Annotated in this window: 61 protein-coding genes (1 of these 61 cut by a window edge); 33 read left to right on the forward strand and 28 right to left on the reverse strand. The window is 39.1% G+C overall.

Translation table 11 applies throughout. The features are described from left to right. The coding region (locus tag EHR01_RS08145) for a hypothetical protein (RefSeq protein ID WP_135694204.1) at window positions 1–1,302 on the reverse strand (1,302 nt) is incomplete at its 3' end. Window positions 1,303–1,408: 106 nt separating this feature from the next. On the opposite strand from EHR01_RS08145, the gene EHR01_RS08150 reads away from it, so the two are divergent. The 3 genes from EHR01_RS08150 to EHR01_RS08160 are packed head-to-tail and all read left to right on the forward strand — an operon-like array spanning window position 1,409 to window position 5,134. Continuing rightward, the gene (locus tag EHR01_RS08150; RefSeq protein WP_100745034.1) at window positions 1,409–2,068 is read left to right on the forward strand and encodes a MotA/TolQ/ExbB proton channel family protein; all 660 of its coding nucleotides are present in this window, start codon (window positions 1,409–1,411) and stop codon (window positions 2,066–2,068) included. A gap of 11 nt (window positions 2,069–2,079) precedes the next feature. Continuing rightward, the gene (locus EHR01_RS08155) at window positions 2,080–2,721 is read left to right on the forward strand and encodes an energy transducer TonB (RefSeq protein ID WP_135694205.1); all 642 of its coding nucleotides are present in this window, start codon (window positions 2,080–2,082) and stop codon (window positions 2,719–2,721) included. A gap of 1 nt (window position 2,722) precedes the next feature. Beyond that, window positions 2,723–5,134 carry a fibronectin type III domain-containing protein gene (locus EHR01_RS08160; RefSeq protein WP_135694206.1) on the forward strand — a complete coding sequence of 804 codons (2,412 nt, stop codon included), beginning with the start codon at window positions 2,723–2,725 and terminating at the stop codon, window positions 5,132–5,134. Window positions 5,135–5,248: 114 nt separating this feature from the next. Here EHR01_RS08160 and EHR01_RS19450 read toward each other — a convergent pair whose 3' ends face one another. From EHR01_RS19450 to EHR01_RS08175, 3 genes are read right to left on the reverse strand one after another with little or no spacing between them, the layout of a single operon-like run. Beyond that, window positions 5,249–5,506, reverse strand: coding sequence for an LA_0364 family Cys-rich lipoprotein (locus EHR01_RS19450; RefSeq protein WP_135694207.1), 258 nt, complete (start codon window positions 5,504–5,506; stop codon window positions 5,249–5,251). Then, window positions 5,503–6,915, reverse strand: a complete 1,413-nt coding sequence (locus EHR01_RS08170; protein ID WP_135694208.1) for a UTP--glucose-1-phosphate uridylyltransferase — start codon at window positions 6,913–6,915, stop codon at window positions 5,503–5,505. The genes EHR01_RS19450 and EHR01_RS08170 overlap by 4 nt, the downstream gene beginning before the upstream one ends. 1 nt (window position 6,916) lies before the next feature. Beyond that, a complete protein-coding gene (locus tag EHR01_RS08175; RefSeq protein WP_135694209.1) occupies window positions 6,917–7,282 on the reverse strand; it encodes a hypothetical protein in 366 nt (121 codons plus the stop codon). A 115-nt stretch (window positions 7,283–7,397) separates the two neighbouring features. On the opposite strand from EHR01_RS08175, the gene EHR01_RS08180 reads away from it, so the two are divergent. After that, on the forward strand, window positions 7,398–8,246 hold the full coding sequence (locus EHR01_RS08180; RefSeq protein ID WP_135694210.1) for an esterase/lipase family protein: 849 nt from the start codon (window positions 7,398–7,400) through the stop codon (window positions 8,244–8,246). A 91-nt stretch (window positions 8,247–8,337) separates the two neighbouring features. Here EHR01_RS08180 and EHR01_RS08185 read toward each other — a convergent pair whose 3' ends face one another. The 3 genes from EHR01_RS08185 to EHR01_RS08195 form a co-directional block, all read right to left on the reverse strand. After that, window positions 8,338–8,784 (reverse strand): four-helix bundle copper-binding protein, encoded by a 447-nt coding sequence (locus EHR01_RS08185; RefSeq protein ID WP_135694211.1) that lies wholly within the window; start codon window positions 8,782–8,784, stop codon window positions 8,338–8,340. A 73-nt stretch (window positions 8,785–8,857) separates the two neighbouring features. After that, window positions 8,858–9,229 carry a hypothetical protein gene (locus EHR01_RS08190; protein ID WP_135694212.1) on the reverse strand — a complete coding sequence of 124 codons (372 nt, stop codon included), beginning with the start codon at window positions 9,227–9,229 and terminating at the stop codon, window positions 8,858–8,860. Window positions 9,230–9,269: 40 nt separating this feature from the next. Beyond that, complete coding sequence (locus EHR01_RS08195; RefSeq protein ID WP_135694213.1) at window positions 9,270–10,493, reverse strand: TraB/GumN family protein; 1,224 nt, start codon at window positions 10,491–10,493, stop codon at window positions 9,270–9,272. 60 nt (window positions 10,494–10,553) lie between these two features. Between EHR01_RS08195 and EHR01_RS08200 the strand changes: the two genes are divergently transcribed. From EHR01_RS08200 to EHR01_RS08270, 15 genes are all read left to right on the forward strand, one after another. Next, on the forward strand, window positions 10,554–11,057 hold the full coding sequence (locus tag EHR01_RS08200) for a chemotaxis protein CheD (protein ID WP_135694214.1): 504 nt from the start codon (window positions 10,554–10,556) through the stop codon (window positions 11,055–11,057). A 6-nt stretch (window positions 11,058–11,063) separates the two neighbouring features. After that, entirely contained in the window at window positions 11,064–11,918 is an 855-nt protein-coding gene (locus EHR01_RS08205) for an HDOD domain-containing protein (protein ID WP_004788173.1), read from the forward strand. A 37-nt stretch (window positions 11,919–11,955) separates the two neighbouring features. Further along, complete coding sequence (locus tag EHR01_RS08210; RefSeq protein WP_135694215.1) at window positions 11,956–12,492, forward strand: shikimate kinase; 537 nt, start codon at window positions 11,956–11,958, stop codon at window positions 12,490–12,492. A gap of 365 nt (window positions 12,493–12,857) precedes the next feature. Continuing rightward, window positions 12,858–17,435 carry a glutamate synthase large subunit gene (gene gltB / locus EHR01_RS08215; RefSeq protein ID WP_135694216.1) on the forward strand — a complete coding sequence of 1,526 codons (4,578 nt, stop codon included), beginning with the start codon at window positions 12,858–12,860 and terminating at the stop codon, window positions 17,433–17,435. Further along, the gene (locus tag EHR01_RS08220; RefSeq protein ID WP_135694217.1) at window positions 17,428–18,870 is read left to right on the forward strand and encodes a glutamate synthase subunit beta; all 1,443 of its coding nucleotides are present in this window, start codon (window positions 17,428–17,430) and stop codon (window positions 18,868–18,870) included. Before gltB ends, EHR01_RS08220 begins: the two co-directional genes overlap by 8 nt. A gap of 210 nt (window positions 18,871–19,080) precedes the next feature. Continuing rightward, on the forward strand, window positions 19,081–20,052 hold the full coding sequence (locus EHR01_RS08225; protein WP_135694218.1) for an LA_0442/LA_0875 N-terminal domain-containing protein: 972 nt from the start codon (window positions 19,081–19,083) through the stop codon (window positions 20,050–20,052). Between the two features lie 193 nt (window positions 20,053–20,245). Beyond that, window positions 20,246–21,676 (forward strand): cytochrome-c oxidase, cbb3-type subunit I, encoded by a 1,431-nt coding sequence (ccoN, locus tag EHR01_RS08230; RefSeq protein WP_135694219.1) that lies wholly within the window; start codon window positions 20,246–20,248, stop codon window positions 21,674–21,676. Then, the gene (gene ccoO, locus EHR01_RS08235; RefSeq protein WP_135694220.1) at window positions 21,676–22,371 is read left to right on the forward strand and encodes a cytochrome-c oxidase, cbb3-type subunit II; all 696 of its coding nucleotides are present in this window, start codon (window positions 21,676–21,678) and stop codon (window positions 22,369–22,371) included. The genes ccoN and ccoO overlap by 1 nt, the downstream gene beginning before the upstream one ends. Before the next feature lie 4 nt (window positions 22,372–22,375). Then, entirely contained in the window at window positions 22,376–22,525 is a 150-nt protein-coding gene (locus tag EHR01_RS08240; RefSeq protein ID WP_002991638.1) for a hypothetical protein, read from the forward strand. A 5-nt stretch (window positions 22,526–22,530) separates the two neighbouring features. Further along, complete coding sequence (locus tag EHR01_RS08245; RefSeq protein WP_004788022.1) at window positions 22,531–23,061, forward strand: c-type cytochrome; 531 nt, start codon at window positions 22,531–22,533, stop codon at window positions 23,059–23,061. A 2-nt stretch (window positions 23,062–23,063) separates the two neighbouring features. Next, on the forward strand, window positions 23,064–24,383 hold the full coding sequence (ccoG, locus tag EHR01_RS08250) for a cytochrome c oxidase accessory protein CcoG (RefSeq protein ID WP_135694221.1): 1,320 nt from the start codon (window positions 23,064–23,066) through the stop codon (window positions 24,381–24,383). Beyond that, a complete protein-coding gene (locus EHR01_RS08255; RefSeq protein ID WP_244310028.1) occupies window positions 24,383–24,877 on the forward strand; it encodes a FixH family protein in 495 nt (164 codons plus the stop codon). Before ccoG ends, EHR01_RS08255 begins: the two co-directional genes overlap by 1 nt. Further along, a complete protein-coding gene (locus EHR01_RS08260; protein ID WP_135694222.1) occupies window positions 24,874–27,336 on the forward strand; it encodes a heavy metal translocating P-type ATPase in 2,463 nt (820 codons plus the stop codon). Before EHR01_RS08255 ends, EHR01_RS08260 begins: the two co-directional genes overlap by 4 nt. Next, window positions 27,318–27,515 carry a cbb3-type cytochrome oxidase assembly protein gene (locus tag EHR01_RS08265; protein WP_135694223.1) on the forward strand — a complete coding sequence of 66 codons (198 nt, stop codon included), beginning with the start codon at window positions 27,318–27,320 and terminating at the stop codon, window positions 27,513–27,515. Before EHR01_RS08260 ends, EHR01_RS08265 begins: the two co-directional genes overlap by 19 nt. Beyond that, a complete protein-coding gene (locus EHR01_RS08270) occupies window positions 27,493–28,179 on the forward strand; it encodes a sulfite exporter TauE/SafE family protein (protein ID WP_135694224.1) in 687 nt (228 codons plus the stop codon). The genes EHR01_RS08265 and EHR01_RS08270 overlap by 23 nt, the downstream gene beginning before the upstream one ends. A gap of 70 nt (window positions 28,180–28,249) precedes the next feature. Here EHR01_RS08270 and EHR01_RS08275 read toward each other — a convergent pair whose 3' ends face one another. From EHR01_RS08275 to EHR01_RS08305, 7 genes are all read right to left on the reverse strand, one after another. After that, a complete protein-coding gene (locus EHR01_RS08275; protein WP_135694526.1) occupies window positions 28,250–28,537 on the reverse strand; it encodes a hypothetical protein in 288 nt (95 codons plus the stop codon). 145 nt (window positions 28,538–28,682) lie between these two features. Further along, a complete protein-coding gene (locus tag EHR01_RS08280; protein ID WP_135694225.1) occupies window positions 28,683–28,946 on the reverse strand; it encodes a hypothetical protein in 264 nt (87 codons plus the stop codon). Then, complete coding sequence (locus EHR01_RS08285) at window positions 28,927–29,451, reverse strand: RNA polymerase sigma factor (RefSeq protein ID WP_135694226.1); 525 nt, start codon at window positions 29,449–29,451, stop codon at window positions 28,927–28,929. Before EHR01_RS08285 ends, EHR01_RS08280 begins: the two co-directional genes overlap by 20 nt. Before the next feature lie 3 nt (window positions 29,452–29,454). Continuing rightward, the gene (locus EHR01_RS08290; protein WP_135694227.1) at window positions 29,455–29,907 is read right to left on the reverse strand and encodes a Spy/CpxP family protein refolding chaperone; all 453 of its coding nucleotides are present in this window, start codon (window positions 29,905–29,907) and stop codon (window positions 29,455–29,457) included. Window positions 29,908–30,004: 97 nt separating this feature from the next. Beyond that, window positions 30,005–30,385, reverse strand: coding sequence for a TIGR04452 family lipoprotein (locus tag EHR01_RS08295; protein WP_135694228.1), 381 nt, complete (start codon window positions 30,383–30,385; stop codon window positions 30,005–30,007). A 92-nt stretch (window positions 30,386–30,477) separates the two neighbouring features. After that, window positions 30,478–31,158, reverse strand: a complete 681-nt coding sequence (locus tag EHR01_RS08300; protein ID WP_135694229.1) for an SH3 domain-containing protein — start codon at window positions 31,156–31,158, stop codon at window positions 30,478–30,480. Between the two features lie 38 nt (window positions 31,159–31,196). Next, window positions 31,197–31,544: a hypothetical protein gene (locus tag EHR01_RS08305; RefSeq protein ID WP_135694230.1), complete on the reverse strand. Its 348-nt coding sequence runs from the start codon at window positions 31,542–31,544 to the stop codon at window positions 31,197–31,199. A gap of 74 nt (window positions 31,545–31,618) precedes the next feature. On the opposite strand from EHR01_RS08305, the gene EHR01_RS08310 reads away from it, so the two are divergent. The 3 genes from EHR01_RS08310 to EHR01_RS08320 all read left to right on the forward strand — a co-directional run bounded on the left by EHR01_RS08310 (window position 31,619) and on the right by EHR01_RS08320 (window position 34,160). Next, on the forward strand, window positions 31,619–33,022 hold the full coding sequence (locus EHR01_RS08310; RefSeq protein WP_135694231.1) for an aspartate ammonia-lyase: 1,404 nt from the start codon (window positions 31,619–31,621) through the stop codon (window positions 33,020–33,022). 66 nt (window positions 33,023–33,088) lie between these two features. Next, window positions 33,089–33,472: a response regulator gene (locus tag EHR01_RS08315; protein WP_135694232.1), complete on the forward strand. Its 384-nt coding sequence runs from the start codon at window positions 33,089–33,091 to the stop codon at window positions 33,470–33,472. A 52-nt stretch (window positions 33,473–33,524) separates the two neighbouring features. Further along, complete coding sequence (locus EHR01_RS08320) at window positions 33,525–34,160, forward strand: lytic transglycosylase domain-containing protein (RefSeq protein ID WP_135694233.1); 636 nt, start codon at window positions 33,525–33,527, stop codon at window positions 34,158–34,160. 6 nt (window positions 34,161–34,166) lie between these two features. Here EHR01_RS08320 and EHR01_RS08325 read toward each other — a convergent pair whose 3' ends face one another. After that, window positions 34,167–35,498 carry a hypothetical protein gene (locus tag EHR01_RS08325; RefSeq protein ID WP_135694234.1) on the reverse strand — a complete coding sequence of 444 codons (1,332 nt, stop codon included), beginning with the start codon at window positions 35,496–35,498 and terminating at the stop codon, window positions 34,167–34,169. Between the two features lie 101 nt (window positions 35,499–35,599). Here EHR01_RS08325 and EHR01_RS08330 point away from each other — a divergent pair, with 101 nt between their 5' ends. Then, the gene (locus EHR01_RS08330; protein WP_135694235.1) at window positions 35,600–37,618 is read left to right on the forward strand and encodes a protein meaA; all 2,019 of its coding nucleotides are present in this window, start codon (window positions 35,600–35,602) and stop codon (window positions 37,616–37,618) included. A gap of 83 nt (window positions 37,619–37,701) precedes the next feature. Then, window positions 37,702–38,703 carry a P-loop NTPase family protein gene (locus EHR01_RS08335; RefSeq protein ID WP_425269981.1) on the forward strand — a complete coding sequence of 334 codons (1,002 nt, stop codon included), beginning with the start codon at window positions 37,702–37,704 and terminating at the stop codon, window positions 38,701–38,703. Here the strand turns inward: EHR01_RS08335 and EHR01_RS08340 are convergent. From EHR01_RS08340 to EHR01_RS08370, 7 genes are all read right to left on the reverse strand, one after another. Next, window positions 38,696–39,118: an acyl-CoA thioesterase gene (locus tag EHR01_RS08340; RefSeq protein WP_135694237.1), complete on the reverse strand. Its 423-nt coding sequence runs from the start codon at window positions 39,116–39,118 to the stop codon at window positions 38,696–38,698. The genes EHR01_RS08335 and EHR01_RS08340 overlap by 8 nt on opposite strands. Beyond that, the gene (locus tag EHR01_RS08345) at window positions 39,118–40,758 is read right to left on the reverse strand and encodes a glycerol-3-phosphate dehydrogenase/oxidase (RefSeq protein ID WP_135694238.1); all 1,641 of its coding nucleotides are present in this window, start codon (window positions 40,756–40,758) and stop codon (window positions 39,118–39,120) included. The genes EHR01_RS08340 and EHR01_RS08345 overlap by 1 nt, the downstream gene beginning before the upstream one ends. A gap of 4 nt (window positions 40,759–40,762) precedes the next feature. Continuing rightward, window positions 40,763–41,689 carry a diacylglycerol/lipid kinase family protein gene (locus tag EHR01_RS08350; RefSeq protein WP_135694239.1) on the reverse strand — a complete coding sequence of 309 codons (927 nt, stop codon included), beginning with the start codon at window positions 41,687–41,689 and terminating at the stop codon, window positions 40,763–40,765. Next, entirely contained in the window at window positions 41,689–42,327 is a 639-nt protein-coding gene (locus tag EHR01_RS08355; RefSeq protein WP_135694240.1) for a TetR/AcrR family transcriptional regulator, read from the reverse strand. The genes EHR01_RS08350 and EHR01_RS08355 overlap by 1 nt, the downstream gene beginning before the upstream one ends. Continuing rightward, entirely contained in the window at window positions 42,327–43,943 is a 1,617-nt protein-coding gene (locus EHR01_RS08360) for an FAD-binding oxidoreductase (RefSeq protein WP_135694527.1), read from the reverse strand. The genes EHR01_RS08355 and EHR01_RS08360 overlap by 1 nt, the downstream gene beginning before the upstream one ends. Window positions 43,944–44,028: 85 nt before the next feature. Further along, window positions 44,029–44,481 carry a VanZ family protein gene (locus EHR01_RS08365; RefSeq protein ID WP_135694241.1) on the reverse strand — a complete coding sequence of 151 codons (453 nt, stop codon included), beginning with the start codon at window positions 44,479–44,481 and terminating at the stop codon, window positions 44,029–44,031. Between the two features lie 41 nt (window positions 44,482–44,522). After that, window positions 44,523–44,828, reverse strand: a complete 306-nt coding sequence (locus EHR01_RS08370; protein WP_004788037.1) for an HU family DNA-binding protein — start codon at window positions 44,826–44,828, stop codon at window positions 44,523–44,525. 177 nt (window positions 44,829–45,005) lie between these two features. Here EHR01_RS08370 and EHR01_RS08375 point away from each other — a divergent pair, with 177 nt between their 5' ends. Then, the gene (locus tag EHR01_RS08375; RefSeq protein ID WP_135694242.1) at window positions 45,006–46,283 is read left to right on the forward strand and encodes an STAS domain-containing protein; all 1,278 of its coding nucleotides are present in this window, start codon (window positions 45,006–45,008) and stop codon (window positions 46,281–46,283) included. After that, a complete protein-coding gene (locus EHR01_RS08380; protein WP_135694243.1) occupies window positions 46,284–46,832 on the forward strand; it encodes a hypothetical protein in 549 nt (182 codons plus the stop codon). Here the strand turns inward: EHR01_RS08380 and EHR01_RS08385 are convergent. Beyond that, window positions 46,741–47,268 carry a hypothetical protein gene (locus EHR01_RS08385; RefSeq protein ID WP_244310029.1) on the reverse strand — a complete coding sequence of 176 codons (528 nt, stop codon included), beginning with the start codon at window positions 47,266–47,268 and terminating at the stop codon, window positions 46,741–46,743. The two genes, EHR01_RS08380 and EHR01_RS08385, sit on opposite strands and share 92 nt — an antisense overlap. Before the next feature lie 87 nt (window positions 47,269–47,355). Here EHR01_RS08385 and EHR01_RS08390 point away from each other — a divergent pair, with 87 nt between their 5' ends. Both EHR01_RS08390 and EHR01_RS08395 read left to right on the forward strand, forming a co-directional pair. Next, window positions 47,356–48,858, forward strand: a complete 1,503-nt coding sequence (locus tag EHR01_RS08390) for an HDOD domain-containing protein (RefSeq protein ID WP_135694245.1) — start codon at window positions 47,356–47,358, stop codon at window positions 48,856–48,858. 2 nt (window positions 48,859–48,860) lie between these two features. Then, the gene (locus EHR01_RS08395) at window positions 48,861–49,112 is read left to right on the forward strand and encodes a hypothetical protein (protein WP_135694246.1); all 252 of its coding nucleotides are present in this window, start codon (window positions 48,861–48,863) and stop codon (window positions 49,110–49,112) included. On the opposite strand, the gene EHR01_RS08400 is transcribed toward EHR01_RS08395, so the two are convergent. Then, a complete protein-coding gene (locus EHR01_RS08400) occupies window positions 49,113–49,553 on the reverse strand; it encodes a Crp/Fnr family transcriptional regulator (protein ID WP_004787909.1) in 441 nt (146 codons plus the stop codon). It lies immediately after the preceding gene. Window positions 49,554–49,662: 109 nt separating this feature from the next. On the opposite strand from EHR01_RS08400, the gene EHR01_RS08405 reads away from it, so the two are divergent. Beyond that, window positions 49,663–50,742 carry an acyltransferase family protein gene (locus tag EHR01_RS08405; protein WP_135694247.1) on the forward strand — a complete coding sequence of 360 codons (1,080 nt, stop codon included), beginning with the start codon at window positions 49,663–49,665 and terminating at the stop codon, window positions 50,740–50,742. On the opposite strand, the gene EHR01_RS08410 is transcribed toward EHR01_RS08405, so the two are convergent. From EHR01_RS08410 to EHR01_RS08425, 4 genes are read right to left on the reverse strand one after another with little or no spacing between them, the layout of a single operon-like run. Continuing rightward, complete coding sequence (locus tag EHR01_RS08410) at window positions 50,684–51,286, reverse strand: NADPH-dependent FMN reductase (protein WP_135694248.1); 603 nt, start codon at window positions 51,284–51,286, stop codon at window positions 50,684–50,686. The two genes, EHR01_RS08405 and EHR01_RS08410, sit on opposite strands and share 59 nt — an antisense overlap. Then, the gene (locus tag EHR01_RS08415) at window positions 51,283–51,921 is read right to left on the reverse strand and encodes a DUF1569 domain-containing protein (RefSeq protein WP_135694249.1); all 639 of its coding nucleotides are present in this window, start codon (window positions 51,919–51,921) and stop codon (window positions 51,283–51,285) included. Before EHR01_RS08415 ends, EHR01_RS08410 begins: the two co-directional genes overlap by 4 nt. Before the next feature lie 7 nt (window positions 51,922–51,928). Beyond that, window positions 51,929–52,639, reverse strand: a complete 711-nt coding sequence (locus EHR01_RS08420; protein WP_135694250.1) for a ParB/RepB/Spo0J family partition protein — start codon at window positions 52,637–52,639, stop codon at window positions 51,929–51,931. Continuing rightward, window positions 52,623–53,549, reverse strand: a complete 927-nt coding sequence (locus EHR01_RS08425; RefSeq protein WP_135694528.1) for a ParA family protein — start codon at window positions 53,547–53,549, stop codon at window positions 52,623–52,625. Before EHR01_RS08425 ends, EHR01_RS08420 begins: the two co-directional genes overlap by 17 nt. Before the next feature lie 186 nt (window positions 53,550–53,735). Between EHR01_RS08425 and EHR01_RS08430 the strand changes: the two genes are divergently transcribed. The 4 genes in view from EHR01_RS08430 to EHR01_RS08445 are tightly spaced (at most 32 nt apart) and all read left to right on the forward strand, a layout consistent with a single transcriptional unit that may run on beyond the window. Then, window positions 53,736–54,758, forward strand: coding sequence for a putative porin (locus EHR01_RS08430; RefSeq protein WP_135694251.1), 1,023 nt, complete (start codon window positions 53,736–53,738; stop codon window positions 54,756–54,758). 32 nt (window positions 54,759–54,790) lie between these two features. Continuing rightward, complete coding sequence (locus EHR01_RS08435) at window positions 54,791–55,465, forward strand: M48 family metallopeptidase (protein ID WP_135694529.1); 675 nt, start codon at window positions 54,791–54,793, stop codon at window positions 55,463–55,465. Beyond that, a complete protein-coding gene (locus EHR01_RS08440) occupies window positions 55,466–55,954 on the forward strand; it encodes a low molecular weight protein-tyrosine-phosphatase (protein ID WP_135694253.1) in 489 nt (162 codons plus the stop codon). Further along, a protein-coding gene (locus EHR01_RS08445; protein WP_135694255.1) for an NAD(P)/FAD-dependent oxidoreductase crosses the window boundary here: on the forward strand, window positions 55,942–56,959 show its 5' portion. The gene runs 254 nt beyond the window's last position; the window shows 1,018 of its 1,272 coding nt (coding positions 1–1,018); the start codon lies at window positions 55,942–55,944; its stop codon lies beyond the right edge, outside the window. The genes EHR01_RS08440 and EHR01_RS08445 overlap by 13 nt, the downstream gene beginning before the upstream one ends.

The following is a 56,959-nucleotide window of genomic DNA, read 5'->3' on the forward strand; positions in this document are numbered from 1 at the left end:
CACATGCCTCGGTTGTTTATTTCCTGTTGTCAGTTCTAGAATGAGAAGCTCCAAAAACAAAATCAAAGTCCCTGCCAGAAGCGGATCTTTTAGTTTGGAAGGGAATTTTGCTCCTGATCGAAACAAAAAATAAAGAAGGGATAAAACAGAAAATAGGATCAGGGTTCGAAATCCCCAGATAAAATCAAATACACCTGGCACGGAAGGATCAAGTCCTGGTTCTGTCCAAAGTGTTAAGAAAAAACTGCGAGTGTAGGCATTCACAATCATTTGGGCATCGATGAGGGCATTGACCCGATCTGGGTTCATAAACAACCATAAAAAGGCTGGGAAAATTGCATAAACCCAAAGGACCACAGCTGTTTTAGGAAATACTTTTGTGATTTCATCTCTTTTGCGGAAAAAATAAACAGACAAATCAACAAACAAAAGAAAGGTGATCCCAAACATAAACTGTTTGAATCCTTTTTGGTTGAGATTAATTTTTGTAACAACTCTTAACACTGGCAAAGAAAATACCATAAGCACTACAAAAACTAAATATAAAAGTCTTACACCTCTAGCATAATGTTTTAAGAGATAAACCAATGCTTCTTTGTATTTAGCGGGGGATCTAACTAACTCATAAGCAAAACATGCCATAAAGAATAAAATTCCATATGGATACTTAGTAAAATAAAAACCAAACAAGGAAAAGAAAACAAGCCACTTCGTACCCGAATCGATCTCTGATTCTCTGTTGTCCACATCGTACAAACGGTAGATTGCATAGATAGAAAACAAAAGAAAAAACATGGATTGGGTTTCTAACATCGAAGAAAGAGAATATGCAGGGACTTCTCCTGTTTGGATGGTTAGGATAAAAATGAGTCCTGAAAGAATCCCTGCCCATAACAAGGATTTTGTGATTCTGAAAGAGATAAATACCAAGCCAGGATATACTAAAATTAAAAAGAATAGTCCTAAAAAAGAATCCCGATAGGTTTCGTATGCATCAATTGGCAAAAAAAGTGTAACAAAAGTTAGGACCGAACGAAGCGGAGGCCAAGTTGGACTTTCCAAAAATGGCATTATCCCTCGAAACCAACTTCCGTTTCGAAAATCGACATACTGATCCAGGACCTGATTGAGCCGAATGTTCTCATCCCAAGACAGAAAATCTTTGTTGGGGCAAAGGTTAAGAAAAGTCTCCCATGACTTTGTAGCATAGAACACTACCAGAGAAATACCAAAAATGATGAAAATGAACCCCAAAACACTGGGAAGAATGTTTTTTGCCTTCATACCAATCCTTGGAATCATTCTTTCTCCGAGGTCGACTTGGAATCAACCGAAGTTCTTTTTCTGCAATTTTTCTCTTTGATTACAGTCCAAGGTAGAGAATTCTGTCCGTTAGAAGGTTCCAAAAATGCAAGATTTCGTAGACCTTGGGGAAAAAATCATCTTCCTCGTTATGTTATTTGCGAGTATCCTCGCAATTGCCGTATTTATTGAAAGGTTGATTGTTTATAAACGTAATTTTAACAAAGAATCAGAGTCACTTCTCGATTCACTCACTCTTCTCATCCGCCATAGAGACTTAAAAGGGACAGAAAAACTCCTAGAAACCCATCCTATGGAAAATTCTTACACTCGGTTCATACATTTTGTTTTGGAACGAGAAAAGGAAAACCACAAAGGCCTTGAAGAATTGATGGAAGGGAAAATTTTGAAAGAAAAATTGGGTCTGGAAGAAAGACTCCCCATTCTCAACACTCTTGGAAACAACACTCCTTTCATCGGACTTTTGGGAACTGTCCTTGGTGTCATCAAAGCTTTTTATGGTCTCGGAACTCTTGGAAACTCGGGAGCGGAAGTGGTGATGCGAAGTATCTCTACTGCCCTTCTTGCTACGGCCGCTGGACTTGCTGTGGCAATCCCTGTGGTGATGGCAAATAATTACTTCACACGTAAAATGAAACTCATCATCGGACACTTAGAAATTCTTTCTAAGGAAATCCACGCCAGTTTTATCACGAGTGGAAAACACAACCAGTCCTCTAGTTCAACACCGAATATCCACCACTAGAAGATCATTCCATGAAATCATTTACCTTGTATCTGCAATACAAACTGAGACGGTTCGGACTCTTTCGGGCCAGTCTCTTTGCTTCCGTTGGATTGCATGTATTTTGTTATTTGATTTATTTTATACTCACACTTCCCAGCAGCGCTGCCTTCCAAGAAACTTCTATGGAAGATATGGATGTATCCTTTGAAGAAATCCCTCCAGAACTCATTGGAGGAACTTCGAGTCCTGCCCCTGTTGAAAAACAAGAATGGGTGGAAGGATCAAACAAAGATGCAGAAGAAAAACCAGACAATTCCGACTTAAATCCCAACCAACTATCAGGAAATGGAACAGACAAAGATGGGTATTTATTTTCCTTTAATGGAGATCGCCCTCCCACACCCATCATTGACTTTGATTTGAAGGCTTATTTTCCAGAAGCTGCCAAGGCAGCAAACATCAGCCAAAAGACTGTGGTGGTGATGGTGCAAGTGGACGAACACGGAGTCCTGCAAGGTGTCAAAATTGTTTCTGGCAGAGCTGGTTATGGATTTGATGAAGCTGCCATTCGCATCATCCAAAGAGCCCGTTTTTCTCCTGGATATGATAAAGGGAAACCAACTCGGATGGCTCACAGGCTTCCTATCAGTTTTGATTTAGAAGAGGACTGAAATGTTACGGAACAACAAACATCGAATTGCGATTGGAACTATTTTTATCGCATTGTCCCTTATGATGATTGGGTTTCAATCCAAACCCATTACCGGAAAAACAGAATCCAAATCTTCTTCCCGAAAATCAGGTCTTATCCCCGATCCATTTGAACTCTATCAAAGTATCCCACCCTTCCGTTCAGAAGGTTCAAGTTCTGACTTACCGGGAAGTTTTGAGTTAAGTAACGAATTTCCCACCCCTTCTGACCAAGGAATCTACAAGGATAACGTAGGTTACACGGTGGGTTATGGGCTGATTTCTTATTTAGAAGCTAAAAAAAAAGGAATTCGGAACCTTTCCTCTGTTGCACCTACTTCAGCAAATGGACAAAAGATTTTATATTCACCTAATTTTATTTACAACCAACTGAATAGTGGAAAAGACCAAGCTGTTTCTCTTTTGGATGCCCTGGTTCTTGCCGAAAGCAGAGGTTCTGTGACTTTAGAACAGATGAACGAATCCACTTCCAGTTTTCGCACAAGACCAAAAGCAGACATTGTAGAAGTCGGAAGAAAAGCTAGGCTTCGAAGAATTTTTAGAATTGAACCACACGACCTTAACACCATCAAACTAGCATTAACCGAAAAACGGCCGGTGCTCATTGGATACTTAGTTTATGAAAATTTTCGAGACCCAAAACCTGACACGGTTTTTGAAATAGGGACTGGAGAAATTTTAGGTGCACAGTCTCTAGTGATCTTAGGTTTCAATGATAAAAAGAAAGCATTCAAAGTATGGAATTCTTGGGGATCTACCTGGGGAGACCAAGGGTATTTATGGGTTTCTTACGATACTTTTCCTAAATACACAAAGTCCGTCTATGTTGCCGATTCGGAAACTGAAAACGAACTTCTAACACAGAATAAACTTAACAATGCTTTAGATGCACTTGATTACGGGGAACACAATCTTTTCCCACCAAAAGAGGTATTTGCCTCACGAGGTGATTTTTCTGATCGAATTCGGATCAGTTGGTCGAGAGAAAAAAGAGCCATCGGTTATGAAGTCTATCGAAAACGCAAAATTGATAGCAAATACCAACTTGTGGGACTTTCTAAACAAGCCTTCTTTGAAGACTTTGGAATCCAAAAGAATACAGCATACAATTACCGAGTGGCAAGTTTGGATGAGAACTTTCTATCAAAAGCCTCTCTTGATTCAAACGATGGTTATGCGGTCGACCCAACGAAACCGGCAGGAATTCTTCCTGTGACAAACCTTCGAGCAACTGTGGCACCTACCAATGATAGAATTTTATTAGAATGGGACCCGCAACCTATCTCTACCACTTATGCTATTTATAAATGGAATCCAATGGCAAGAATCTACCGGTTTTTGGGCAAAACCGAAAAAACATCATATATCGATTTAAAAGCTAGTCGCAATGGAGATAGCGAGATCTATCAAGTTGTTCCAGAAAGGAACCAACTGATCGGAGAAGCCAGCTATTATGTATCTGCCCATTTAGATCCTTCCGAAGTGTTGAAACCAAGACCAAAAAATCTAACAGCTTCTAAAGGTTTGTATGCGGGAGCAACCATTCTGCAATGGGAAGGTTCTCCTAGTGCGATCGCATATCATATCTTTCGCAAAACAGATGGTTCATGGAAAGAGATTGCAAAAACAACAGAACTCCAATTCAAAGATGATGAATCTTATCAGAAAGAATCCTTTTATGCTGTTGCTTCTGAATTTGAAGGAAATTTGTTTAGTCTTCCATCTGAACCGGACATTGGATTTCCATCTCTTATCGCAGGAAGATCTTCTGGAATCAAATCCCCTGAATTAATGGTTTCCGAGAATCGCAAAACTAGCGAATTTTTATTTAGTTGGAACCCAATTCCTAAGGTAACTTCTTACAAAATTTACATGCGTAAAAAAAACGATCCGGAATGGAGTCTTGTCAAAGAAACTTCGGATACCAATTTCAAATTACAAAATCTAACCAAAAATCAGTTTTATTTTTTCGCCATCCAATCTGTTTCCAAAGGAAACGGTGAAAGTTTATTTTCAAAACCTGTTACTTCAGTGATTTCAGAAACAGTGGTTGATTTAAAGAAAGTCAAAACCTTTGGAGAGTCCGCCATACAGAAGTTTATTGGCCCTTGGACTGCCATGTATTGGGATGGCAAAAATAAAGTAAAACCAGTCCGTTTGACCATTGAAGCAGAAGATGTAGAAGGAAACATCATCATGAAATGGAATGAAAATGAAATTTTCCGTGGCAAAAACATAGTAGATTCCGACCTTCTGGAAGAAAAAGGAAAATGGAAAATTAAACTATCACCTAACTATGATTCTTTGTCTGGTGAATTTGAAGACAAAGTTTTAGTTCCAGAAAAAAGCCAACTTTCCTTTATTCGAGAGTAAAAGGAAAGTTCTTGAGAGTTCGGAAGTTCTCCCAAACATTTATTTACGATATACTTTGTTCAAAGTTTTAGAAGGGAATCAATGGAATTGTGGAACAAATACCTGATCCACAGGCTAAAAAACTGTGCCACTTTCACAATTTTTGCGACACGTTTTTTCTAAACCCAAACAACTTCCGACAATCGCTGTTAGATCTTGAGCACTATATTCAGGACTATTTGTGGCTACCTTGTAAAAAGTATCATTTCGGAGAAAACACGCTCCCTCTATCGTTGAACACTTGTTACGCTCATAGCAAGCAGAACGAAAGGAAAATGGAGCTCCACAACTGAAAACAAACAATACAACACAAAAAAATAAAATCTGTTTCATAAAGAAATTGTTTCGTTTTCAAATTCCTTACGATCCAAGGAAGAAATCTTTTTTAACGCACCGGATTGATTTTGGAAAGTTACCTTCCCCTTGATAGAGATCGAAACATCAAATAAAATCTCTCCCGATACCTTCAGTTCTTCGCAATAGAGTAGAGATGGATATTGTTGGAAGAGATGATCGAACTGGTGAATTTTTTTATAATATGTTTCATCCAAATGAACGAGCACCTCACCTAAACCTGCGGTTTTTCTTTCCTTTGTCATCGTGAGAGAAAAATCATCATTTAAAACATAGGCATCTGATCTACGGATCAAATAATCTTCTGTTTTTTTTACGGGTGCAAACCGATCTCTAGGGATAATGATTCCTTTGAATCTTTGAAAATTTCCAACGGCACTTCCCATTGCTGTTTCTAATTGAATGACTGATTTCCCATCTACCTGTTTAGGATTGACAATGAGTGATAAAGAAAAGTTCCCTTGGCTAAACCTTTCTTTTAAGGCCTTTAAATTGATCCAAAGATTGTTTGTTGAGAAGGTTCTAAATTTTCCAAGCCCACTAAATTCGTTTTCATGTTCCTTGGGGACTTGTGCTGTTTCCAAAAGCTCATACTTAATAAACTTTCCACCTACAGTTTTGCGGTAAATGGCTCCACCTTTTTTGTCTGCTAATGTTTTTGGAGTCATCTCCATTGCAAAATGAATGTTTTCTTTTAGAAGATAACTCACAATATGTGGATCAACGGTAGCTCCTAAGTTATCCCCATTCGAAAGGAAGGCAATTTCATAACCTTTTGAAAGTAATTCATCCAAAATTCCTTCCTGGACCATCGTAAAATAAATATCACCATGTCCCGGTGGGCACCAGTTTTCTTTTTCATTTTTGTTTTGGATGGGAGCAAAGGTTTCAGCATCTAACCTTGGTACTTTGTTTTGTAAAAAACTAGTTCGGAGTGTTTGTTTGAATCCGTTTTTTTCTAATTCCTCTTGTGAGTCTTTTTGTGTATTATAAGAATCCATAAAAAGTAGAGGCACATCGATTCCAAACTCAGAACGAATGTATTCAATTTGTTTTGCCATGACCGCAAGAAAAGACATTGAACCTTTGATGGGAATGAGGGACTTTGCCTTGTCTAGACCCATACTTGTCCCAAGTCCTCCATTCAATTTGATCACTACGAGTTTGGATAACAAACTGAGGTCAGTAGGATAAGAAGAATGAATGGATTCTAAGGAAATTTCATCGGTTTTGGGATCTAAATCTCCTACTTCTTCCCAATTCACCATTCCAGTTTCACCGTTTCGCACGGCATCTACCTTAGTGATAAAATCGGCTATGAAGGCATCCGTAAGACCCGCAGCTTTCATAGTTTCTCTGATCAATTGGTCCGATTTTTGTTTATCCATTTCATTTCCCTTCGTGTGGTTCCCCAAGTTCGATCCGATGGGGCTCTTCCGATATCCCTGGATTCCATAAAAAAAATACGAGGAGGTTGCGACCCTCTTCTTTTGGTACGGCCACAGTCTCTTTTCTTTCGTATTTTGGCATAAAAACTTCGAAATTATACATCCAGTACTTTCCCTTTTTTCTCGTCACTTGCCGAATCCCTTGTTTCAGTGGATCTTTTTTTGTGAGTTTGCCATAAGGGAGGGGGTACTTTGTTTCCCAAATTTGGGGCAAAAGTCTCGCTGCCTCATCATAATTTCCGGGTTCTGCGAATAGTACGGCAGGAAAAAACCCGAAAAGAAAAATAATTAAGAAACTATGACGCATACGATTCTAAAAGGCAATCCTATGCAAGTACGGTTATCGGTCAATTCCGGAATTCTTCTGGCGCTGGAATTGATTTTCATAGACAAGAATTGAGTCAGACAGAATCATTTAATTCATGTTTCGATTCATAGAATATCTGGAACGTTTTTGGGCGTTGTTGTCGTTTTACCTTCCCAGTCATTTGTTTGTAGAAAACAATAAGGATAAAAACATTTTGATCGTTCCTGGGTTTCGGGCCGGACGTTCCTATTATTCGAGACTCAAATCCAATTTAGACAATTTAGGATTCAAAGTCGGAATTCTTTCGACTCTCCGAGATCCTCTTTCTTTGGAAGAAGCGGTCCAATACCTCGCAAGCCAGATCCTCACAGCACCTAACGAAGTCACTTTGATTGCACACAACACGGGCGGACTCCTTGTTTTGATTTTACCAGACGAAGCCAGACGAAAAGTGAAACGTCTCATCACCTTGGGAACTCCGTTCCATGGTTCTGAAAGGTTTACCAACACTAGACAATCGTATTGGGGTTATGAATCGGATTGGGTGAAAACAAACTATAAAAATGCATTGTTCTTTCCCCTCTTCCAACCTCTTTCTGCCATTGAAGATTTTTCCTTTCCTCCGCAAGAAAGCACAGAGTTTGGCCAAGGCCGAGACCTATGGTTTGACATCCCTGGAAATTATAACTTAGTCAGAAGAAACGAAAACATTCGGACACTTAGAGAATTTTTGGGTACACCTAAAGATAGTATTGCCATCCAATCGGCACCTAAAGCAAATCCAGAGTTTGCTGTTCCCAAAAAGATTGAAGTGGATTTTTCTAAATACGAACCATCTGTTTATAAAAAGAATCAAAAACAACTGGCGGCAAAAAAGAAATCATCTGCAAAAAAAGCCAAACCAACACAGAAACCAAAGCCAGTGGCCAAACCAAAACCTAAAAAAAAGGCGAAAAAACGTTAGATTTTTAGAGTTTTTATAACAAAAAAAAACTGCCCGCCAAACAGCGGACAGTTTTTTCGTTCTAAATCAGCTCTTTAGTAGAATCGATTTATTAAACTTTCTTTAACTCTTTTACACAAGCAAGGCAACTATCTCGACATTCTTTACAAATCGCATGATGATTTGCATGTTTATCACATTCTTTTGCACAAGCTTCACAAACCTCAATACATAAGTTAGCTAACTTCTTTGTATATGCAGAGGATTGGCTTGCTAGTTTTACAAAAGAATCACATAAACTAATGACCTCTCTTGTACTAGTTGCACAAGCCGCCATAGATTTATCCCCTTTTCCAAGCTCTGTAAGGCAATGGCTGAGGCAATCCTCAGCAGAAAGTTGGCAGTGCATGGCAGCCATCATTGCTTTGGAATATTTGGATTTTCCTGCAGAGGAAGTTGTCATAGTCGAGTGATCATGGTCTTCTGCGGAAAGTGTGGATAAAATTCCAGATACGGCAACTGCCATCCCTGCTTTTTGTAATAATTCTTTGCGATTCATATCGTATAACCTCTGTTAAAATTTAAAAATAAATAAATTAAAAATCACTTCACCTAGAATCGGTGTGGCAATCTCAAATCAGAAGCCGGATTGTCTTTGTGGGAAAAAAAGAAGGAGAATGGCGATGGCCAGAAACTAACCACTTTGTAGATGAGTCGTGTAGGAATTGTGGTTTTAAAACGGAGAATCCGTTCCAAACCACAAATTTCATCTGTTTCCAAATCGGGAAATCCATCCCACTGGAAGTCTGAAGTTCTTCGTGTGTAATGGGACATTCACAAGAATTTGCCGCATCCTCTTTGGAATCAGCGGTTTGGTGGCAAGGCGGAACGGATGCCCGCTCCACAAATTTTTCTGCAGAAGTACAAAACCCAAATACGGATGATTTACACCCTAAATAAGCGAGAAAAATTAGAATGAATCCAATGGCAAACTTACGTTTCATACTCTTCTGCTACAGTGCTTAGACGATCTTATCTTACTCTTTAAAATAAATTCTTCAAGCCTTTTCCTGCCACAATAAAGGTTCCAATGGTCGATCCAAATTGAGGAAGGAAAAAAACGAGAAAAATATGAAGGACACGATTTTTCCAAAAGCCCGCCACTGATTCTGAATCTTCTGCGATATGTTCGAAGTCTTCCACAAGTGGTTTCCGTAAATAGGATTCCGAAAGAGCACTGACCCAACCTGCTTTAAAGATGGGAACAAAGGTTCCAATCGGAGCTGTGATAAAGGCAAGTAAGATCGAAATGGGATGTGCCCAAGCAATGAGAGCACCAAGGGCAGCCAGTCCCCCTTTGATATAAATGAGTTTTGAAAATAAATCCATCCCTGCTTCCCCACCTTGGCTCCAGGTAGTGTAACCAATGAGGCCTGCAAAAAAAACAGGATATAGAATAATACTAATATTGTCCCACCATTTGCGTTTGGGAACTTCATCTAACACGGATAAATCATTGATTGATTGAATATTTCGTTTGATCCCAGCTAAATGACCAGCACCAACAACTGCCAAAACTTTTTTTGCCGACTTTCCTTCCGCAGCTTGTCTTATTTTTTCTGCTAAATATACATCTCTTTCATCAATGATAACATGTTTGACCGATTCATATTTTTTGGGAATTTGAGAAAACAGGTCTTTTAAAATATCATCTGATTTCATCTCTTCGATTTTGTCATCGGAGACATCTTCCCGAACGAGAAGCGAAGCAAGAAGAGCACTAAATAAATACATTTTAGAGAAAAAACCTACGTTCCCCCAAGACCTTTTCAGTGTGGTCTGGATTTCGCGGTCAACTGCCACCACAGGTTTTTTCAATTTTCTTCCTAGAGTGATTGCCTTTCGCATTTCATCTCCGGGTTTGATGTCTTTATTACCGATTTTTTTCTGGAAAGAAGAAAGGATGAGACTGGATAAAAGTAACCACATCTTTCTTTCTTTAAAAACTTTGAATATATCTAATTTTTTTAGGTAATCGGGATCTTCCACCGACTTCATTCGCGATTCACATAACTCTACACAAATGACATCAGGTTTTAATATTTGGATCATTTTTTCAACTTCATCTACACTTTGTTTGGAAACATGTGCAGTTCCAAGGATGTGGACTTCCGTTTTTCCGATGGTTTGGAAGAGGTAAGGTTCCTTTGTTTTGAAACCTTTTTTGGTAGATTTTCTTGTGGGAGTTGATTTTTTGATTGAACGCATAAGGAAAGCTTACTATCTATAATACCTAAGTAACGGTTCCACTCTCTAGAAACAAGTAGAATGTCTATAAAATCCAAAATCATCAATGTAGGAATTGCCGACATCAAGGTCGGAAAAGATACGGACGTGCTCCGAACTACATTGGGTTCGTGCATAGGAATCGTTTTGTATGATCCAGAACAGAAAGTGGGAGCCATCTCCCATATCATGCTCGCCAAAGATCCCACAGGCAAAGATGCCACTAAGTTTCCGCACAAGTACGGGGAAACGGCTCTACCCATCCTCATTGAGATGATGAAACAACAAGGTTCCAACATTGGACAATATTCTTGTCGTATGTTTGGTGGGGCTTCCATGTTTAAAGGAATCAACTCCCAATTCCTCCAAAACATCGGGGAACAGAATATCGCTATTGTCAAAAAATTTATGGAAGAGAATAAAATCCCTGTCATAGTGGAAGATGTGGCCGGGAACGAAGGAAGAACCATCAGTCTTTATTGTGACGACGGGCGTGTGTTGTTAAAAAAAGCTGGTATGGAAAAATACCTTTATAAGGTGCGTTAGGCGAATATGCTAAAATCAAAGGTTGATGAAATACTACAAGACGTAAATAAACTGCCTGCCATTTCGGCTGTTGTGTCTAAGGTATTGGAAAAACTCCAAAAGCCAGACGTAAACATTGCAGACCTTGCACAAGAAATTTCAAAAGATCCTGCCATCACGGCCAACGTAATCAAACTTTCTAATTCCGCTTACTACAGAGCTTCCAAACCCATTCGTACGGTCCAAGAAGCACTCATGACCCTTGGGATCAAAACGGTAAAAGAAATTGTACTTCTCACTGCTGCCAAAGGAATCCTTTCGCAAGATTTGAATAGTTACCAATTGGATGCAGCGCAACTTTGGACTTCTTCCCTACTTGTGGCAGAACTTTCTAGTAAAATCGTACAACATAAAAAACTAAAAATTGATAAGGATCTTGCCTTCACTTCTGGATTACTCTGCAGTGTTGGCAAAATTGTCCTCGCACAGTTTTTTAGTCCGGTGATGATGCAAATCAAAACGGATTTAAAAGACAACCAAGAACCCTTCCCTAATTTAGAGAAAAAATACTTCGGATACACTCATATGGAAGTGTCTGAAAACCTCTTAAAACGTTGGAACTTCCCACAGGAATTAACGGATGTAGTGGCAAATTACCTCACACCAGAAAATTCCAAAAACAATCCGATCTTAACTTCTGTAGTACATATTGCAAGTATCCTCATTGTTGTTTCTGGGATCGGAATCGACATTGGCGGTGAATCAGTTCCCATTTCTCCTTTTGCACTTAGCCAAACTGGCGTTACAGAAGCAGATATTGAAACTTATTTTGTGCACATTCCTGATTTACAAGCGGGACTTGCCGATTTACTCAACGTATAATTTTTAAACTGAACCTCAAACGTTTGAACCAGATCGTATGAACATTATCTTTATTGGAGCTCGAGGTGCTGGGAAATCCAAAGTCTCAAGAACTCTTTCCAAACAAACAGAATTCCCAGTGGTTTCCACAGATTCCATTTCCGTATATGAAGCAGGTGGGATCCCTATCCCCCAATTTGTTGAAAAGTATGGTTGGAAGAAATTTCGTGAATTAGAATATTCTATTTTGCAAAAATTACAAAATGCAGATGGGATTATTTTGGATTGTGGAGGTGGGATTTTATTTGATTTGGATGCAGACGGAAACGAAATTCCAAGCAGTAGAAAACTAGATATCCTTAGAAAAATCGGAAGGATTGTCTATTTGGAACGAGGACTTGAGGAATTAGTGGAAAAGGTCAAAGGAGATTCCACAAGACCTGACCTCTCCAAAGTCACTTCCTACCGCTCTATTTTAGAAAAAAGATTACCTGTTTACCAAGAAGCAGCCCACTACAAACTAAACCTCTCCAAACTTACCAAAGAAGAAGCAGCCGAACGAGTCTTAGACTGGCTTGGTTTCAAATCCAAATAAAAGATCCCTTTTTGGCGAGAAAAACCAAAGGGCAATGGGATACGAAAGCAACCATTGCAACTTGCTCGAAAAATGAACGATTGTGTGCTCCAGATCTCTCCGAAAGACACGTCGGGAATTAGACAATCTTCCTATGGAAGTTGCAGTTCGCTTCTTTCTTGTACTCTTAGATTTTTTAGACCAAATCCGAGTTTGTTCAAGTATACATCATAATGATTAAATAATATGCCGATCGTACTCATAATGCGCATTTTCAAGTGTTTGATTTTGCCTAAAAATAAATCATTTTGCTGAAAACAAAATAATTGGACAGTACACCCAAATTCAAAAACAAGGTACAGTAATTGCTTTAGAGTAGGGTACGTATGTCAAAATCCAACCAACCACCCATCCTTCCGCCACTCGGCCCACAGGCCCAAGGTATGTATGATCCTGCCATGGACAAAGATTCCTGTGGTGTTGGTTTTATCGCAAATTATAAAGGCAAACGTTCCCGCGACATCGTCGACAAGGGAATTCGCCTCATGTGTAACTTAGAACACAGGGGTGCCGAAGGTGCCGACCCAAAAACCGGTGACGGTGCTGGGATCATGATCAATATCCCGGATGCATTTTTTAGAAAGGTTCTCCCCTTCACTTTGCCGAAAGAAGGCGATTATGCAGTGGGATTTTTGTTCCTTCCTCAAAACACAGAAGCCCGAACTGCTGTGGAAAACGTAATTGAAAAAATCATTGTGGACGAAGGGGAAGAGTTTCTCGGATTTCGTGATGTCCCGATTAACAAAGAATATGCGGGGGTTGTTGCATCCAAAACCATCCCTGTCTTCAAACAAGTATTTATAGGTAAAAAATCCAAAAAAAATAAAACCTCTGACGACTTCGAAAGAAAACTATTTCTCATCCGTCGCTTGATCGACAGACGAATCCGAACAGAGATGAAACTGGATCGTTCCCAATACTATGTACCAAGTTTTTCTTCCCGTACGATTGTATACAAAGGGATGTTACTTGGTGACCAAGTCAAAAAATTCTATGAAGATTTAAAATCTCCTGACTTAACTTCTGCGTTTTGTTTGACTCACACTCGGTTTTCAACAAACACCTTCCCTACTTGGGACTTGGCTCACCCTTACCGCCAAATTGCCCATAACGGAGAGATCAACACTCTACGTGGGAACATGAACTGGATGGCCGCTCGCCAAATGGTGATGCAATCTCCACTTTACGGGGATGAGCTTCGTCGTATGCTTCCGATTGTTATGGAAGGCCAATCCGATACGGCAACCTTTGACACTGTTCTGGAGCTACTAGTGATGGGCGGAAGGTCACTCCCTCACTCTGTTATGATGATGATTCCAGAAGCTTGGTCCAAAAACAAAGCGATGGATGCCGACAGACGCGCGTTCTACGAATACCATGCAACCTTTATGGAACCTTGGGATGGTCCTGCGGCCATTGCTTTTACTGATGGTAGAATCATTGGAGCAACACTCGACCGTAATGGACTTCGCCCTGCTCGTTTTGTGGTCACAAAAGACGATGAAGTGATCATGTCTTCTGAAGCTGGTGTTCTCAATCTTCCCCCAGAAGAAATACTCATCCAAGACCGACTTCGTCCAGGCCGTATGCTTCTAATCGATATGGAAAAAGGCCAGATCCTAGATGATGAAGAAATCAAAAAACAAATCTCTACTCAAAAACCGTATCGCAAATGGGTAGAAGACAATATGATTCGTCTCGGATCTTTGCCAGACCCTGAGAACGTAAAACAACCGCAACACGAAACCATTTTAGAACGCCAGAGAGCTTTCGGGTACACACATGAAGATGTGTTTACCATCATCAAACCGATGGGAGTTTCTGGAGAAGAACCAATTGGTTCTATGGGTGTGGATTCTTCCCTTGCAGTACTCAGTGAAAAACCACAACCCCTATACCGTTATTTCAAACAAAACTTTGCGCAGGTGACAAACCCCCCAATTGACCCAATCCGGGAAGAACTTGTGATGGAACTCACAACGTACATTGGACCGGAAGGGAACCTACTCTCGGAAGAGCCAGAACACGCGCATCGATTGGAGTTGGAACATCCAATCCTTACCAACGAAGATTTTGAAAAAATCAAACAAATCAGTGAAGGTCATTTCAAAGCCAAAACTTTTGAAATCCTTTTTGATCCTTCTAAAAAACATGATATGAGAAACTCACTCGATCGTGTTTGTGCCGATGCTGCGAAAGCCGTTCGGGAACAAGGGGTAAATCTCATCATCTTAACCGACCACGGTGTGGGTGAGAAAAAAGCAGCCATCCCTTCCCTTCTTGCTGTGGCGGGACTCCACCACTATTTGATCCGTGAAGGTCTCAGAACAAAAGCAGGGATTGTATTAGAATCTGGAGAACCAAGAGAAGTGGCCCACTTTGCCTTGTTATGCGGTTATGGTGCTAACGCCATCAATCCATACCTTGCATTTGAAACCATTGCTGATCTTTCGCAACAAGGTTTACTCCCAGAAGTACCTAATTACAAGGATGCAAAAAAGAAATACATCAAATCCGTCGGGAAAGGACTTTTCAAAGTATTCTCAAAAATGGGGATCTCCACATTACAATCGTATTGTGGTGCTCAAATTTTTGAAGCCGTGGGACTTGATTCTGAATTAGTGAATACATACTTTGCAGGAACTCAGTCTCGAATTGAAGGACTTTCTCTAGAGATGTTGGAAGAAGAAACCGTTCGCCGCCACAAAGCAGCTTACGATCCAACTTTTTTCCCGAACAACCTAGAACCAGGTGGGGTGCACTACTATCGTAAAAATGGAGATAGCCATCTCTATACACCGATTACAGTTCACAAACTACAAAAAGCAACTCAAGACAACGATTACAAAGTATTCAAAGAGTTCTCAAGCCTAATCGATAACCAAAACGAAAAAGCAATCACTCTTCGCAGTTTGTTCCAACTTGATTTTGAAGGATCCAAAGCGATCCCAATCGAAGAAGTGGAATCGGTAAAATCCATTCTCAAACGTTTCCAAACGGGAGCGATGAGTCATGGTTCCATTTCTTGGGAAGCACATACCACACTTGCGATTGCGATGAACCGAATTGGTGCCAAATCGAACACGGGTGAAGGTGGAGAAGACCCAGTACGATTCAAAACCCTTCCAAATGGGGATAGCATGCGTTCGGCGATCAAACAAGTTGCCTCAGCACGTTTTGGTGTGACTATGGAATACCTCACCAATGCCGATGATATCCAAATCAAAATGGCACAGGGCGCCAAACCAGGAGAAGGTGGACAGCTCCCAGGCCACAAGGTAGACAAATACATTGGATGGCTTCGTTATTCCACTCCGGGTGTAACTCTCATCTCCCCTCCTCCTCACCATGATATTTATTCCATCGAAGATCTTAAACAATTGATCTTCGATTTAAAGAACTCGAATCCAAGAGCAAGAGTTTCTGTGAAACTTGTTTCCGAATCGGGTGTGGGAACTGTGGCTGCGGGTGTTGCCAAAGCACATGCGGACCATATCCTTATCGCAGGTCACGAAGGAGGAACTGGGGCAAGTCCTATTTCTTCCATCCACCATGCAGGAACCCCTTGGGAACTTGGACTTTCTGAAACCCACCAAACACTCGTTGCCAACGGACTTCGAGACCGAGTGTATTTGGCTGTAGATGGAAAACTCCTCACAGGAAAAGACGTGGTTGTGGGTGCTTTACTTGGTGCAGAAGAATTTGGATTCTCCACTTCGGCACTGGTCTCTGTGGGTTGTATCATGATGCGTAAATGCCATCTCAATACATGCCCTGTAGGAGTTGCGACCCAAGACGAATTCTTAAGAAGTAAATTTACCGGAAAACCCGAACATGTTGTGAACTTCATGACCTTTGTGGCGGAAGAAGTTCGTGAGATTATGGCAAAACTTGGATTTAGAACGTTTGAAGAAATGATTGGCCAAGTGGAAAAAATCAAATTCAAACGACCTCACCACCATTGGAAGGCTCGTGGTCTTGATTTTAGTAAAGTGCTCCATAGACCAACTCCTGTATTCCCTACTGGACTCTATCGTGCCAAAGAACAAAACCACCACTTGGATGAACAAATTGACAACGAACTGATTCGTAAGTCACTTGCTGCGATTGATCACAAACAACCTGTGAAAATCCAAACATCCATTGTGAACCTCAACCGTTCCGTGGGAACCATGCTTAGCCACGAAGTGACTAAAAAATATGGTGTGGATGGACTATCGGAAGACACAATCGATATCGAATTTACAGGAACCGCAGGACAGTCGTTTGGTGCTTTTGTGACCAAAGGAATGACACTTCGCCTGGTGGGTGAAGGAAATGACTATGTAGGAAAAGGGCTTTGTGGTGGAAAACTCATCTTCCAAACTCCCAAAAATGCTCCTTACAAAGCAGAAGAAAACATTGTCATTGGTAACACTTGTTTCATTGGCGCAACAAGCGGAAATGCTTATGTCAACGGAATTGCCGGAGAAAGATTCTGTGTCCGTAACTCAGGTGCTCATGTCATAGTTGAAGGAACCGGAGACCACGGTTGTGAATACATGACTGGTGGTCGGGTCATCATCCTTGGAGACATCGGACGTAACTTTGCCGCAGGTATGTCTGGCGGGATCGCTTATCTTTGGGATCCAAAGAAAAACAAAGAAGCTCTCATCAACAAAGAGATGGTCGACTTAGATCCGTTAACTGATGCAAGTGAAATTGCGGAAGTAAAAAAGATGGTAGAAGATCATAAGGCATATACAGGTTCTAAACGAGCCGAAGAAGTGCTGAAAGATTGGGACAATGTTGTCAAACAAATGATCAAAGTCATTCCAAGAGATTATAAAAAAGCTCTAGAAAAAATGGCAGAAGAAACTGCCGCAGGAAAAACGAACAAAGAGGGGGTAACAGCTCGTGGGTAAACCAACAGGATTTTTAGAATTTAAAAAAGAATACCTTCAGAAGATTGATCCGAAGGAACGAGTTAAAAACTACAAAGAGTTTGAAAAACCTTTTCCTGAAGCTGTTGCCAAAGACCAAGGTGCTCGTTGTATGGACTGCGGAATTCCGTTTTGCCATGGCGATACAGGTTGCCCTGTAGATAACCTCATCCCTGAATTCAATGACTTCGTATACCGAGGTCGCTGGAAGGAAGCTTGGGAAAACCTTTCTAAAACCAATAACTTTCCTGAATTCACAGGAAGGCTCTGCCCTGCTCCTTGTGAGTCGGCTTGTACTTTAGGAATCATCGAACCTCCGGTTTCAATCAAGTCCATTGAAAGAACCATCATTGATCGTGCGTGGGAAGAAGGATGGGTGATCCCGCAACCTTCTGTTTCCAAATCTGGAAAAAAAGTAGCCGTAGTTGGTTCAGGTCCAGCAGGACTTGCCGCCGGACAACAGTTAGCTCGTGCAGGACATACAGTCACTATTTTTGAAAAAAATGATCGGATTGGTGGTCTACTCCGTTACGGAATCCCTGATTTCAAAATGGAAAAAAGACATATTGATCGCCGCATGAAACAAATGGAAGCAGAAGGTGTTACCTTCAAAACCAATGTCAATGTGGGAGTGGATATTACAGCAAAACAACTATTAGCTGATTTTGATTCAGTGGTTCTTGCTTGTGGATCAGAAGTTCCAAGAGATTTACCAGTAGAAGGAAGAAATAGCAAAGGTGTTCACTATGCTATGGAGTTTTTGTCCAAAAACAACAAACACGTAGCAGGTGATGATATTGAAATCATCAATGCCAAAGACAAACATGTTATTGTCATTGGTGGTGGAGATACCGGATCCGATTGTGTAGGAACTTCTAACCGTCATGGGGCAAAATCCGTCACTCAAATCGAACTTTTTCCTGAACCTCCCAAAGAAAGAGATGCTTCCACTCCTTGGCCACTGTATCCAAAAATGTTCCGAACTTCCACCTCACATGAAGAAGGTGTAAACCGAAAATGGGCAGTTTCCACTATGGGATTTAAATCCAATGAAAAAGGGGAATTGACAGCCATATACGGATCCGAAGTAAAAGAAGAAAATGGAAAGTTTAACCCAGTCCCTGGGACCGAATTTGAATGGCCTGCTGATCTGGTTTTCCTTGCGATGGGATTTGTAAACCCCGTCAAAGAAGGATTACTCGCTGATTTACAGAAAGAAGGGTTGGAACTGGACGGACGTGGAAATGTAAAAGCTGATTTTGGAACAAAACCAGGATCATTTGCAACTTCTGTTCCAAAAGTGTACGCTTGCGGGGACGTTAGACGAGGGCAATCCCTCATCGTTTGGGCCATTTCGGAAGGAAGGAAGTGTGCTGACCAAGTCCACCACTTTCTAATGCAAGAAGTAGAGGGTTAAAACCTCTACTTGATTAAGAACCACATTTGGAACATACTTTATCGTAACATGGATAATTTATTTCCAATTGTGGGCTAGCTTTCGAACCGTCTTTGACAAAAAAATTCTTGCCTAACTTCCAAATTGCGAAAATCATTGGAGAGATCAATTGAAACGTAGCAAGTAACACTATAGAGATTGTTATATAATATTCCAACATTTGAGATACCCTTGAAACTGACTATTACACAATTCATTAAAATCGCAACACTTTTGGTACTATTTGCCGGTAACCTATCCGCAGAGAATATCCTCCTCAAAAAAGGGGGAACTCTTCAAGGTAAGGTTGTTGAACAAGACCAATACAAGCTAAAAATTAGAAAAGAAGACGGAACTACAATTGTTCTGAACAAAACTGATATTCTCAAAGTGGTTTACAAAGACCACCTAACTGCTGCAGAGGAAGACAAACTCAGAAAAGCGGAAGAAGAAAAAGAAAGAATAAAAAAAGAAAAAGAAGAAGCTGCCCGACTCAAAAAAGAACAAGAGGAAGCAGCTCGATTAGAAAAAGAAAATGCCGCAAAAAATGCTACTCTTGAAGCAGATGCAAAACGGAAACAAGAAGAAGATGCTAAACTAGCAGAAGCCGACCGCAAAAACCTAACAAAGACAGGTGCTGCATGGAGATCTGCTGTTCTTCCTGGTTGGGGCCAATGGAAACAAGGCAGAAAAGTACAAGCCATTGTGTATCCTTCCATCATTGCTGTTGGACTCTTTTTTACATATGACAAACATCGTATGTATTTAAATGCAAAACGTGATTATAACAATTTAGAAAATCCATATACAACAAATGGTCTCATCCGTGCAGCTTTCACACCTCAATCGGCAGCGACTGTCTCCCCTGCTGAAGCAGTTGTTGTAAGCCAATTGGGTCCATTCAAAGGACAAAGGGAATCCGTAGAGCGTCACTACCAAGATATGCAATACATTGGGATTGCGACTCTTCTTGTTTATTTTTGGAATATCTTTGATGCCTACTACTTCCATCCCACAGGTTCTGGACTTAGCCAAGACGACACCAGAAAGGAAAAGTTCTTCATGTATTCCTCTGTGGATCGCGTTGGATACCATCCGACGGCCATTGCAGGAGATCGTGGAATCGAACATCGTACTCAATTAGGATATGAATTTACTTTCTAACCACTGTTAGAAAGTTCGCACACTTCCCCCTTTTCAATTAGATTCAGTCTAAGTCTCAAAGCTCCCCTTGACAAAAATCAAGGGGGGATTCTAAGAACCGCATTCTGTTTTTCTTTCTTTTCTTCGTCACTTTATAGACAAGGGAATTAGTTCTCTATATAAATGGAACTGATAAAGATTAAGGAGAGAAACATTGGCTACGGAAAAAACTCAATATGACGATTTTATCGTAAAAGGGTTTATCATTTCAGCGTTAGTCTGGGGCGTCGCATCAATGACATTTGGTGTCATTATTGCCTTCCAGCTTGTATATCCACAGCTGAATTTGGAATTACCTTGGACGAGCTTCGGAAGGTTACGACCTCTACATACCAATGCAGCCATTTTTGGTTTTGCGTTGAGTGTTATCTTCGCCACAGCCTACCATACGGTACAAAGATTGTGTCGAACTAGAATGTGGAACGACACACTTTCCAAAATACACCTGGCACTGTATAACCTAACAATTGTCCTTGCAGCAATTACTTTACCACTTGGATACAGCCAATCAAAAGAATATGCCGAATTAGAATGGCCTATCGACTTATTGATTGTTGTATGGTATGTAATTTTCTTTGCAAACTATTTGATGACGGTAATCAAACGAAAAGAAGAACAAATGTATGTGGCAATTTGGTTCTACATAGCTTCCTTCGTAACAGTTCCACTTCTTTTCATCGTAAACAACATTGTCATCCCAGCTGGACTTTTAAAATCCTACTCGGTATACGCAGGTGTGTTTGATGCCAACATCCAATGGTGGTATGGACACAACGCAGTAGCCTTTGTTCTTACGACTCCGTTTTTGGGACTTATGTACTACTACCTCCCAAAACACATCAAACAACCCATTTACTCACATAGACTTTCGATCATCCATTTCTGGTCGTTAATCTTTATCTATATTTGGGCAGGTCCTCACCATTTACTATACTCTCCAATTCCAGAATGGTTACAAACAACAGGGATGGTTTTCTCCATCATGTTATGGATGCCTTCTTGGGGTGGTATGTTAAACGGATTCCTAACACTGACCCAAGCAAAAGACAAAATCAAAGTAGATGCTACCCTCAAAATGATGTTAGCTGCCGTTACTTTCTACGGTATGTCAACATTTGAAGGTCCACTTCTTTCCATTCGTGCCGTTTCCGCTCTTGGACACAACACTGACTGGATCATCGGTCACGTTCACTCAGGAACTCTCGGATGGGTTGGATTTATGTCAGCCGCAGCACTCTACTACTTAGTTCCAAGACTTTGGAATGCTAACCTTTATAGCGAAAAACTTGCCAATGCACACTTCTGGCTCGGCACACTCGGTATCCTACTCTACATCATCTCCATGTGGGTATCTGGTATTACTGAAGGTTCTATGTGGCGAGCAGTTGGTGAAAACGGCGAACTCGTTTATAAAGACTGGGTAGAAATTGTTGAGTTCTTAAAACCGTTCAGACTATTCCGCGCGATCGGAGGAACACTCTATCTAACTGGGATTGTGCTGATGGTGTATAACTTTATCAAAACCATTCAAAACAAAGACAGTGGGTTTGTAGAACAAGACTTACGTATAGGAGTGAAATCATAATGTTTGGATTTAACAAATTCTTAGATTGGTTTTCTGAAGTTGCAGACCATTGGGATACAAAAGGTGTTAAGTTTACTCTTTATACAACGATTGCCGTTGTGATTGGTGGACTTTTCGAACTCATCCCTCCGTTTTTTCTTACTAAAACGGTAACTCCAATTTCAACTGTGAAACCATATTCCGCATTGGAACTAGCAGGTCGTGACACTTACCAAAGAGAAGGTTGTATCGGATGCCATACACAAATGGTTCGACCATTCAAATGGGAAGTAGATCGTTTTGATCCAACAAAAGCTTACGGACGAACTGGATATTCAAAAGGTGGAGAGTATGTATATGACCACCCATTCCTTTGGGGATCCAAAAGAACTGGTCCGGACTTAGCTCATGAATCTCAAATGCTTCGTTCTGATGAGTGGCATAAAAACCATTTGATCAACCCAAGAACAGTGGGTGGCGTACCTAACTCGATTATGCCAGCATATCCTTGGTTATTCGAAGAATCTCATAAGGTTGATGTTGAACAAGTAGTATCAAACATGAAAGCTCTAAAATCCATCGGAGTTCCTTACACTGAAGAAGATTTTGCTAACGCACCATCTCTTCTAAAAGACAAAACCGAAGGGCAAGCACTTGTAGCTTATTTGCAAAAACTAGGAAGAGATTCAGCCGAGTTACAAAAAGGTATGAAGTAAGATCATGAACGATGCAGATATTCTACTCGTTTATAAAAGTTTGAGATTGCCGATCCTTGTGATCGCAATCTCTTACATCACCTACTACGTTTATAAAAAACGTACGAAAGACGAAATGGAGAAACCCAAGTATAGAATGCTTGAGGAGGATTAATACGAATGAAAGAACCAAAAGAAGTAGACGGAATCTTCCAAGCCGACAATCCCATGCCCACTTGGTGGAAATTAGTCTGGTTAATCAGTATCATCGTTTCCATCGGTTACGTTGTATACTTTCACTGGTATTCTGAATGGCCACAAGAAGTTGCATTTGAAAAAGAAGTTGCGGAACACGAAGCGCAATTTCCTGCAAAACAAGCAGTTGTTGTGAACACAGAAGATGGATCAAACCCTTACCGTGATGATGCAGTGGCGATTAAAGAAGGCGAAGGAACATACAAACAAATTTGTTCTGCTTGCCACGGCCCAACTGCAGAAGGTGCTGTAGGACCAAGTCTTGTGGACAAAGATTGGATTCATGGAAACACTGATAAAGAAGTGTTTAACAATATCATGAAAGGAATTGGACCAGAAAGACAAAAACTGAACCGAGGGGGAATGCCTGCTTGGGAAGGTTTAGGTGCTGAAAAAGTTTATGCTGTTATGGCATGGCTTGCAACTAAAAACAGTAGTTTGGTAAAGGCTAAGTAAAGATGATTATTTCAAGACCACAGACAGGAAAGGTAAGAACACGAAGAAACTTTGTAATGAGTTTTCTCGTAGGTTTATTTTTAATCGCACCATGGGTAGTGTTACCGGAAGGTAGCCCTCTCATTCGATTGGATATCCCGCATAGGGTGTTTCACTTGTTTGGTGGTCTTTTTATCCCACAAGAAGGACTGATCTTATGGTTTTTCCTTCTTACGATGGGACTTTCTCTTTTCTTTTTCACCTCCGTCATTGGCCGTGTTTGGTGCGGATGGGGGTGTCCTCAAACAATCTATACCGATCTTTTCGATCGAATTGGTCGGTTTGTTTTAGATTCTAAATATGGGAAAAAGGATGCCTCAATCGTAGGCAAATATACCGTTTATTTTCTCTGGATCGTTGTTTCTTTTATCGCTTCTTTTCATTGGATTGCTTACTTTGTTAGCCCTTATGTAATGTTGGCAGACTTTGTTAATCTCTCTTTTGTAAACCAAACGTACTTTTATTTTACATTATTTTTTACTGCTGCGATGTTTATCGATATCGGATTCATTCGCGAACAGTTCTGTCGTTACGCTTGTCCTTATGCTAGGTTCCAAACACTCCTAATGGATGAACATTCTTGGAACGTAACCTATGATTTCAAACGAGGAGAACCTCGAAGGGACGGAAAAACCAAAATTGGGGATTGTGTTGCCTGCAATATGTGTGTTGTGGTCTGCCCTACTGGAATCGATATCCGCGATGGTTTGCAAGTGGGTTGTGTGGCCTGCGGAAAATGTGTGGATGCCTGCACTTCCATCATGGCAAGAGAAAACAAAAAAACTCTGATTGGATATTTCTCACTCAAACAAATTGAAACTGGGGCAAAAATCAAATGGATCAGACCAAGAACCGTGATTTATGCAATTTTACTTACAGTTGTGATCACTGGGGCCATCATACAACTTGTCACAAGAACTCCCATGTCGATGATTGCAGCATCAAACAAATCGATGCCACCTATTTTAATTCCAGACAATAAAATTAGAGCCTTTGTTGCTCTACGCATTCAAAACATTGCGCCGATTGAAAAAGAATTTCAACTTTCGGCTTCTGATACAAGACATGGAAAAGAAATCCTAATTCGTTCCGGTGAAGAAAACAACAGATTCAAATTGGGATCAGGCGAAATCAAAAGTATTTCTGTGGTTTTAGAGACACAGTCTCTCACAGAACAAGAATTAAATGAAGGTTACTTACCAGGTTCCATTGTATTAAAAAATGCACAGGATCCAGACGAACGATTGGAGAAAAAACTCTCCTTAACATTACCAAGGAGGTAATGATGTTTAAAGAATTACACCCCAGTTTACGAAATGCAATGTATGTGGTTCTGTTTAGTTTTACAGCACTTGTAGCTGCTACTTTTTATACCATTCGTCTGACCTACAAAAACTTTGAACCGGTAATGGATAAAAACTATTACGAAATTGGTTTGAACTATGAAAAAGCCATAGAGAACCAAAAAGAACTTTTGAAACAAGGTTACCTGATCAAAACAAATTGGGACAGCCAAACCCTCCTCCCAATGGGTGAATCAGAAATTTCGGTCCAACTTGAAAAAGATGGAGCAGTCACTAATAGTGCAAAATCGATGACTGTTTATTTGGAAAGAAATGCCACTACTAAAAATACAGCACAATTCCAACTAAAGCCAACAACCAATGGATTTGCTGGGAAAATCCCACTTCTAGAAAAAGGAACTTGGAATTTACGACTAGTTGCTGATATAGGTGGCAAGTCCTTTGAAAGAGAAGGAAAAATATCTGTTAAATGAACGAAACCATTTCTGACGTAACAAAAACAGAATGTGACCACTGCGGAAACCAGATCCGGTTGGTTCGGATTGAAGCAAAGGTTGGAAATGATACGAAAGTTTTTTGTTGCGAAGGATGTGAAACGGTTTATTCCATCATCAACTCTCTTGGTGGAAGTTATTATTACAATTTAAAAGGAAATACAAAACTTGATCCAGTTCAGATCGAGGACTCAGATGCTGACATAGAGAACGAACTCGTATATGAAAAGTTTGTTCGTAAGTCAGGAGATTTTTCTGAAGTTTCCATCCAAATCACAAATATCCATTGTTCGGCTTGTGTTTGGATCAATGAAAAAGTTTTAAACGAAGAAGAAGGAATTATCTCCGCTCAAATTAATTTTGCATCCGGGAGAGCTCGGGTCCGGTTTGATCGTTCCAAAATCAAAATCTCTCGTATTTTATCTCTGATTCGTGCCATAGGTTATAAACCTGTACTTTTTTCGCCCACTGAAGGCATTGTAGAAAAAACAAAACAATTAAAAACCCTACTCCTGCGCATTGGTGTGGCTGGATTTTGTTTTGGAAATATCATGATCCTAAGTGTTGCCTTATATTCCGGTTATTTCACTGGGATTGATTTGGACATCAAACGCCTCTTCCATTATGCATCCTGGGTGTTTGCCACTCCCGCTTATCTCTATTCGGGATACCCTTTTATGTCGGGGTTCCTAACAAGCATCAGACGAAGAACCCTTTCGATGGACTTCCTATTGTTTTTAGGAATCTCTATGGCATACTTCTATTCCGTTTATGTAACGCTCACTGATGTGGGAGAAGTTTATTTTGACTCCGTGGCAATGATTTACTTCTTTATTTTGATTGGGAAGTATTTCGAAGAAAAGGCGAGAGTCTTTGCCTCTGACAAATTGGAATCCATCCTTTGCAAACTCCCCGAAACCTCTGTTCGAGTCACCGAAGCTGGTGAAGAAACCATCCCTAGTTCCGAAATTAAAATTGGCGATACCATTCGTGTCGCACCAGGGAAACGAATTCCAGTGGATGCCATTCTTGTCTCCGAACAGACTTATGTGGATGAATCGTTTCTAACGGGAGAATCCTTACCCATTCGAAAAAAGAAAGGGGATACGATTCTTGCAGGTTCCCTTGCGATGGACAATCCAGCTTTGATTGTTGCTGGATCTGACTACCATGCATCTACACTTTCTTCTCTTAAACTAAGACTAGAGGAAGCCTTACACCTCAAACCAAAATTACAAATCCTCACAGAACGAATTGCATCTTACTTTATCTCAGTGGTTTTTGCATTGGCCTTTCTTTGTTTTTTTGTCTGGTATTTTGTATCCGGTGGGAATTTAGAACAAAGTCTTGTCACAACTATTTCTGTACTCATAGTTGCATGTCCTTGTGCTTTGGGAATTTCTGTTCCAACAGCTCTTGTCACCAATCATATCCTCAATGCAGACAAAGGTGTACTCTTAAAAAACCCTTCGGTTGTAGAAGCCCTAGCAAAGGCAAATACCATCTTTTTAGATAAAACGGGCACACTCACTGAAGGAAAATTTTTAGTGAGACAAGTTTCAGTCAAAGATGATCACCTACCACTTGTTTATCGAATTGAAAAAGAAGTTAATCATCCTTTAGCAAAATCTCTTGTGAAGTATTTACAACCTTTTAGCTCCGTTACCAAACGAGCAGAGTCCATTATATTATCCAATTTAGAAAACATTCCAGGAAGAGGAGTCAAAGCCGAGTTAGAAGTGGATTCTAAAAAACTTTCGGTTCTCATCGGAAATAAAACCCTACTCGATAGTGAAAAGATCCCAATGGAAGATTTACCCGAAGGGGAAGGGTCTTTGATATTACTTGCTGTGAATGGAATGTATCTCGGAAGTTTTTTACTCGCCGATGAAATTCGTCCTGGGGCCCGTTCCTTTGTTTCTCTTCTCAAACATTTTGTTCCCAATATTTCGATCCTATCGGGAGACCGATTTGCAGCAGTGAAGTTTATTGCTGACTCTCTCGGAATTGAAAAGTACGTTTCTGATCTTTCTCCAGAAGACAAATCCAATCTCATTAGCAAAGCACAAGGAGAAGGAAATGTTGTCATTATGGTTGGAGATGGGATCAACGATAGTTTGTCTTTAGCTCAAGCCAATGTATCCATTTCACATACGGAAGCTGAAGATCTCTCATTGGAAAAATCTGATGTGGTATTGACTTCTGGAAATTTGAATGGGCTTGTCCATTCCCTGCTCTCTGCCAAAAAAACTAGAGAGGTGATTTTACAAAACATCATCATTTCCTTTTGTTATAATTCGATTATGTTGCCGCTTGCGATGTTTGGACTCATGTTACCTGTGATTTGTGCCGTGTTTATGGCCTGTTCTAGCTTGACAGTCCTCCTCAATTCTCTTTCCATTAGATTTAGGATCCCCCAATGGAAGCCCTCTACTTAACCATCCCGATGGCAATGTGTATTGCCGTCTTCTTTCTTTATATTTTTATCACTGCCTTCAAAAAAGGTCAGTTTGAAGATATCGAATCACCTAAATATAGAATGTTCTTCGAGGAAGAATACCCTCAAGAGAACCAATCTAAATCAAATTCACCTGATGGACCAACTAGCAAATCTTAGTTTTTTTGGTTCCATCATATTGTATGGATTTGTCAGTAGCTTTCATTGTCTTGTGATGTGTGGTCCTTTTGTATCACTTTTACAAACAGAAAAAGGAAAACAGATCCCCATTTATCTCTATCATCTAGGAAGACTCATATCCTATACCTTTCTCGGTATGGTGTTGGGGTTTCTTGGTAAAGGTGCCAATGCATTAGGAGAATTAAGTGCCATCCAAGGTGCGGCTGGTGTTCTTACGTTTTTATTTTTAGTAGTCTTTGCCATCCGCACTTATTCTACAAAATCAACTTCGTCCTTTGGTTCTTTACCACAAGGGATTCGTAAGTTTTTAGAAAAGATTCGCTCTCGCTTTAGTAAAAATGGTCTTGGATTTGGAATTGGGATGGTGAGTGCCCTACTCCCTTGCGGGGTATTGTATCCAGCGTACGCGGCTTCCTTTGCCACTGGCACTTTGTTAAACGGTGGACTCGTGATGTTTTTCTTTTATTTAGGAACTGTTCCTGCACTCACGGGACTTGGATGGATTGTGAGGAAATGGAGAGACAAAATCCCAACAAAATGGATCCCCGCCTTTGGAACGATTGTGATTTTAACTTCTCTCAGTTTTTTACTCTACCGCCTTTTTTTCCATACCCACGGAGAGTCCTGCGACCATCTTTTATAACTCTATTCCCCCGCTCGCCTTTCCATCAAACAGGTGTTTGATTCATGTAGAACGAAAGTTCTTTTAAAGCTTAAAACCCTCTCCCTCTAAAGTACTTTTCTTTAAAATGACTAACAAGGTCTTGATTGATATTATTTTCATTGTTATTCCCAATCACAGCGATGAGTTTTTTGGCTAAATTTCTGTCATGATTGACTAACCAACGTCGATACTGTGTGTTCAATTCCGACTCACCCACTAAAATCACTTCGTTAGGTGATTGCAAAGTACTGGTGATATCTTCAAAATCCCAGACATCCGTTTCTTTCGATTTTTCCCAAGTTCTAGATCGCATTTGATCTGATTCAAACTTAATCATCTCAATTCGTTTTTTGTTGAGGTATAGGATGCAGGCGTTCATGTTTTCACTTCCTTTACTTTATTATGACGCAAAGGAAAATAAAATCACACTCTTTTTACAAAAACCTCCCACGTAAGTTCCATGCTTTTCACATTGATAAATGTCAATCCATACTCAAACTAACAATCGATTCTGAACTGAGTTCATCCACAAGATAATGGACGTTAGTTGACAATTCATTAGGTTCAAGGATGAACTCATTGAAAAAAATTAGGGAAAAGAGTAGAGTCGAAGCCACTAAGGTGACATAGGCTTTCCGCTTTGTCTTTTCCGTTTGGATTCTGGATTTGGTTTTTCGCACAAGACGCAATTCGAAATCAGAATCATTTAAAAGTTGTTCCCATTTTTTAGGATTCTTGGAATTCATTTCTTCCTCCTGGTATATGTTTTCGGATCCATTCTTTGGTTCGAAACAATCGCGATTTGACTGTCCCTTGCTGAACCTCAAGTTCTTTTGCAATTTCATCCATCGTGTTGCCAGCCAAATAAAGACGTAAGGTTTGACGATAGGTTTCGGGGATTTGCAAAAGCATGGACTCAACCCATTCTTCTTTTTCAAAAGAAGCTTCTTCTCGCACACCTGATAATTGGACTTTATTCTTTACTAAGTAACGTTTTGCCTTTTCTTCCTCTCGCAACCGTTTTTCATTCATACGAAGGGCTTCGTTTCGAGCGATGGTGTAAATCCAAGTAGAGATTTTTGACCTTCCATCAAACCCACCCTTCTCTAAAGATTTAAACACACGAAAGTATACTTCTTGCACTACATCTTCCGTTGCATCATCAAAACGGTCGATGAGGGTATCACCGACCGTTTTTAAAACCAAAAATTTGGTTTCTTTGACTACTGTTTCGAAGTCAAACTCAGGCATTGTTTATTCTTCCGGTGGTTGGTGTCGACTTGCAAAACGTTCCACTAAATCAGCAAACTTTTCCCTTTGTTCCGGTTTTAATACAGCGTGGAATTCCACAAGTTTTGATTGGAAAAACTTACGCATTTCTTGGTGGCGAGTTTCTCGTTCAATACTCATTTTATCCAACAACTTGGTATCAATTTTTTCCGCACGAATTTGAGTCGCCATTTCTTTGGCCCAAGATTCATGTTTCGGTTTCATTTCCTTATGTTTGGCAATGAGTTCGGCTTTGATGGTTTCCAGTTTTGCTTTCTGTGCTTCATCTAAATCTAGTTTAGATGTGAGTTTGGACGCCACCCATTCGATTCTTTTTTCGAAATCTTTATGTCCGCGGCAATTTCCAAAAGCAAATGCCATCACCGATACAAGACCAATTGTTGCGACAATTTTGAATGTTTTTTTCAGAGAGATCATAGAACCTTCCTTGTTTGTTTGGTGAATATGACCCGAAAGAGGGAGGGAGAGTTCCCTACCTCAAGAAAAAAAGAGGCAGGGAACTTGTTTTTTTAAATTAGAAACTTGGGAACGGATCTCCAGTGAAATATCCATCAGTTTTCAAGTCTTGGCAAGAAATGATATTGGTAATTGTAGATCCAAGTAAAAAACCTTTGAATCCTTGGATGTCATTAACACACTGATCTACATCAGCTTTGACATAGTACTTTGCTGAATCAATACTTGCAATGTCAGCAGCAAGCACACTTAAAATCGAAACACTAGGTCTTCCCGCTAACAAGGTTGAATTGATTAAGTCCGTTTGAATGGCAGCATCTGTAATTCGAGAAGCAACTTCAGAACCTTTCTCACGATCGATCGTTGCGCCCGCTGGATTTAGGATCAGACAGTTGGTTAGCGAAAACGCTAAAGCAACAAAGAGTATTTTTTTTAACATAAATGTTTCCTTGAACAATGGTTTCACCATATATAAACCTGCCTTAGTTACGTTTCAAGAAAAATCTATACAATACTTTAATTTAACAAAGGTCAATCGCCCACGATAAAGATGGTGAGATACCAATTGTTTTTCTTTTTTTCAAAGAATGCCCTGTAGTCAAGAGGACTACGTAAAAACCTGTCACATACATAACCAGGTTTTCCCTGCGGTGTACAAATCTTTTTCCAGTTACAATTACTTTCCTTTTCTAGTCTTCGTCCATCTAAATCATCAGCTTCTGCTCTTACAATTTGGTAACTTAACTGTGTGATGGACTTTGATTCTTTTGAAGCATCTTCTCTAACATTCACATTCTTGCCAATGACCAAGTAGTGAGTGAATGGATCATAGTCTCCTGGGAAGGTTTCAAAAAAATAAGGAGCCACCATTTGGCCTTCTTTGTTTTGACGAAACCCTAACTTGATTGTTTCTTCCATCAATTCCCAAAAATTGGATGAGGATGGTTTTTCTGTTAGTTGGAATGATTTTAAAAAATCTTTTTTCCCTGCTTCTGCACCAAATGAAAAATGAATCTCTTTATCAATTACCTCTTCTAAGGCTTTTCGATCTTTAGATTTTAGAATCTTTTGAAATTTTGTTTTAAATTCGTTAAAACTTTTATCTTTCGCCGAATGGTCGATAGGTGTTAAAGTTTTTGCCGTAAAGGGATCACATGGCAAAAGAACGGAAGGGATCAGAAAAAACAAAAGGACAGAATGGTATTTTAGCATAAATCTTGCGAAAAAAATATACCATTCACTTGAAGGAATCAATTCTTTTTCGAGAGATTCGCCGCCATGTTGCATTGTTTTGTGATCCCCAAATTCTCCCGAATTTCATCTAAGGAAAGTTTTTTCCGTTTGAGTTCGCATACTTTTAAAAAAAGTTCTGCATACTCCTTATCCAATTTTTCACCCTCTTCATCTTCTTCCGTCAAAACCAGTTTGGCAATGTCCAAACAAGATCTCTCTGATTCAGGCAAAAGTTGAAAAATCGTTTTTACAGTTTCCTCTTTTTGTTTGCAGGGAACTGTAGAAGTTTGTTTTTCCTTTCCGATTAACGTTGAAAGACAAAAAAGAAAACTCAGGAGAAAGAAAGAAAATCGGATTTTATACATTGGCTAGATAAATCTTCTTCCCATTTGGATTTGGTCGAGTATCTTTCGTCCTATCCAAGAGAATTTATAAGCTTATGACCAAACCAACACGCAGAGAACACGACCTTTTGGGGGAACGAGATCTCCCCGCTGATGTTTATTGGGGAATCCATACCCTACGGGCTTTGGAAAATTATCCCATCACTGGAAAAACCATCGGGACCTATCCTGACCTGGTCCGTGCCCTTGCTTATATCAAAAAAGCTTCTGCCAAAGCAAACCACGAGTTGGGACAACTCACAAAAGAAACCACCCAGATGATCACAACTGCCTGCGACCGAATTCTCAATGGAGAATTCCATTCGGAATTTGTTGTCGATGTCATCCAAGGTGGGGCTGGAACTTCCACCAATATGAATGCCAATGAAGTGATCACAAACATTGCACTCGAGATGGCAGGTTTCGCCAAGGGAGACTATTCTCATTTGCATCCATTAAATGAAGTCAATATGTCCCAAAGTACAAACGACGTTTACCCAACTTCTATCAAAGTAGCGGCGGTATTTGCCATGAAAGGTTTACTTGCGGCGATGGAAGAACTTCAATTGGCTTTCCGCAGAAAATCAGAAGAATTCAAAGATATATTAAAAATAGGGAGAACTCAATTACAAGATGCCGTCCCCATGACACTCGGCCAAGAGTTTTCTACTTACGATGTTATGTTAGGTGAAGATATAAGCCGACTGAAGGAAGCCACATCCCTCATTGGAGAAATCAATTTAGGTGCTACAGCGATTGGAACTGGGATCAACACTGACATTCGTTATTCGCAGATTGTCACCGATATTTTATCAAATGAAACTGGCCTGAGTTTGATTGCAGCTCCAAACTTAATTGAAGCAACACAGGACACTGGCGCCTTTGTTCAGTTATCTGGTGTACTCAAACGAATTGCGACTAAGTTATCCAAAATATGTAATGACCTACGTTTACTTTCCAGTGGCCCACAAGGTGGATTTAACGAAATTAATTTGCCAGCCAAAGCCGCAGGTTCTTCCATAATGCCAGGAAAAGTAAATCCAATCATTCCAGAAGTGGTCAACCAAATTGCTTTTGAAGTCATTGGAAACGATATCACAATTACTTTGGCAGCTGAGGCAGGCCAATTGCAACTGAATGCTTTTGAACCAATCATTGCTCATAGTTTATTTAAAAGTATTGAACATCTAACAGCTGGTTGTAAAACTTTAGAACTTAACTGCATTGTGGGAATCACAGCAAACCGAGATTTACTTGAATCCCGAGCCAAAACTTCTGCAGGCCTTGCGACCGCTTTGAATCCGTACATTGGGTACGAAAATGCTACCCTAGTTGCCAAAAAAGCACTCTTAGAAAATCGACCTGTCGAATCCATTGTTTTGGAACTTGGTTTGTTAGAAGAAAAAAAACTGAAAGAGATCCTTCGACCCGAAATTCTCACCTCACCACATACACTTTAGGGATCGTTTATTTGTTGCTTTCTTTTCTAATTTTTAGAAAAATACGCTCGGATCTATCCGTAATTTATGAAACAATTAAGTATGGTATACCTAGTTGAAGATGATGTGATTACAACATTTCTCATCAAAACTTTGATGGAAAAGTTTTCCTTTGCAGACGAAATCCATGGCTTTCAAAACGGAGAGGAGGCTTTGAATGCCCTGCTCGCTGGTTCGGCCGATCCTGATATGTTATTTTTAGATTTGAATATGCCCATTATGGACGGATGGGAATTTTTAAGAGCCATCAGCAAACACCCCAAATACGCCAAACTTCCAATCTACATTCTAACCTCCTCCATTGATCCAACAGACAAAGCCAGATCAGAAGAATTCAAAAATGTAAAAGGATATCTAGTAAAACCACTTTCCTTGAAGGATTTGCAGTCCATCAACCCGGCAGTGGGCTAATGAGACATATTTTTTTTCTTTAGTTTTTCCAAGTAAGGTCGATCTTTAATATGTGAGACTAACGGACATCCCTTCTGTATCTTCTGTTTTGAACCGGATGGAATCCCTTTCCAAACTTTCAGAAAATCCCAAATCTCTTGTTTCCTTTCCTGATGTTTTAGAAAGGGAATGGAACCGTTCGAAGGCCCAGGATTCGTTACCTGTTCAAACTTCGAACCAAAATGGAGAAGGGATTTCCCTTCCCTTCCCTGGAGAAATTGGATCCAAAATTCCTGTTTCCTTCCAAGCCGATACAAAAAACAAACCAACCGATATTTTGGGAACGATTGAATCCATTGCAAAAGCCCAAGGTATGGACCCTAACTTAGTAAAGGCGATGGTCAAAGCAGAATCTGGATTCAAACCTAATGCCGTATCTCCGAAAGGAGCCATGGGTCTTATGCAACTCATGCCGGAAACCGCAGGATCACTCGGAGTGAATGATCCTTTTGACCCGGAGGAGAATATTGGTGGAGGAGTTAAATTTTTAAAGGGGCTAATGAAAGAATTCAAAGACCCAGAAAAAGCAATCGCCGCTTATAATGCAGGACCTGGAGCAGTGAAACGTTACAAAGGCATTCCTCCTTACGAAGAAACACAAAATTACGTAAACAAAGTCAAACGATACTACAAAGACTTTAGTTCGTAATCTGTTTTAATAGAAAGTTAAATACCCAAATTTTTTCTGTAATCCAGCAGTATAAAGATCAAACGGACGTTTTGTGGGAGTGATCGACCATGCTTCGTCCACTTTTTTCACAATAAAGTTCAAACTCTTTTCATTCTTAATTTTTTCGGCTGTGGCTCTTTGGATGAGGACATCATCTTCACTTATGGGTACGACAGCAAATGCTCTTTGGTTTCTTCGAAAGAGTCCGGATTTCTGAACCAATTGGATGTCTTGGTTCCAAATCCCATCTACATACAAAAACGATTTATCAGTTACCGTTTCTTCTCGCATATATTTGGTTTTGGTTCCCGTCTGAAAATAAAAGGCAAATGAAAATTCTTTTGGTAAGTAGATAGGATCTGATTTTAAAATAAGAGCCTGTCCAAAAGCTTTGGTTAAATTTTTGGATTGGAGTTCCCAAGGTTCTTTCTCAGAAGCATTTAGATTTTTGAATATAAAATAAATAGAAACGGCAATGGACACAACGATCACAATGGAAGCCGTGATGGTATTTAATTCTTTTTCTGTTTTTAATAAAACATGTCCAATGCCAAGCACAACCAGTGGTAAAAGGATTAACAATGCCGAAGTGTACCAAGTTTTGAATAAAAACCCAATGGAGTTAGGTCCAAAAAAATTTGTATAAGAAAAGTAAATGAGAGAAAGAATGAAAAACCCGAGATACCCAAGTAAAAACAAAAAGGGAACATTTTTCTTTTTATAAAATACAGATGTTTTTTGGGCGGCTTTCCTTGATCCACGGATTCCAGTAAAGATGACAAAAAAAGTAAACCCAAGATAGAACATGATAAAACTAGAAAAGAATGCAAGCGCTGTAAACGTAGGAAAAACGAGAAGGTCTGTCATCTTTTCCAATCGGAAAGTTAAAAACACTAAAAGTAGAAACACAAGACAAAGTGTTTCCGTAAAATAGGAAGTGGGAAATCCGTATGAAAATGGCAAAAAGGCAGCAAGATACACCAAAAGGTAGTGGTTACGTTTCCACTCTGTTGAACGAAGCAGTAACATAAACAAATGGAGGAAAAGGCTATAAAACAGACCAGCTAACACAAGAAAGGATGGAATATAATTCATCCCAAAAAGTTTTTTCCATGCCACAACAAACCAGATGGCCAGTGGCTCCCGAGAAGAAATAAGTCCCCCCTCTTCCACAGCAGCCTTAATATTGGCCAAAAACTCCCATTCGGTTTCCGTTGTGGGGAAAGGTCTAAAATAAGAGAACAGAGCAAAGCCCAAACTTAAGAGTAAGATGCTAAAAAGGAAAGGAAGTGGTGAAAAAGGTTTTGGGTCTCGCATCTTGGAAAAGGCTCAATTTGCCTAGTCCTGTATAAATTTTTAGGTGAAAATATTCCAGAAGATTTTCAATTATACATAGAATTTATAAAACGAGGCAAAGAATGTCCGCCGAAAAAAAAGAATACCTTCTCGTGGACGAGAATGGACAGGGAAAACCTGACAAACCGTGGATTTTTAGGACCTATGCTGGGCATACCAATGCAAAAGCCTCCAATGAGTTGTACAGAAAGAACCTTTCTAAAGGCCAAACAGGGCTTTCCATTGCATTTGATCTCCCCACGCAGTGTGGTTATAGTTCCGACCACGAGGTATCACGCCCAGAAATCGGAAAGGTGGGAGTTCCCATCAACTCACTCGAAGACTTTCGCATTTTATTCGACCAAATCCCGATCGAAGAGATGAACACTTCCATGACGATCAATGGAACTTCCATGTGGTTACTTTCGCTATATGTGGCCCTTGCGGAAGAACGCGGAGTTCCTTTGGAAAAACTAAATGGAACCACTCAAAACGATCTCATCAAAGAATATTTAGCACGTGGAACTTACATTTATCCTCCAAAAGATTCCATGAAAATCATCGTGGATATGTATGAATATTCTTTACACAATATTCCTAAATGGAATCCATCTAACATTTGTTCCTATCACTTACAAGAAGCTGGGGCAACTCCTGTTCAAGAGCTTTCCTTTGCTCTTGCCACAGCCATTGCTGTGTTAGATGCCATCAAAGAAAGAAATTGTTTTTCTGATGACGAATTTGAGCAGTGTGTGGGCCGAATTTCCTTCTTTGTGAACGCAGGGATTCGTTTTGTTGAAGAGATGTGCAAAATGCGCGCTTTCACTGAAATGTGGCAAGAGATCACCACAGAACGTTACAAAGTAAAAACTGCCAAATACCGAGTATTCCGATATGGAGTACAAGTAAACTCTCTCGGTCTCACAGAAGAACAACCAGAAAACAATGCATGGAGGATTCTCATCGAGTCTCTTGGTGTGACACTTTCTAGAAATGCAAGATGTCGTGCCCTCCAACTTCCTGCTTGGAACGAAGCATTATCTTTACCAAGACCTTGGGACCAACAATGGTCACTTCGATTGCAACAAGTCCTTGCGTATGAAACAGACCTTCTGGAATACCCAGACATCTTTGAAGGATCCAAAGTCATTGAATCCAAAGTGAAAGCTTTGAAAGAAGAAGCAAAACTTGAAATTCAAAAGATTATCGATATGGGTGGGGCTCTCGTTGCGATTGAAAATGGTTATATGAAGTCTCAACTTGTGAAATCACAAACAGAAAGACTATCTAAAATCAATTCCAATGAACTTGTAATCGTTGGTAAAAACAAATGGACCGATGGAATTAAGTCTCCACTGATGACTGACTCCGATGGTGGTATTTTTAAAGTAGATCCAAAGTCCGCAGAACAAACATTAAACGTTCTTGGAGAGGCAAAATCTCGTCGCAATGCCGATCTTGCTAAAAAGTCTTTAGAAGACTTAAAACAAGCAGCAAAAGATGGAAAAAACCTAATGCCTTATTCCATTGCTTGTGCCAAAGCACTAGTCACCACTGGAGAATGGGCCGATGCACTTCGCGAGGTTTATGGAGAATACAACCCACCAACAGGTGTCGATGGACAAAAACTCTTTTTGTCGGACGATAAGGTTTCGACAGTTCGTGGGAAAGTAGAGGCATTCACAAAGGCAAATGGACATAGACCAAAGATTGTTGTGGGAAAACCAGGACTTGATGGTCATTCCAATGGCGCTGAGATGATTGCTGTTTCTGCAAAACACAGTGGTTTTGATGTGATTTATTCAGGCATTCGACTCTCCCCAGAAGAAATCGTACAATCCGCAGTGGAAGAAAATGCCAATGTGATTGGACTATCCATCCTTTCTGGTTCTCACAAAGAAATCGTAAAACAGTTGTTTGATGAACTAACACACTACAAGGCGAAAATCCCTGTAGTGATTGGTGGAATCATTCCTGAATCCGATTTTGATGAACTGAAAAAAATGGGGATTCGAGAAATCTTCACTCCAAAAGACTATGATCTCATGTCGATAATGGAAAAAATCATCGACATCGTTGCAGCAGAACCGGCTCTCGTTTAAGACAAAAAGCCGAAAAACTCCCTTCCATTGTGGATCTTACTTATCTGCAATGGAAGTATCCTTCTTTAATTTATTTCTTATGAATGGCGCATCCCTTGATTGATACTAAAGAATCTTTATCCCAATTGGTTTCTAACGCACTACAAGGCGAAAAATATCCGATTGCTAAAATCATTTCAAAAATTGAAACAGAAAAGAATCTAGAATTTCGCGAGTCCTTATTCCAAGAACTTTCCCTTCAAAACCCAGACACTAAAGAAGGACTTACCATCGGGATTACTGGAACACCAGGGGCCGGCAAATCATCGTTACTCGGCGAACTTTGTAAACTTTTTTTAGATTTTGCCCCAGACAAAAAAATGGCCATTGTTGCCATTGACCCTTCTTCCAATCTGAGTGGAGGTTCCATCCTTGGTGATAGAACAAGGGTGACTCTACCCCGAAGGGATACAAGAATTTACTTTAGGTCCCAACCTTCCCAACTGGAACTAGGAGGACTCAATCCCTATACTTATCATGTCATCCGATTCTTACGAAGAATATTTGATTATGTATTTATAGAAACAGTTGGTATAGGCCAAAACGAAATTTCTGTTTCTCTCATTTCCGATTTATCCTTTCTTGTGATGCAACCACTCGGTGGAGACCAAGTACAATTTATGAAATCGGGGATTATGGAAGTTCCAGAAGCATTTATCATCAACAAATGTGATGAAGAGTCTTTGGCAAACTCCAGTTATTATATGTTAGAATCCACTTTGGAATTCATCAAAGACATATTACCGAATCAGTCGCTTCCACCGATATTCAAAACATCAGTCACTAAACGAAAGGGTATCGAAGAACTATTGTTATACATCCTGCAATATCAAAAAAGAAAAGACAAAAATTCAGAAACACTCACCCAACTTACACAGTGGATACGAAATGAATATGGAAGATGGGGAATTTCCATCTGGGAAGAATTAGAATCTTCCAAATGGAACCAGGCAGTCAAACGAAATCCGCTCGGTGGGATTCATAAACTCAAGTATGAAGAAGAAGAACGTAAAATCGTTTCTTTCATTCAATCAAAAATCAAATAAGGACTTTTAAAAAAACCTCTGGGATAGGGCATGGTTTCCTTTCCGCATAATCAAAAAAAACGATTGCTGTTTTAGCGCGAGCGATTTCCTTTCCCCCATTTTTATGGGTAATTACATAAACCATTTCCAAAGATTTTTTAGACACATTGTCCACAAAAAGTTGCATCATCAAATCATCTGGGAAAAAAGCCTCGGATTTATATACAATCGCAACATCCGATACAACAATCCCCTTCCCTTCCACATTGATTTCTGTCCATCCATGTGAATGAAAAAACCGAGCTCGGCATTCATGGGTTAAGGTCAAAATAGCATCATGAGCAAGATGGCCCGCAAAGTTGATATCAGAAATCCGAACACTTAAGTTCGTAGAATAAATTTGTTTTTCTGGAATATCAATTGCAATCCGAGCCATTAGTCAACAAACCATTTGTATCTTTCATCAACTAACTTCTCCTCTTCTTTCAAGCGGTCCGCATTCCAACCAAGAACTTTTGCAATTTTTTTGTTCAAACGAGTTTTCTCTACTAGATCAAGTGTCCCAACAGTACCAACCCCAGAACGTCTAAAATAAAAATCTGTTAGATGAAAAATATCTTCATGAGTGACCATATATTCCACTTCTTCTTCATAATAGATCTCACCATTTGGGATCCGATACGTTTCTTTTCCTTCTAAAGATAAAACCTTCCATGTAACACTACCATAACGTCTGGCCAAGGTCTCTAACTTTGCACCTTCGGTTTTTGGGAATTTAAACTGTAATTCGTTTACAAGTTCCTTTAGACTTTGGTATCTTCCCCCAAGTAGTGGTGTAAACTTTGTGGCGCATGGAGATTCCTGGCCTTTTGTGTAACTGTCAATTGCATTTACTAAATTTTCTGCAACAGCACGGCTCGTTGTATACTTACCACCTAACGCAGAAAAGAATCCGGGGAACCCTTCGTTTTCATAATGAAAAATTTCCGATTTCCTAGACGCAGAATAAGTTCCTTCTGTACTCCCTGGGTCTTCTACCAGTGGGCGAAGGCCACCGTAATAATAATCCACATCTTTTAAAGTGAGTTTCGCAAATCCAAAACTATAATTTACTTCATCTAATAAATCCACAAGTTCTGACTGTTTGACTTTAAAAGCATCCGGATCATCGTCGTAAGCTGTATCGGTCGTTCCAACAATGGTTTTTCCACGCCAAGGAATGACAAAAAGATGAGAGCCATCCCTTTTGGACAGAACAACACATTCATTTCCACATATATTACGAACCACTGCATGAATTCCTTTGGAGCGGACCAGTTTTTTCTCTGCAGTGACTCCCGTCATAGATTCAATCACATCCGCCCAAGGGCCGGCCGAATTCACAACCACCTTACTTGATACAAGTACCTTTTTACCGGTAAGTGTATCCGTAAGACCCACCGTATAACCACCGCTATTTTGTTTTCTTAATGTTGTGACGGAAAGATAATTGAAGGCATGAGCTCCCTTTTCTTTCGCAGATAAAATAAATTCCGTTGTATGTTTTTCTGGATTGGGATTTGCATAATCATAATATTGAAAACAACCCTTCAAAGATTTTCGATCCAGCCCTAATACTTTATAGATGGTTTCTCCTAACGAATTCCATCTATATCTAGGAAGTTTTACATCAGCATCAATCTCTTGATTTCGATCAAAGGAAAGAGCATTGTATAGTTCCATCCCCAGAAACAATTGGATACGTTGGAACCAGGAACGAATCGGAATGATAAACCCCATCGGCCGCACGGCATGAGGAGAAATTTTGGCAAGATACCTTCTTTCCGAAAGTGACTCACGTACAAGTCCAAACTCAAGATTTTTTAAATATCTAAGTCCACCATGAATGAGTTTCGAAGTTGCTTGGCTTGTTCCGGAAGCATAATCATTTTTTTCTAATAGAAGGCAATTATAACCACGAAGGGTTGCATCCCAGAGAACATTTGCACCGGTAATCCCTCCACCGACAATGATAATATCGTATTCCGATTTTAGATGACCAAGTCTGTTGTTTTCTTTTTTTGTAATTTGTTTCATGGGTTTAACATTTGATTGGGAGTACGTTTGGCAAAATTTTGAAATGAGCAGGAAGTTGTCCCATATTTTCGCCATCTACATCGATAAAAACATCTTCGTCAGACTCAGCAGTTAGTTCGGTGATTTGTTTGGAAATGACTTTCGAATCTTCAGACAATTTTCCTCGGTACAAATAACCAAACTTTCGAAGGGTCTCCATCACCGTCACATCTTGAATGGCAAGTAAATCCATTTTGCCGTCATCGAGTTTTGCTTTTGGAGCGAACCACATTCCACCACCCGCATACTCTCCGTTAGCACAGACAATCAACCTACATTTGTTTGTAATTTTTTCAAATTTGGAAAGTGTCAGAGTAATCTTTTTGTTGGTATAGGTGAATAAACCAAGAATCGAATATAATAAAAATACTCCCTTACCTCCGATGATATGCGCCAATTTTGACCGATTGACCTTATAAACCACCTCACCACCCATTCCGAAATCAGCCAAATTCAAACATAGGTAATTTCCCTTTGTTTTGTCGGCTTTCGTATAAGTGACTGCAATCAAATCAACGATCCGTTCTTTTCCGATAAGGATTTGTTCCAACGCCTTGATGGGATTTTTTGGAACTTTGACGGTTTTTATAAAGTCGTTTCCTCGCCCAGCAGGGATAGGACTAAAAATAACATTTTTATGAATTAACTTTCCATTTTCAAAAAGACCATTGATCACATTCGAAAAAGTTCCATCCCCACCGATGCCTACAATCCAATGAAACCCTTGTTTGACGGCATCTTTTGCAATGTCACGTGCGGCTCTTTCTTTGGTTGTGGCTTCAAATTCATAAGGAATTCCTTTTTTAATTAATTCCGGTTCTACTTTTTTCCAGACTTTCGCAGAGAGACCTCCACCAGATACAGGATTTAAAATCACTTTCATCTTTCTCATTAAGTCTCTCCTTTATTCCCAGAAAAAAGTCCATAGAATAATACATGTTCAATTGTTTCTAAATAGGCTTTTTCACTTTTGATTTCATTTTGAAAATGCCCATCCAAAATCACTTCTACTGCGCCACGAATCATCCCCCATGCAACTGCCACATTGGGATAAGTCCCTCTTGTATTGATAAGGTTTTCTTGTTTTGCTTGTTTATAGATTTTTTCTAAAAGTGTCAAACGATTGCTTCTTTCTTCAGTTAGCAGTTGGCTCATATCTTCTGACACGTTGTTAATATTTAAATTAACACCACATTGTCTGGCAACAAGATACATATGACGATCCCCCAAACAATGATCAATGTATGCCCTGATTGCCTTTCTAGACATTTCTATAGCAGTATGTTCCTCTAAAGATTTTTCCAAACGTTTACGCAAACGAACATAATCTTCATATTGAATGCGCGCCATCAAATCATCTTTACTTTTAAAATGGAGATATATGGTTCCGCGCCCTATCTCCAATTGTTTTGCTATGTCATCCATCTTCACTAAAGATGGATGTTTGGTTCTAAAGAGTTCAATGGCACAATTGAGAATGTCTGCTTCTCTTTGTGCAAATTCGCGTTTTTTCCTTTCAGAAACACCCATTATTTAAGTCCTAACAATCCGCCTGGATTCATGATTCCTTTTGGATCAAAAGTCTTTTTAAGAGAAGATAAAATTCGAAGTCCTTCTTTACCAACTTCCCCTTCCATCCAAGGAGATAACATCCTTCCAATTCCGTGGTGGTGAGAAAGCGATCCTCCATGTTTATGGATGCTGTCGATAATTCCTTTGTGAAATTTCACAAAATCCGTAATTTCATTTTTCTCTTTTATAGGACTTAAAAATATAAAATACAGATTGGCTCCATTTTCATAGGCATGAGAAATATGTACCATACAAGATGTGTTTTCATGACTTTTGATATAAGCTCTAGTTTTCTCCCATAACTCATGTAAGTTTGACCAACTAACCGCTGTCTCTAAAGTATCAATTCGAATCCCTTCATCCATCAAATAATCTCTAAGATACGCACTCGAATACCTTTGGTGTAACCATTTGTTTACCGGAGATTCTCCTGTAGAAAACCCACCATTCCGTTTCGCAATTTTTTTGATCTTTTTTAATACTTCTTTTGCATACGAAGGATCACCATCAATGATGATATGCATAAGAGACCGTTCCATCGGTTTGTACCCAATGAATCTAAGAAAATAATCTTCTTTACCACCATGAAGGCCACTCATATGAAACGAGATATCCGTTTCTTCTGGGTCTTGGATACGAAAGAAATGTGGTTTCCCAAAACCTGCTTGCATCACATCCCGCATTGTTTCCACGGCTTTTTCAAAGTTTTTAAAAATGAAGGAACCTTTTGCAGAATTTTCCGGATGGAATTTGCGAATTTTTAATGTTGCTCTTGTGATGACACCGAAACTTCCTTCAGTTCCTAAAAACAATCGAAATAAATCTGGACCAATGGATGCAGCAGGATAGGCCTTTGATTCAAACTTACCAGAAGGAGTAATCGCTGTTAGACTAAGAAGTATATCTTCGATTTTTCCATAACCAGTGGATGCTTGCCCAGCACCTTTGGCTGCAATCCAACCACCGACTGTTGAGAATTCGAATGATTGTGGGAAATGACCACAAGTATAACCACGTTCATTTAAATGTTTTTCTAAAACAGGACCGTATACGCCTGCTTCTACAGTCACAGTCGAATCAATTGCATTAAATTCAATGATACGATTCAAACGAGATAAATCTAATGAGATTCCACCTTTAGGAGCCTGTAATGCTTTTGTGACTGTCGAACCTGCCCCATAAGGAATCACTGGAATTTTACCTGCATTGGCAAGTGAAATGATCTCAATGACTTCCGCTTCATTTTTAGGAGAGACAACTACATCAACTACATCAGTCACTTCACCAAATCTTGCTTTATAAATTTCGGTATAAAACTTTCCAATAGAATGTCGAGCACGAGAAGGATCGTCTAACAAAACGTGGTCTTTCCCAACAATTTGTTTTAGTTTTGTGATGGTTGTTTGCGAAAGTTTAGATTTTTTTAAGGGGTTAAGTGGAAGTTCTCCTTTCGGCAGAGAAGCTTTGAATTCTTTATCAACGGGGAACTGCTCTTCCAAAAATTTTAAAGTATGTTCAGGCAGTTTTTCTTCTACATCGGGAGATCCCCATTTATAAATATCACGAGTTTGCATATTGGTAACCAAAGTCCTTATTTGTCCAAAATTTGAACCAAGTTCAATGTTTGACAATAAAAATAAAGTTTCTTTAAAAAAAACTTTATCCTCTCAGTTCTTTGATGTATTCAGCTCTTACTTGGTCTACAAATCCATTGGTTAAAGGTGTTCCGAATAATGCGGATAAGGTTTCCACTAGTACATCATCCAAATCAAATCCTGTGAGAATCCATTCTATCAGTTCAAATGTGATATCAAGTGCAGGTGTAGGATGAACTTTCGACTTCCCTTTAGCGATTGTTAACAACAATTCAGTGATTTGAGAAGGATTTTTCTCTTCGATGAAGTTACGAATCTCAGTAGGATATGAGACCATTAACTTTTGTTTGATGGCATTTGGTGTAAAAACAATCTGATCTTCCGTAAGATCCAATGCTTTTAATAAATGTTCTTTTAAATTTTTTTCTGAATGATGACTTTCTTGCCAAACAAGAAGGATTTTCTCTCCAACGAGAGAATCTTCGAAAGGTAAAAAAGGATAAGGTTTTTTATCCATATAATACCCAGGGGGTCGTCCACCTGGGTTCACAAACTAATTTATTTTTTAGGAGGCACAACTGCGTCTTTACAAGTCTTAGATAATGTGAATTTAACAACGGTTTTAGCAGGGATTACAATCGCTTCACCAGTTGCAGGGTTTCTACCTTTACGTTTTGGACGATTGCGTTTAACAAGTTTTCCTAAACCAGGGATCACAAATGCACCGTTTTTCTTAGTTTCTTTATAAGCAAGTTCAACAAAGGAGTCTAGGAACGCTGCTACGTTCTTTTTGGTCATACCAGTTGTTTCAGCAAGTTCGCTGAGCATTTCGGACTTCTTCATTGGGGTAGGAGTTGTTGCCATACTTTGATTTTCCTCTAAACCATTTAACGGTTACACATTATTTACAAAACTACATGATTTGGTACAAGACTAAATTGATTTTGGATACAATTTTTCTGCAAATTTCCTAAGAAAAACGAAGTTTTTTTAAAAAAACCTTTATTTCCCTAAGGAAAATGGGAATTTCTTCCAAAACTCATGGCTTCCACCAAGTATAAAAAGGTCGTAGTGGTCTTCAAACGTACCAAATACGAATTAGATTTGGAAACTTATGGCTCCATCCAGGCCTATAAAGAAGTGGCGCGTCAAAATCCAGAAGTCTTTCAAAGGACTTTTGAATCACATGAAAGGCAATTAGAGTCTCGTAACTTTTTAAAATCCCATGTTTTCCCCAATGCAGACTTTGTATTTCGTGAAAACTTTGATCCAGAAGATGGAACCAAGTATGATTTGATCGTCGCCCATGGCGGTGATAATCATTTCACTTATGTGGCCCATTTGGCAGGGAATACTCATTTAATCGGATGTAATTCCGACCCCCATTCTTCTGTAGGCGCACTACTTGGTTTTACTGCCGAAGAATTAAAGGCTGCTGTCAAAAATAACTTCCAACACACGCAAGTTGAGTCATGGTCTCTTTTAGATACGGAAATTCTCTATCCCAATGGAACCAAACTGAAAACTGTACCAGCGATCTGTGAACTTTCCATCCGAAACAATAGTCCCGATCTCACTTCCCGGTTTTGGATTTCCTACCAAGGGCAAAAAGAGGAACAAAAATGTTCGGGTTTGCTTGTCTACACAGGTGCAGGATCCACAGGTTGGATTAGCTCTTGTTTTCCAAAGAAATTCTCTCCATTTTCAAAACATGAGCCTTTTTTCCATGTTTATTCACGAGAAATCCGAGTGAAGTCTCGAGAAACAGAGTTTTCCTTGGCAGATTTTAGGGCCTTGGATCAAGTGGAAGTTATTTCTGAAATGAATGGCGGATTGGCAGTTGATTCTCTCACAGAGAGACACTACCCATTTCCACCTTATGCAAAGGCGACGATCAGGTTATCGCCAGAGAAATTATCTGTTATTGTTCCGCTAAAGAGAGGGGAATCCATGCAAGACTTACCATACGAAATAGAGCAAAAACGCATCAATGGAACCGTCATCGTCCAAATCAAAGGTCGTATGGAATCGGGCCCGCTTGACCGCATCACACAAACAATTCTGGATGAAATGGTTGGGACAGACAGAAAACATTTAATTTTAGATTTTTCTGAGCTTCGATACATTTCCAGCTTAGGAATTCGTATGATTCTCGATGTGAAAATGAACTTACAAAAAAGAAATAAGGAAATGGCTTTGGTCGGTGTCACAAGCTCCATCTTACAAGTGTTTCATTTACTTGGTCTTTCTAATGCTTTCCAATTTTATGCTGATAGGGAAGAAGCTTTAAAGTCCTTTGAGGAGCCATCTAAGTCCTAGATGTCTCCTCGAATTTCCGTTTGGATCTCCAACTCGGTTTTCGTATCTTTTGCCGTTATTGCATTATTTTATTCTCTTGTTCATTTCGAAAACTCCCACTTACAATTTGAAACAAAAACCTTAAACGAGGAGAGAAACAGGAGTTTTGCGATAGTCCAGGAACTTTCTCGAGTCAAAAACCAATTCCCCATTGCTTATCAATGCCATTATAGTTTCGGACTTAGTAATGGATCTTTATATGAGATTACTGAACGAATCCCCTACTCCATTTACAAAAGACTGCGGTTAGGTGATACAATCGAAGTTTATAAGAAAGAAATCAGAATTTTTGGGAAACAAACGGCGATTTCGCAAATCAAGGGGAATGAAGAACCACTCCCCCTTTTGGAAAACTTAGAAAGATACTTTCAATATGGATTTGTCTATTTACTCGTATTAGTTGGTGTTACTTCCCTTTTTAGGGTTTTGGGATTACTATCTCAAACTTATCCTTCGCAGCAAAAACCAGATGCGATTGACGAGATTGTTGTAAATAAGTCTCAGGATTAACATCAAAATTCACAAAACACATGTATTTATCGTGTTTTACTATGTACATGAACTCTGAATAATTCAAATGAGTGTTCTGCGTCATAAATCCACGAAGCCATTTACTCTCTCTATAAACTCTTTCATATTGAATATTAGTTGCATCGATTTTTTTAATCGCTTCTGCAGATTCTTTGGAATAATCTCGGCTCATAATTTCTTTTTTTAGCGTCTTAATTAAGTTATATTCCAATTTTGCTTTATTAGGTGGTAAATTTTCTGGGCGAGTTTTATAATAGTATTCGAACAACTCTTTATCTTGTCCCTCTTTTGCATCGTGATTTTCTTGGCTCACATCAGTGGGTGTAGATTGTGGTTTTGTGTCCTGCGCAGAAATAGACAGAGTTGCTACAAATAACACAAGGGCAATTGGAAGGGATTTTTTTAAGAGTTCCATAGTCTTCATTATCGGAATCCTGACTCAAATTTCAAAATAAAATTTTCGGTTTTCAAAAAGAGAAACAAGGTTCAAAACAGGTTTATCATGTCGATTCCCCCACTCATTACCTTTCAGGAGGACTTTCTTTCCGGAAAACTGATTTCCAAAGAATATGTCCACTTTTCGGAAATCGACTGCCCGGAATTGGATGTATGGATTGGCAGAGTGGTCCGCAGCATTTCCTTAGAATTCCTACATGAAATCCTTTTTACAATCCTGAGTGAACTACTAGTAAACGGATGTAAGGCTAACGGCAAACGTGTCTTTTTTAAGGAACAGGGTTTGAATCTCTGGGATGAAAAAGATTATGCCAGAGGCATTCCTATGTATAAGGACGAATTTGGCCATAACCGAAAAAGAGTATTTTTGGCATTGGATCATTCCGAATACAAAATTACCTTAAGTACCATTTTCAAAGAAGATTATATAGAATTCAAAGTTAAGAATAACGCCAAAATCCTTCCTGAAGAAAAAAACAGAATTTTAAAACGAGTCCAAGCTTCTGGAAAATACAAAAACATAAATGATGCCTACCGAGAGTCTGTTGACAACGAGGAAAGTTCAGGCCTTGGGATTGTTTTGATTCATATCCTACTTAGAAACTCTGGTATTTCCAACCAGTTCTTTCAATTAGTGACAACTGAAGATTCTACGGAAGTGATTATACGAATACCAAAACAACTCATACCAAAAGAAAACCAAACCAATATAAAAAATCTTTTGGTCCGTGAGGTAAATAGTCTTCCTCCCCTACCGCCGCAAATTCAGAAATTGATTTTTATCGCAAAGAAAAAAGACGTTGATTGGCATGAGATCTCGGCCCAAGTAGAAAAAGATCCTGCCATAACAGCAGAAATTTTGAAAATCGCCAACTCCCCGTTATTTGGGCCTCATACACCAATTATTTCAGTTCTTGAGGGAGTCAAAAGAATTGGCCTTCGAAACCTGGAATCAATTTTTTTAACACTAGGTGCGAAAAAAGTACTTAACTCCCGTTATGCGAAACAAGTATTAGTATGGACCCATTCCTTTAAAACATCCATGTATGCTCGTTTCCTTATAGAAGATCGGAAAAAACATTTAAAACTTTTGGAGCCTGCCGTCATTTCTGCACTTTTACATGACTTGGGAAGGATGGTTTTACTTTCTTTGGATCTTAGCCAAGTGAACCAAATCCGAGTCTTAAGAAGTGATGACAATAATGAAATTTCTGAATGGGTAGAAGAATACACATTAGGAACGACACATTCAGAAATCGGCTATTTGATGTCAGAAAAATGGAACTTCCCGGAAGAAATTTTAGATGTCATACGTTACCATCACAAACCATGGCAATGTAAAAGTAGGAACAACATCCTATGCCAGATCATTTACCTGGCAGATATTTTGGCGAATATCGGTCGTGGTAAGGGGAATTACTTCACTGTAGAACCGGAAGTTTTAGAGTATTTTGAAATTACTTCAGAAAAAGAATTTCGTGATATGCAAGAAAGGTTTAAAATCCAATTCGAGGAGCATAGAGAAGAATACCAAAATCTCTTAATTTAGTTATGAACTGGAAAGATTTACTTAACTTAGAAGACGAACAATTATTAGATTCTAAACTTGCACCTGAATTTAACCTGGTGGGACATCCTGAATATCCAAGTATTTCGACTCTTCCCCCAGAGGAAACCTTAGAAATTCTAACTGAGTTTCTTTTGGCAGAAGGCCAAATGGTAAACATTAAGAACTTACTGAGTTATGCTCCAATTCTTGAAATTACGTTAATCAAAAAGAATTTGCCGACTATCTACGGATAATCATTCCACATCCTGAACATCACTAATTCCAATTTGGTGTTCTTTGCCTACGTCATTACTAAATTCAATTTTCTTAGCCACTGATTTTTCCATACTACTGATAAGTAATTCATTCGTGCGAGCAAGCCTATCTGCCATAATGGAAACCATTTTTGCAGCAAACTTAGGATTTTTAACTAGAAAGTTTTCAAGTTGTTGTTTACTTTCGATCACTGCCACTTCACAATTCGTAATTGTTCTCGCCGTTGCACTTCTTGGATTGGAACTAAACAAAGCCATCTCACCAAAAAAATCTCCTGGTTTCATTAGTGCCAATCGAGTTTGGCTATTATTCACCGTAAAAAAAATCTCAACGTTTCCTTGTAGGATGATGTACATCGCATTATTCAGTTCCCCTTCTTTGAAGATTCTCTGATTTGGCGGAATGTTGAGTTTGCTCATTGATTAGTAGCTCCTGTATCTATTTTTGGCTATTTTGCCTAAAATCTGAATTCATTTTCCTTTCCCCCAGGAAATCTGAAAAGAAAATGCCGTAAGGGAGAAAAGATTTATGGAATGGGAATTACTAGGGATCATACTAACGGGACTTGCTGCTTTGTACCTCTGGGCTTTCAAAATCCCCTATTCTCTTCCTCATCCTCGACCTACCAAGGAAGGAAGAGAGAGTCGCTTTGATCTCCTTCGTGGTTTTGCTATGGTAGGAATCGTTTTAATTCATATACATTCATACTTTCAGTTTTTTCATCCAGGTGATGCAGTTGTCATCAGAACTACTTTGTTTTTTTCCAATTTATCTCGTTTTTCGGTTCCACTGTTTATCTTAACATCAGCAATTTTTTTAAGAAAAAAGAGTGGTTACTGGAATTCAAAAGTAAAGAACCTTCTCCTTCCCTATACATTGGCATCAATTGCTGGTTATTTAGTTAAATACCAAAATTATAATATCTTAGAATTTTTACAATTTTACTGTTTAGGAAAAGTATTTGCTCCTTACTACTTTGTTCCACTTTTACTACAATTTTATCTTCTCTACTATGTTTTGGAAAAAACTCTAACCAACCAATCAATCTCCAAAATTACATTGTTCATTTCTTTTATATTGAATCTATTCTCTAACTTAGGCTTTTTTGATACGATCTTACCAAAAGAATACCATTCGATTTCAATTTTGAACTATATTTTCTTTTTTGTTTTGGGAATTCAAATTGGATTCTCATATGAAGAAAAAACCAAACCAAAAGGAGAAATAAAGCTTCTTCTGGGAGCTATCTCTTTGGTGTTTCTTTTTTTGTTAATTTTATTTAGTGGGGTTTATTTTTCAGATTTTAAAAACCACCACTTGGTTTACCCTATTTTTTTCTTTCTCTTCATTTGGGAACTTATCCCTAAATTTAACAAAACTTTGTCCAACTTGATTAGCTACATAGGCAACAAAAGTTTATATATCTTTTTATTACACCCTTTCGTCATTCATACAATGCACAGTATAGACCCTTATTCACTGGGTGGACCTTATTTGGGATATATCGTAACTTTATTTTTAAATGTCGGAATACCGATTTTAATCGCTATTATAATCCAAAAGGGTAAGTTTTTAAGTCGATCACACCACTCTGGCGTACCTGAGTAAGCGCTTTTGCATATTCCACGAGTACACTTAAAACGTAATTCAATCTAGTCCTAATGTATTCATCATCTTTGCCTTCTGGAGATTCTGAATTTAATACAGACTCTACATGACGAACGATGACATGATCAGGAAGATAAACAATGCGAGTGTTTTTATAACTAGACATTCTAAGTTCGGCGTTGGGATAACTTCCCCCCATTCCACTTGATACAGTAATAATTAATCCAGGTTTGTGGGAAAGATCCCCACTAGACAAATAGAGGAAGAAGTTTTTTAATGCAGGACTCGCCATACCTGCATATTCAGGTGATAGAAAAACATAAGCATCCGCACTTCCAAACCCATTACTATACTCTAACCAAAACTTTTTGATTTCTGATTCTTTTTCCCACATCGCAGGTTCCCAAAGTGGAAGTGGGTTCCCACCCAAATCAAAAAGAATCGTTTCAATTCCTTTTGTTTCCAATGTCTTTGCTAAAAATTTTCCCACTTTTAATGATTGAGAATTTTTTCGGTGACTTCCTGCAACTAAACAAATTTTCATCGAGTCCCACCTTGGTTTTTATTCCCTTTGTGGTGAGATTTTTTTTTGTTTTTCCATTTCCGATTGTTATGACCATTTGGTTTTGAATCACGATCATCTTTTTTCTTTTGAGGGTGATTGTGTTTTTTCTCAGAAAATGTTTTTTCTTTTCTTTGTTCTCTGTCTTTGGCGAATCTTAATTTTTCATCTCCGAACAATTGGATATAACCAAACAAAAAAACTGCAAGAATTCCATGAATACGTTCCCACTGTTTTTTATCTAATTCTCCAAAAACAGAATGTTCTGCAAATGGGCCCGAGTGTAATTTAAATGCGGTCAGGGATGTTTTTAGTCTCAATAAGGCCGAGTCCGCATCACCTAAATCTTTTGGTGGGAATCCTGGAATTTGATTGGCTTTGGTATAATTCCCTTTTGAAATGAGTTTAGCAAACTTATATTTACCCAATAATTTATTGATTGTATTTCTTTTGTTCGTTGCACCTATTCTTTGGATAGATAACTCTATCGATTCTGCTAAAAAATCATAGATTTGGCTTAGGCTGATGTCAGCTTTCTGCTTTTTCTCACAAGCAACTATAATTGATAACTCTCTTTCGATATCATCTATCGTTTTAAGTTTTAAAATTGATTTCATTTTTCCTCTATTCGTTGATTCCGTATTTTTTTTTGAGTAAACTTAATTCTTTTAGAAAGTTATCCCTTATCTTACCGCTAAGTTTACCTACATTAATACTAATACGGCCTGAACTTGCTCCTGCCCGGGGTGAAATCATTTCACCCCCTCTGTTTTCTTTACGTTTTAGCAGTTCTTCCAGATTCTTTACGGAAAGAGGCTTCCCACTAATCATAAGTTCCATCACAGATTTTTGATCCAATCGAGCGATACTGCTAAGTTGTTTTACATACCTTCCGCTGTAACCCAACAATTCTGACACTTCCTCTGCAGTTTTCCTTTTTTCTTTGCGTAGAAACTGAATCGCTTTCCCCACTTCCCAAGGGTTTAAATTTTTTCTCTTTTCGTTTTCTGCAAGTGACATCTCATAACATACATCTTCATTCGCATCGGTGATGATTGCTGGAATTTCTTTCCATCCAAGCTTTATTGCTGCGCGATACCTACGTTCCCCTGCAACGATCAGATATTTTCCTTTGTCTTTCCTGACAAGAATTGGTTCTATTAGGCCCAGTCTTTCCATCGAAGGCAACAAATCTGTCGTGTCTTCCCTCCCTATCAACCTAGGCTGAGTTGGATTTGGGAAAATTTGGTTTAACTCCAAATGTGAAGGATTCTTCTTCTTTTCGGAGTATGCAGAGATTAAATCTAAAGCTTGAAACTCAGTTTTTTTGGACATTGATTTTGTTTTTAACCTCTACTGCTAGTTCTCTGAAATTTTTCATTGTTGCTAAATCAATTTTAGCTAAAAGAGACATCTTTGCTTGGGCTTGAGGGATTGCCTCTCTCCTTTGAACAACTGTCTCAAAGACGGGAAAGTATTTTTTCACTCCTTCGGCCAATCCAGCGAGTGCTTTCTGACCTTCGTATTGATTTAATACAGCTCCCAATAACTTTAATCTCTGGTTAGCCTTTCTTTGAATTTTCTGAATTGTTTCATATAAATCTCTAATCCCTTGCAGACTAAACGCCCGTGTTTGTATCGGGACAAGAATATAATCAGCGCAGATCAAAGCATTTTCCAAAATCAGACCAAGAGAAGGCGGGCAATCAATAATTATATATTCATAACGAGAACGTAACGGTAGAATTGCTTCGTTTAATAATTCAAAGTCATCTCTCTCATATGGAGTTGTTAAATTTGCGAGCTCCAACGTTGATGGAAGCAAATCAAAATTCTCACTGATCGTCCTGATAGCGGGCTCAATATTTTTAGCTTTTTTCCCTCGGTAACCGAGATAATCCATTACGGAAGGAACATCGTCTTTTAAAAAAAGTTGTGTTGCATTTGCCTGTGGATCCCAATCGATCAAGAGCACTTTATGATTTTCAGCCAGGGCCTCCGCTAAATATAAGCTGATCGTAGTTTTCCCCTCCCCTCCTTTCTGATTCGATATAGCAATCACATGACTATCGAAACCATCAGAATGAGTAGGTTCAAAATATTTAAGAAGAACCGATTCTTTAAATTCTCCGGATTTCCATCCAGGAATCTTTAGTGCAGACGCTTTAGCAGAAAACTCTTCAGTGCTCAGCCCAACGAACTTTGCCGCTCCTTCTTCAGTCAATATTGAATCTGATTTGCCCATAACCTGCATAAATGATGCTAGGTCCGCTTGGAGTGTCAATTTAATTATGTCTCTTAGGGGTGAAATCATTTCACCCCTAAGAAAAACGAAGTTTTTTGCGGACATACCAATAGAACTACCATCTACCCTTTTCTGAACTTATAATTTAGGAATTTACAACTTATAGGTGAAATAGAACTTACGTTGGTGCCTAAATATTCCAACTTACCTATTTTATTTTTATTCCTTGGCCTTACATCGATTTCTGCAGAAGTCATCTGGGGTCCATCGGTAGAAAAATCCGGCGGAGAATATATTTTCGAAACAGGAAATAAGTATCCCAATCTATCGGGAATCCGCGGTGGGTCAAGAATCACCTTTCCAAGGACATTTCCGCTATTCGGCATCCAGGGAATCCTTACCCAAGATAGATGGGAAATTAGCGGTTCACTCAAAACTTCGGGTTGGTACCAAAAATCAGGACAAGCCAGAGATGAAGACTTTGTGCTTGGATCTGTATCAACGGAAAATGGTACAAAAATCGCAACGCGAGAATGGAGTTATAGAGATTCTGCTACCATTTATTCAGGCAGCCGTAACTTTGCAGACGGAAAAGGGAAATCTACTGTTTATGAAAATAGAGCAGAAGTTTATGGTAGATATTATTTCCAAGATGCAAATCCAAACTACTGGGCAAATGGTTCCGGATTTTTTCTCTCGACTGGAGCAAGGTACTCATACTTCAAATATCTATTTTATGATGTGAACCAGTACATCGATTCCAGCCCAGTTTTTTATGGTCCAATTGGTAATGGACTTAGTTTCTCAAATGACCTATGGGAGTTTTTTTTCGGAGGTGGTTACCGGTACTCTTCGGGAGATTTTTATTTAGACCTCAGTTTTATGCCATCAATTGGAAGAATCAAAACCAGAGATTTTCATGTCCAACGTTCCATCAATTTTTTCTCAGAAAACTATGGCCTTGGTTGGGCATCCAAAGCAGAAGTTGGATATAAATTTAATTCATCGTGGCTGAGTTACCTGAGAGTCAACCACCGTAGATTTTTTTCTGAAGGACGATTTACTTCCCAAGGGGGACTCACAATGGAAGACATCGCTTCCAATTTGGTAAGCGGATTTAAGTCGCATATCAATATCAAAGATTTTAGTATCGAGATTGGGGCCTTAAATAAAATTGATTGGCCTCAAAAAAAAGAAAACTTAGACTAAAAAACAGAATCATAAAATAAATCTAACAAATGATGGAAGACTTCAATATAGAACGAAAACCAAGTAAAGGTAGGAATATCTCACTAGTCGTTTATCAAAATGGCAAAGTTGTTTTAAAACACCCAGCAAAAGTTCCCAAAAAACAATTGGATGAATTTCTTTTTGAAAAAAGAGAATGGATTCTATCAAAACTCAAACAACTTCCCAAAGATATCCCGAAAAAATTGAAATTTGAAAATGAAGAGAAAACTCATATTTTCGGGAATTTGACAACGATCCAACTCTTACCAAAGGGAAAATACAACTTATCAGGAGAGGCCATTCAAATTCCTAAAACAAAAAGCGAGAAGTCACAAATCCAAAAAGGAAAACTTGTTTTTCGCGACTTGTTATTAAAAAAAATTGAACCGATGGTACAATCTACTTCGTTTGCCCTTAATACGGAAGTGACAAAAATCTCGATCAAACCCATGAGATCACTTTGGGGAAGTTGTAATTCAAAAAATCAGATTTCGTTAAATCTTAGTTTGATACATTGCCCAGAACAGATCATTGAATATATAATCTTGCATGAAATTGCACATACAATCGAACACAACCATTCCTCAAAATTCTGGAAGATTGTTGAATCACAGAACCCAAATTACAAAATTGCAGAGAAGTGGCTAAAAGATATTGGGAAAAAATATATCTATTATCTTAATTAAATGAAACAAAAAACCAAAGTCCTTTTTATTTGTTTAGGAAATATTTGTCGTTCTCCTGCGGCAGAGGGCGCATTTAAGAATTTAATCAAAACAAAAAACCTAAACGATTTATTTGAAATTGATTCCTGTGGAACTTCCGGGTACCATGACGGTGAATTAGCAGATCCAAGAACACGAAAAGTAGCCGCAAAAAGAGGAATCGATTTAACACATAGATCCAGAAAATTGTCTCGGACAGACCTAACTTATTTCGATTATTTATTGGTCATGGATGAGAACAACTTCCAAGATGTAATCAGTCTAACAAATGATATTAAAATCCAAGAGAAAATATTTCTTTTTGGTCAATTTAGAAGTGATAAGGGACAACCTATCGTTCCCGATCCGTACTATAAAAACGAAACCGCTTTTGAAAAAGTACAGGATCTTGTAGAGGATTGTTCCTTTGGATTTCTAAATTTTTTAGGAATAGAAAAATGTCTCAAATAAAGAAAAAAATACTAATCATTGGAGCAGGATTCGGTGGCTTACAAGTAATCAAATCACTTGCGAACAACAGCTCCTTCGAAATCACTGTTGTTGATAAAAAAAATCATCACCTCTTTCAGCCTCTTTTGTACCAAGTAGCAACCGCAGTTTTGTCTCCAGCCGATATCGCCATTCCTTCTAGATCCATTACAACAAAATTTAAAAATGTAAAAATACTATTAGGGGATGTAACTGAAATTGATTTCAAAAATAGGACTGTAAAATTTCAAAACAATTCCGAATCTTATGACTACTTGGTATTAGCAACAGGAGCAAGGACTAGTTATTTTGGAAACAACACTTGGAAAGAAAAAACATTAGGTCTTAAAAATCTCAAAGATGCCTTAGCAATCCGAAGGAGAATATTACTTTCCTTTGAACAAGCAGAGTTAATTGGGAACTATGAAAAAGCAAAAAGTTTTATGCATTATGTGATCATCGGAGGTGGCCCCACAGGTGTTGAACTAGCAGGCTCAATTGCTGAATTATCTCATAATATCATTAGAAAAGACTTTCGAAATATTGATTCAGGAATGACAAAGGTAACTTTAATAGAAGCAGGACCAAGACTTCTCACTGCCTTCAACGAAAAATCTAGCCAGTTCACTAAAGAAAAATTAGAGAGTAGGGGAGTTGAAGTTCTAACCAATTCTCCAGTTTTAGACATTACAGACACAGGTGTTGTCCTCAAAGACCGAACCATCGAATCCAAAACTGTCATTTGGGCAGCTGGAGTAGAAGGATCAGAACTTGCCAAAAATCTACCGATTAACAAAGATAAGGCGAATAGAATCATCGTAGACGAATACTGTAGAACCTCCGAATTTCCTGAAGTATTCGTAATTGGAGATGCAGCAAATTACAGTTCTGGATTGACAAGGCCATTGCCGGGAGTTTCACCTGTTGCTATGCAACAAGGGAGATATGTTGCAAAAGTGATAGAAACAATTGAAAAAAAGAAATCCA

This window comes from Leptospira mtsangambouensis (assembly GCF_004770475.1).
GTDB lineage: Bacteria > Spirochaetota > Leptospiria > Leptospirales > Leptospiraceae > Leptospira_A > Leptospira_A mtsangambouensis.

Excerpts from the sequence above, each read along its gene's own strand:
- EHR01_RS08155 (WP_135694205.1), top strand. The coding sequence starts at position 2,080 with ATGAAATCATTTACCTTGTATCTGCAATACAAACTGAGACGGTTCGGA.
- EHR01_RS08335 (WP_425269981.1), top strand. The coding sequence starts at position 37,702 with ATGGCGCATCCCTTGATTGATACTAAAGAATCTTTATCCCAATTGGTT.
- ccoO (WP_135694220.1), top strand. The coding sequence starts at position 21,676 with ATGTTTGGATTTAACAAATTCTTAGATTGGTTTTCTGAAGTTGCAGAC.
- EHR01_RS08260 (WP_135694222.1), top strand. The coding sequence starts at position 24,874 with ATGAACGAAACCATTTCTGACGTAACAAAAACAGAATGTGACCACTGC.
- EHR01_RS08280 (WP_135694225.1), bottom strand. The coding sequence starts at position 28,946 with ATGAATTCCAAGAATCCTAAAAAATGGGAACAACTTTTAAATGATTCT.
- EHR01_RS08365 (WP_135694241.1), bottom strand. The coding sequence starts at position 44,481 with ATGGATAAAAAACCTTATCCTTTTTTACCTTTCGAAGATTCTCTCGTT.
- EHR01_RS08150 (WP_100745034.1), top strand. The coding sequence starts at position 1,409 with ATGCAAGATTTCGTAGACCTTGGGGAAAAAATCATCTTCCTCGTTATG.
- EHR01_RS08330 (WP_135694235.1), top strand. The coding sequence starts at position 35,600 with ATGTCCGCCGAAAAAAAAGAATACCTTCTCGTGGACGAGAATGGACAG.
- EHR01_RS08410 (WP_135694248.1), bottom strand. The coding sequence starts at position 51,286 with ATGAAAATTTGTTTAGTTGCAGGAAGTCACCGAAAAAATTCTCAATCA.
- EHR01_RS08275 (WP_135694526.1), bottom strand. The coding sequence starts at position 28,537 with ATGATTAAGTTTGAATCAGATCAAATGCGATCTAGAACTTGGGAAAAA.
- EHR01_RS08435 (WP_135694529.1), top strand. The coding sequence starts at position 54,791 with ATGGAAGACTTCAATATAGAACGAAAACCAAGTAAAGGTAGGAATATC.
- EHR01_RS08440 (WP_135694253.1), top strand. The coding sequence starts at position 55,466 with ATGAAACAAAAAACCAAAGTCCTTTTTATTTGTTTAGGAAATATTTGT.
- EHR01_RS08295 (WP_135694228.1), bottom strand. The coding sequence starts at position 30,385 with ATGTTAAAAAAAATACTCTTTGTTGCTTTAGCGTTTTCGCTAACCAAC.
- EHR01_RS08325 (WP_135694234.1), bottom strand. The coding sequence starts at position 35,498 with ATGCGAGACCCAAAACCTTTTTCACCACTTCCTTTCCTTTTTAGCATC.
- EHR01_RS08360 (WP_135694527.1), bottom strand. The coding sequence starts at position 43,943 with ATGCAAACTCGTGATATTTATAAATGGGGATCTCCCGATGTAGAAGAA.
- EHR01_RS19450 (WP_135694207.1), bottom strand. The coding sequence starts at position 5,506 with ATGAAACAGATTTTATTTTTTTGTGTTGTATTGTTTGTTTTCAGTTGT.
- EHR01_RS08185 (WP_135694211.1), bottom strand. The coding sequence starts at position 8,784 with ATGAATCGCAAAGAATTATTACAAAAAGCAGGGATGGCAGTTGCCGTA.
- EHR01_RS08400 (WP_004787909.1), bottom strand. The coding sequence starts at position 49,553 with ATGAGCAAACTCAACATTCCGCCAAATCAGAGAATCTTCAAAGAAGGG.
- EHR01_RS08180 (WP_135694210.1), top strand. The coding sequence starts at position 7,398 with ATGTTTCGATTCATAGAATATCTGGAACGTTTTTGGGCGTTGTTGTCG.
- EHR01_RS08210 (WP_135694215.1), top strand. The coding sequence starts at position 11,956 with ATGAACATTATCTTTATTGGAGCTCGAGGTGCTGGGAAATCCAAAGTC.
- EHR01_RS08340 (WP_135694237.1), bottom strand. The coding sequence starts at position 39,118 with ATGGCTCGGATTGCAATTGATATTCCAGAAAAACAAATTTATTCTACG.
- EHR01_RS08270 (WP_135694224.1), top strand. The coding sequence starts at position 27,493 with ATGGACCAACTAGCAAATCTTAGTTTTTTTGGTTCCATCATATTGTAT.
- EHR01_RS08345 (WP_135694238.1), bottom strand. The coding sequence starts at position 40,758 with ATGAAACAAATTACAAAAAAAGAAAACAACAGACTTGGTCATCTAAAA.
- gltB (WP_135694216.1), top strand. The coding sequence starts at position 12,858 with ATGTCAAAATCCAACCAACCACCCATCCTTCCGCCACTCGGCCCACAG.
- ccoG (WP_135694221.1), top strand. The coding sequence starts at position 23,064 with ATGATTATTTCAAGACCACAGACAGGAAAGGTAAGAACACGAAGAAAC.
- EHR01_RS08350 (WP_135694239.1), bottom strand. The coding sequence starts at position 41,689 with ATGAGAAAGATGAAAGTGATTTTAAATCCTGTATCTGGTGGAGGTCTC.
- EHR01_RS08390 (WP_135694245.1), top strand. The coding sequence starts at position 47,356 with ATGTCGATTCCCCCACTCATTACCTTTCAGGAGGACTTTCTTTCCGGA.
- EHR01_RS08255 (WP_244310028.1), top strand. The coding sequence starts at position 24,383 with ATGATGTTTAAAGAATTACACCCCAGTTTACGAAATGCAATGTATGTG.
- EHR01_RS08205 (WP_004788173.1), top strand. The coding sequence starts at position 11,064 with ATGCTAAAATCAAAGGTTGATGAAATACTACAAGACGTAAATAAACTG.
- EHR01_RS08425 (WP_135694528.1), bottom strand. The coding sequence starts at position 53,549 with ATGGGCAAATCAGATTCAATATTGACTGAAGAAGGAGCGGCAAAGTTC.
- EHR01_RS08375 (WP_135694242.1), top strand. The coding sequence starts at position 45,006 with ATGGCTTCCACCAAGTATAAAAAGGTCGTAGTGGTCTTCAAACGTACC.
- EHR01_RS08370 (WP_004788037.1), bottom strand. The coding sequence starts at position 44,828 with ATGGCAACAACTCCTACCCCAATGAAGAAGTCCGAAATGCTCAGCGAA.
- EHR01_RS08355 (WP_135694240.1), bottom strand. The coding sequence starts at position 42,327 with ATGGGTGTTTCTGAAAGGAAAAAACGCGAATTTGCACAAAGAGAAGCA.
- EHR01_RS08195 (WP_135694213.1), bottom strand. The coding sequence starts at position 10,493 with ATGCGTTCAATCAAAAAATCAACTCCCACAAGAAAATCTACCAAAAAA.
- EHR01_RS08395 (WP_135694246.1), top strand. The coding sequence starts at position 48,861 with ATGAACTGGAAAGATTTACTTAACTTAGAAGACGAACAATTATTAGAT.
- EHR01_RS08300 (WP_135694229.1), bottom strand. The coding sequence starts at position 31,158 with ATGCTAAAATACCATTCTGTCCTTTTGTTTTTTCTGATCCCTTCCGTT.
- EHR01_RS08290 (WP_135694227.1), bottom strand. The coding sequence starts at position 29,907 with ATGATCTCTCTGAAAAAAACATTCAAAATTGTCGCAACAATTGGTCTT.
- EHR01_RS08415 (WP_135694249.1), bottom strand. The coding sequence starts at position 51,921 with ATGAAATCAATTTTAAAACTTAAAACGATAGATGATATCGAAAGAGAG.
- EHR01_RS08380 (WP_135694243.1), top strand. The coding sequence starts at position 46,284 with ATGTCTCCTCGAATTTCCGTTTGGATCTCCAACTCGGTTTTCGTATCT.
- EHR01_RS08405 (WP_135694247.1), top strand. The coding sequence starts at position 49,663 with ATGGAATGGGAATTACTAGGGATCATACTAACGGGACTTGCTGCTTTG.
- EHR01_RS08420 (WP_135694250.1), bottom strand. The coding sequence starts at position 52,639 with ATGTCCAAAAAAACTGAGTTTCAAGCTTTAGATTTAATCTCTGCATAC.
- EHR01_RS08315 (WP_135694232.1), top strand. The coding sequence starts at position 33,089 with ATGAAACAATTAAGTATGGTATACCTAGTTGAAGATGATGTGATTACA.
- EHR01_RS08310 (WP_135694231.1), top strand. The coding sequence starts at position 31,619 with ATGACCAAACCAACACGCAGAGAACACGACCTTTTGGGGGAACGAGAT.
- EHR01_RS08160 (WP_135694206.1), top strand. The coding sequence starts at position 2,723 with ATGTTACGGAACAACAAACATCGAATTGCGATTGGAACTATTTTTATC.
- EHR01_RS08285 (WP_135694226.1), bottom strand. The coding sequence starts at position 29,451 with ATGCCTGAGTTTGACTTCGAAACAGTAGTCAAAGAAACCAAATTTTTG.
- EHR01_RS08245 (WP_004788022.1), top strand. The coding sequence starts at position 22,531 with ATGAAAGAACCAAAAGAAGTAGACGGAATCTTCCAAGCCGACAATCCC.
- EHR01_RS08190 (WP_135694212.1), bottom strand. The coding sequence starts at position 9,229 with ATGAAACGTAAGTTTGCCATTGGATTCATTCTAATTTTTCTCGCTTAT.
- EHR01_RS08170 (WP_135694208.1), bottom strand. The coding sequence starts at position 6,915 with ATGGATAAACAAAAATCGGACCAATTGATCAGAGAAACTATGAAAGCT.
- EHR01_RS08240 (WP_002991638.1), top strand. The coding sequence starts at position 22,376 with ATGAACGATGCAGATATTCTACTCGTTTATAAAAGTTTGAGATTGCCG.
- EHR01_RS08305 (WP_135694230.1), bottom strand. The coding sequence starts at position 31,544 with ATGTATAAAATCCGATTTTCTTTCTTTCTCCTGAGTTTTCTTTTTTGT.
- EHR01_RS08200 (WP_135694214.1), top strand. The coding sequence starts at position 10,554 with ATGTCTATAAAATCCAAAATCATCAATGTAGGAATTGCCGACATCAAG.
- EHR01_RS08265 (WP_135694223.1), top strand. The coding sequence starts at position 27,318 with ATGGAAGCCCTCTACTTAACCATCCCGATGGCAATGTGTATTGCCGTC.
- EHR01_RS08175 (WP_135694209.1), bottom strand. The coding sequence starts at position 7,282 with ATGCGTCATAGTTTCTTAATTATTTTTCTTTTCGGGTTTTTTCCTGCC.
- EHR01_RS08385 (WP_244310029.1), bottom strand. The coding sequence starts at position 47,268 with ATGGAACTCTTAAAAAAATCCCTTCCAATTGCCCTTGTGTTATTTGTA.